Below are 43,848 nucleotides of genomic sequence, written 5' to 3'. Positions count from 1 at the left end.
CTAGTGTCCCGTCTGGTTAATTCGTTGACCTACTGCGTACCGCTGACGTCTCTGGTCAAGGCGCCAGCCCGCCGGTGTGGTGGTTCCACATCAAGGGTTGGCAACGCAGGTCCAGAGGCGTCAGCGGTGCGCCCTTCGGGAGCGCCTGAACGCTTTGATAGCGGTGTTGCGGCAGCTCGATTTGGAACCACCAAACCTTCGCTACCGCGCCTTGTTCTCAAAGCGTTCAGGCGCTCAGTAGATCAGCGAATTAACCAGACGGGACACTAGAGGTCGACGCACGGCTCCTTGAAGAGCCGCGGGCAAGCCGTGCCGTCCTGACGGAACAGGTGGCACATCTCCGGCTTGATGCCGATTGCAACCGCATCGCCTTCCTGGACCGGGTTGGTGCCCTCGGTACGCATGGTGATGATGCCGTCGATACCTTCGATATCCAGGTGAACCAGCGTCTGGTAGCCCAGGCGCTCGACGACATTGACCGTGCCCTGGATCGCCACGGCGCCCTGGTCCCGGCTCGAGAAATGCTCCGGGCGAATGCCCAGGGTAACGGCTTCGCCTTCGGAAAGCGCACTGCCGTTGATGGGCAGTGTCATCTGCATGGCACCGGGCAGGTTGACGGTGACCTCCTGGCTGTTGGCGGCCACCACGTCGCAGTCGATAAAGTTCATTTTCGGCGAGCCGATGAACCCCGCCACGAAACGGGTCGCCGGGTAGTGATAGAGCTCCAGCGGTTTGCCCACCTGGGCGATGGCGCCGTTGTCCAGGGCGACGATCTTGTCAGCCATGGTCATGGCTTCCACCTGGTCGTGGGTCACGTAAATCATGGTGGCACCCAGGCGCTTGTGCAGGCCGGATATCTCGATCCGCATCTGGACTCGCAGGGACGCATCCAGATTCGAAAGGGGTTCGTCGAACAGGAACACCGCTGGCTCACGGACGATGGTCCGGCCGATCGCCACCCGTTGACGCTGCCCGCCGGACAGGTCCTTGGGCTTGCGTTGAAGCAGGTTGTCGAGCTGGAGCAGGCGTGCCGCGTCGTTCACCCGACGGTCGATCTCGCCTTTCTTGACGCTGGCCAGCTTCAGGCCGAAGGCCATGTTCTCGGCCACGTCCATGTGCGGGTAGAGCGCGTAGGACTGGAACACCATGCCCACTTCCCGGTCCTTGGGCGGCTTGTCGTTGACGCGCTCCTGACCGATGTAGAGGTCGCCTTCGGAGATGTCCTCCAGGCCGGCAATCATCCGCAGCAGGGTGGATTTGCCGCAGCCGGAAGGCCCCACGAAGACCACAAACTCGCCGTCCTGGATGTCCAGGTTGACGTTGCGTGTGACTTCGGCGTCGCCGAAGCGCTTGTAGACGTTTCTGAGAGTGACGCTTGCCATAGTCTTCAGTCTTCTTGTCAGTGTATGGCGGTCCGGCCCGCAGGCCGGAGCCTGTTTAAACCCTGGCGATTCCCGCCCCGTGCGGGGGCAGGGTGACCGCGCTGCCGCGCCAGTCCGCTGACAGCGACGCCGGTGTATCCGGTATGGCGGTGGCCGGCTGCGGTAACGGCAGAGACACGGTCTGGTCGCTGAAGTTCAGCGCGACCAGCAGCCGGTGGCCATCCGTCTCGCGGCTGAACAGCAGGGTGTCCTCCGGGCTCTCCAGGAAGCGGATATCACCGGACAGCAGGGCCGGTTGCTGCCGGCGCCAGCCGAGAAACTCGCGGTAGGCCTGCAGCACCGAACCCCGCTGACGGTCCTGCTCGGACACGGCCGCGCTCAAATGCTCCTCATACACCGGCAGCCACGGCTTGGCCACGCTGAACCCCGCGTTGTGGGCTGTGGCGTCCCATACCATGGGCGTCCGGCAGCCGTCGCGACCCTTGTATTCCGGCCAGAAGCTGATGCCGTAGGGATCCACGAGGTCTTCGAAGGCCAGCTCGGCTTCGGTCAGGCCCAGTTCTTCGCCCTGGTAGATGCAGGCGCTGCCGCGCAGGCTCAACAGCATGATCATGAAAAGCTTGATCTGCTCCGGGCCGTTGGCCTGCCAGCGGCTGGCGACCCGGGCCACATCGTGGTTGCCGATGGCCCAGCAGGGCCAGCCGTCTTCCAGTTTGGACTCGATGCTTTCCACCGTATGCCTGATGAAACCGGCACCGCGCTGTTCCGTCAGCAGGTCGAACGAGTAGGCCATGTGCAGCTTGTCGCCGTTGCTGGTGTAATCGGCCATGGTCTGCAGGGAGTTGTCGTCGCCGATCTCGCCCACGGTGGTCGTGCCCGGATAGTCATCCAGCAGGGCCCGCAGGCGCTTGAGGAACGCCAGGTTCTCCGGCCGGGTCTTGTCGTACTTGTGGTACTGGTAGGCGTAGGGGTTTTCCTTGCGCACGCCGATCGACGCTTCCTGGACCGCCTCGCTGGGCGGGTTGTTGCGCAGCTCCGGGTCGTGGAAGCAGAAGTTGATGGCGTCCAGGCGAAAGCCATCGACACCCCGGTCCAGCCAGAACCGCACCTCGTCGAGGATCTGGTCCTGCAGCTGCGGATTGTGGAAGTTCAGGTCCGGCTGGCTGGTCAGGAAGTTGTGCAGGTAATACTGCCGGCGACGGCTGTCCCAGGCCCAGGCGGAGCCACCGAAGACGGACAGCCAGTTGTTGGGCGGCGTGCCATCGGCCTGTGCCTCGGCCCAGACGTACCAGTCGGCCCTGGGGTTGTCCCGGCTGGCCCGGCTTTCCTTGAACCACTCGTGTTCTTCCGAGGTGTGGCTGAGTACCTGGTCGATCATGATCCTGAGGTCGCGCTTGTGCGCCTCGGCGATCAGGACGTCAAAATCCTCAAGGGTGCCGAAGATCGGATCCACACCCCGGTAATCGGAGACGTCGTAACCGAAATCCTTCATGGGTGAGGTAAAGAAGGGCGACAGCCAGATGGCATCGACATTGAGGCTGGCAATGTAATCCAGCTTGGCGGTCACGCCCGGCAAATCGCCGATACCGTCACCGTTGGAGTCGAAGAAGCTGCGGGGATAAACCTGGTAGATGACAGCACCGCGCCACCAGTCGGGATTCTTTTGCATCATGCCTCACTCAGAACAAAGTCGGTTTTGGCGTCCGTGAACGTCGTGGTGGCGTGGATCGCACAGCCGACCGGTCCCGCGGCGCCCTTGTTTTTGTGATGACACTATGGTGCTTGTGTGGAACCGGACGGGCATCCTCCTGACACGCTTTTTGCTGGCGTAGATGGGGGGAGGAGGGGGCGTAGGAGCACCCGGTGGTTGCTTGGCCCCCGATGATCCCTACTCCCCCTGGATCTTGCTCAACAGGTCCCGGGCCAGTTCGATGGCCTCGGAACGGTGCGCGATGTTCTGTTTCTGGTACAGGCTGCGGATGTGCGTCTTGACGGTCGTCGCCGCCACCTTGAGGTGCTCGGCGATCTGGTCGTTGGACAGGCCGGCGTGGATCAGGCTGAGGATCTGCCACTCGCGCCGGGTCAGTGGCGAGGTGCGGATCAGTTCCGGCACATCCGGGCGGTCGATGATGTCCTGGATGATGGCCTCGTCCAGCGAGATACGGATGGCGCGGCTGAAGTCCCGTTGCTGCTGGGACAGCTGGATCAGGCGCTCGGCCCGCTGCAGTTCCATGCCATCGATCATGTGGTCGTTGATCAGCGCCTTGAGGATGACGATCAGGACCTTGCCCAGTCGCAGGAAGCTGCCCACCGCGCCGGTGGTGCTGGCCAGTTGCAGCGCCCCGCGCATGTGGAACAGCGCCTGCTCGCGATCCTCCAGTTGCCAGTGCATATGGGCCAGCGCGATGTGGTTGCGGTTCTGGTCCATCTGCAGCCCGATGCGTTCGGCCACGGCTTGCAGGCCTTCCAGGATCGGCTTGGCCTTTTCCGGCTGTTCCAGGCTCAGGTAGGCACGGGCCCAGTTGCGGGCATTGCACTGGAGAAAGTGGTTGCTGGCGTCTTCGATGGTGTATTCCGGCGCTGCCGTCAGCCAGCGCTGGATGGCCTCCCGGTCCCGCACCGCGTCCCAGAACGACAGCATGGTGGCGTGGGAATTGGCAACCCAGTCGATGTGGTACTCGCCGGAGGCCAGCATTTTCTGGATCTTCTGTATGTAGTCGGCGCACAGCGTCTGGCGCCCCCGGGCCTGGGCCACCTTGGCCAGCGAGGTGTAGCTTTGCAGGTACCAGCGTTCACCCTGGGCTTCCAGAATCTCGATGCCCTGCAGGGAGCAGCGCTCGGCGTTTTCCAGGTGGTGCCATTCCCACATCACCTGGCTACGGATGCGGTACAGGAATTCCAGGATCGGCAGGTGGTCGAGGTGGTATTCGTCGGCGTACTGGAAAGCCCGTTCCTGCACGTTATAGGCCTTCTGCAGCAGCCCCATGGCGACATTGATTTCCGACTGCTGGCACAGCGCCCAGAGCACGTTCTGGTGAGCGCCATGAGCCCGGGCCAGGGTTTCAGTGTCCTGCATGCGGGCGAGGGCTTCCTTGAGGTGGCCTTCGACAAACAGGGCTTCGCCCATCACCGATGCGGCCGCCACCTTGGAGGTGGGCAGTATGCGGGCCTCCTGCTCCATGGCGTCCGTGGCCTGCCCCAGGGCCGTATGGGAATCCCCGAAGTTCATGGCCACCTGGGCGCGTACGGCGCTGAACTCGCAGCGAACGGATCGCAAGTCGTCGTCGCTGAGATGCTCCTTGAGCTTGGTCTCGGCGGCGGCCAGCCATTGTTCCGCCTCGTCGAACTTGTACTGGCTCTGGGCGACCCAGGCGCGCAGCAGGGTCAGCAAAGGCTCGTCGGCGATACGGGCCGGATCCAGGGCATCCAGGCACTGTTGTAGCAGGGCAAACTGACCTTCGGTGAAGAACGCGCGGCCGTGGTCCAGCAGGATCCGGGTGATCCGCTGTGGGTCTCGCGCCCTGACCGCGTGGCGGGCCGCCTCCTCGGGGCGGTCCAGTTCGCGCCAGGCATCGCTGGCTTTCTGGTGCAGGGCCTTGACGTCCTCCTGCGCAGAGCAGGCGACAAGATGGCGCAGATAGGCGCTGAACAGGGGGTGATAGCGGAACCACAGCCCGCTGCTGTCCAGCGGCATCACGAAGAAGCCCTTACTGATCAGTTGGTTGAGCAGGGCCTGACCGTCCCGGTGCCCGGCCACGCGCATGGCGAGGAAGGCATTGAACCGGTCCAGCAGCGATGTCCGCAGCAGGAAACCGAGGGCCTCGTCGTCCAGTTGGCGACCTAGCAATTCGTCGAAGTAGTCGAAAATGTACTGGTTGCCGTCCTCGAATTGCTCCACCATTTCGTTGAAAGCGACACTGGTTGCGGCACTGGTGGCCACGAGTTGCAGGGCCGATACCCAGCCCTCGACGCGCCGTACGGCCCGTTCGATGCTTTCCCTCGAGACCTCGTAGGGCAGGCGCTGTTCGAAATAGTCCTGGGCTTCGTCGGCATCGAAGCCGAGTTCGCGGGCGCTGATCTCCAGCATATGCCCCTGCATGCGCAACTGTGCAACGCCGATGGGCGGCACCGTGCGCGTCAGGAGGATGAGCGTCAGGTAGGCCGGCTGGTGGCGCAGCAGGAAGCGGATACCCTCGTGGATCTCCGGGTCCGTGATCAGGTGGTAGTCGTCCAGGACGACGTAGAGCGGTTCGGCCTCGACCGGCATTTCGGCCAGCAGGTGGGTCAGGAATTCCTGCAGGTTATCAAAGCCGGATGCCGTCAGCCGTCGTAACGTATCCGGGCAGGTGCCTGGCCGATGGCTTTCCAGGGTGTGTGCGAGGTAGGCCGCGAACTGTCCGGGCTGGTTGTCGGGCGCGTCCAGGCGGTACCAGGCCACGTTGGCCTCAAGCGCCTGTAGCCGCTCGGCAACCGTGGTGGTCTTGCCGTAGCCGGCGGGTGCCTGGACCAGCATGAGACCGACATTATTGGTTTCATGCAGCGTGTCATTGAATTTTTCCCGGGCAATCAGTGCCGCGGGCGCCTGTGGTGGTAAGGTTTTCGCGCTGATAAAGGTGCGCTCACCTGGCCCGATTGTTGTTGTCATTACCATCGCCGGTCATGCTCATTTGTTGTAAATAATAGCAAAAAAACTCTATTATAGAGCGCCAATAAGTTACCTTGATTTATTTATTACTACAAAAGTCGTATGACTTCACAGGGCTGCTTCTGGTAGCCGATCGTCTGCTCTTTCATCCCCGACCCGTCCCGGCCGCATGCCATTATGGACAGGTCTGTCCCGCAAGAGCCAGTGGCGATCCTGAACCGGTCGAGCCCAGCTTCCGCACGAGGAGATATTGAATGTTGCATGATGAAGATCCGACGGAAACCGGGGAGTGGATGGATGCCCTTGACTCCGTTCTGAGTGAGGAAGGGCTTGAACGGGCAGCATTTCTGCTCGAGCGGCTGGGCGAACGCGCCAGCAGGGACGGGGCGGCGTTGCCCTACAGCGTCAATACACCGTATCGCAACACCATTCCTGCCAGCCGGGAAGCGCGCATGCCGGGCGATTTGTTCATGGAGCGCCGCATTCGCTCGTTGATCCGCTGGAACGCGCTGGCGATGGTCATCCGGGCCAACAAGCGCCCGGGCGAGCTGGGTGGCCATATCCACTCGTTCTCATCCATCGCGACGCTGCTGGATGTCGGTTTCAACTACTTCTTCCACGCCGGTGACGAAACCCGTGAAGGCGACCTGATCTACTTCCAGGGCCACTCTTCACCGGGCCTGTATGCCCGTTCCTTCCTGGAAGGGCGTCTGACGGAAGAACACCTGGACAAGTTCCGTAACGAAGTGGACGGCGACGGCCTGTCTTCCTACCCGCATCCCTGGCTGATGCCGGACTACTGGCAGTTCCCCACGGTTTCCATGGGGCTGGGGCCGATCCAGGCCATCTACCAGGCCCATGTGATGAAGTACCTGCACAACCGTGAACTGACCGAAGGGCCGGACCGCAAGGTCTGGTGTTTCATCGGTGACGGTGAGTGTGACGAGCCCGAGACCCTGGGTGCCATCGGTCTGGCCGGTCGCGAAAAGCTCGACAACCTGATTTTCGTCGTCAACTGCAACCTGCAGCGTCTGGACGGTCCGGTCCGTGGTAACGGCAAGATCATCCAGGAACTGGAAGGCATCTTCCGAGGCGCCAACTGGAATGTGCTCAAGGTGGTCTGGGGTCGCCTGTGGGATCCGCTGTTCGAGCAGGACGAGGATGGCCGCATGCAGAAGGTCATGGACGAAGCCGTCGATGGCGAGATGCAGAACTTCAAGTCCAACGGCGGTGCCTATGTGCGCCAGAACTTCTTCGGCCGCGACCCGGAATTGCTCAAGCGTGTCGAACACATGTCCGATGAGGACATCTACGCCCTGAACCGCGGTGGTCACGACCCGTACAAGGTCTATGCGGCCTACCATGAAGCGGTTAACCACAAGGGTGGTCCGACCGTCATCCTGGCCCACACCATCAAGGGCTATGGCTTCGGTGAGCAGGGCCAGGCGCAGAATACCGCGCACCAGCAGAAGAAGCTGAGCATGGACACCATCAAGGCATTCCGTGACCGCTTCGGCGTGCCAATCTCCGACGACGAGATCGAAAGCATGCCGTACTACAAGCCGGCCGATGATTCGCCGGAGATGAAGTACCTGCAGAAGATGCGCAGCAAGCTGGGTGGCTCCCTGCCGCGTCGCCGTCGCGACTGCCAGCCGCTGACGATTCCGCCGCTGGAGACCTTCAAGCAGCAACTGGACGACAGTGGTGACCGGGAATTCTCCACCACCATGGCGTTCGTGCGTATGCTGGGCACGCTGCTCAAGGACAAGCAGATCGGCTCCCGCGTCGTCCCGATCGTGCCGGACGAAGCCCGGACCTTCGGTATGGACGGCATGTTCCGCCAGATGGGGATCTACACGGCCGAAGGGCAGAAGTACACGCCCAACGACCGCAACCAGATCATGTACTACCGCGAGGACCGCAAGGGCCAGATCCTGCAGGAAGGTATCAACGAAGCCGGTGCCATGTCCGCCTGGATCGCGGCAGCGACCTCCTACAGCACCAACGACTATCCGCTGATTCCGTTCTACATCTTCTACTCGATGTTCGGTTTCCAGCGCGTGGGCGACCTGTGCTGGGCGGCCGGCGACATGCGCGCCCGTGGCTTCCTGCTGGGCGGTACCGCCGGCCGGACCACGCTGAATGGCGAAGGCCTGCAGCACCAGGATGGCCACAGCCACCTGCTGTCCGCCACCGTGCCCAACTGCGTGTCCTACGACCCGACCTTCTCTTATGAAGTGGCGGTCATCGTACGCCACGGCCTGCAGCGCATGTACGGCGATAACGAGAATGTCTACTTCTACCTGACGCTGATGAATGAAAACTACGCCCACCCGGCGATGCCGAAGGGCGCCGAGGAAGGCATCATCCGCGGCATCTACAAGCTGGAATCCCAGGGCGCCAAAAAAGGTGCCAAGAAGGCCAAGCACAGCGTTCGCCTGCTGGGCAGCGGCACCATCCTCAACGAGGTGCGTGAAGCCGCGAAGATCCTGGCGGAGAAGTACGAGGTGGCTTCCGACGTATACAGCGTGACCAGCTTCACCGAGCTGGCCCGTGATGGCCAGAACGTCGAGCGCTGGAATCGCCTGCATCCGGCGTCACGCCCGCGTACCGCGTACATCCAGGACACCCTGGCCGATGCCGATACGCCGGTGATTGCGTCCACCGACTACATGCGCCTGTTCGCCGAGCAGGTTCGTGCCTGGGTGCCGGCGGATTACACCGTGCTGGGCACCGACGGTTTCGGTCGCAGCGACACCCGCGAGAAACTGCGTCGTCACTTCGAAGTCGACCGTCATCACGTGGTCGTGGCCGCACTGGGCGCCCTGGCGCGTCAGGGCAAGATCAAGCCTGAAGTGGTTGAAGAGGCCATCCGCGAGTTCGGCATCGATGCCGACAAGCCGGCCCCGGCGACCCACTAAAACCGTTAAGGAGACACAGCATCATGGCAGAAGATATTCGTGTGCCTGACCTTGGCGGTTCGGATTCGGTTGAGGTCATCGAAATCAGTGTGAATGTCGGCGACAGTGTTGCCGAAGAGGATCCGATCCTGGTCCTCGAATCCGACAAAGCCACTGTGGAACTGCCGGCACCCAAGGCCGGCAAGATCACCGCGCTGAACGTCAGCGTCGGTGACAGGATCAGCGAAGGCGATGTGGTCGGCCAACTGGAAGCGGGCGAGGGCGGTGATGCGGACGACGCGTCTGACGCCGCCGCCCCGGTTGAGGAAAAAGCCCCGGAAGCCGCTGCTCCGGCCGCCGAGCAACCGGCGTCCGGCGGTGTCCAGGACATCAAGGTGCCGGACCTGGGTGGCGCGGATTCGGTCGAGGTGATCGAGATCAGCGTCTCCGCAGGCGATTCCGTTGAAGAAGAGGCCCCCATTCTGGTGGTGGAATCCGACAAGGCGACGGTTGAACTGCCGGCGCCGGCGGCCGGTACGATCAAATCCATTTCCGTGAAAGTGGGTGACCGCATCAGCGAAGGCGATGTGGTCGGCCAGATGGAAGTCTCCGGTGGCGGCGCGCCTGCGCAGTCCGCACCGGCGGCTGAAGCCGAAAAACCGGCGCAGGCGTCTCAGCCTGAGTCGGCGCCGGCCGCTTCCGGTGGTGTCGAGGACATCAAGGTGCCGGACCTGGGAGGCTCGGCCTCGGTCGAGGTCATCGAGATCAGCGTATCCGCGGGCGATCAGGTCGCCGAGGAAGACCCGATCCTGGTGGTGGAATCCGACAAGGCGACGGTTGAGTTGCCGTCGCCATCGGCCGGCACCATCAAGTCGATTTCCGTGAAGGTCGGTGACAGCATCAGCGAAGGTGATGTGGTTGGCCAGATTGAGGTTTCCGGCGGCTCGACGGCCCAGTCCGCGCCAGCGCCGTCGTCTTCTCCGGAATCGGCCCCGGCACCCGCGGCGGCCAAGCCGACCGCAAGCCCGGCACCGAAGCCCAGCGGGGAACCGGCGGCGCAGCCGAGCAAGCGTGTTCATGCCGGCCCGGCGGTACGGCGTCTGGCCCGTGAGTTGGGCGCTGACCTCGGTCGCATCCAGGGCAGTGGTCCGAAAAACCGCATCCTCAAGGAGGATGTGGAAGCCTACGTCAAGCGTGCCCTGAGCCAGGTCCAGGAAGGCGGTGCGCCGGCGGCGGCCGGTGGTGCCGGTCTGCCGGCGGTGAAGCTGCCGGACTTCAGCCAGTTCGGCAACATCGAGCGGGTTGGCATGAGCCGCCTGATGAAGCTGACCGCCGACAGCATGCAGCGCAGCTGGCTCAACGTGCCGCACGTGACCCAGTTCGAGGAAGCCGACATCACCGAGATGGAAGACTTCCGCAAGTCGATGAAGAAGGAAGGCGAGAAGCGCGGCGTGAAGCTGACGCCGATGGCTTTCCTGCTCAAGATTTGCGCCAAAGCACTGGAGGCCCATCCGAACTTCAACGTGTCCCTGGACATGGAGAAGAAAGAAATCATCCAGAAGCGCTACATCCACATCGGCATTGCCGTGGATACCCCGGACGGTCTGGTGGTTCCGGTCATCCGGGACGTGGACCGGAAAGGCCTGTGGGAGCTGGCGGAGGAGTGCCAGGTGATGGCCCAGAAAGCCCGCGACAAGAAGCTGGGCCCGAAGGACATGCAGGGCGCCTGCTTCACCATTACCAGCCTCGGCGGTATTGGCGGCACCGCGTTCACGCCGATCGTGAACACGCCGGAAGTGGCGATCCTGGGGGTTTCCCGCTCGAAGATGGCACCGGTCTGGGATGGCGCCGCCTTCCAGCCGCGGCTGATGCTGCCATTGTCGCTGTCGTACGATCACCGTGCGATCAACGGCGCCGATGCGGCCCGCTTCACCAATACCCTCCGTGCCGGACTGGAAGACCTGCGTCAGCTGCTTCTCTGATCCCGGCTGTCCGGTGGCTCACCCCTGGGGTGGGCCATCGGCCTTTTCATTTCCGCCCCCGTTTTCCTTTTCTCCCTCTCTTTTCCCGAGTCTGCTGCCGGCGTAATGCGATGTTTTCGGCGTTTGCCGTGGCAGTTTCAACGCGCACCTTTCCCGATTGCCGATGACGTGAACTGGCTCGCAAAACCGCGTCAGATGGCCGCCCGTGGCCGAAGAGATTTGAGGCACAGTTATCTTTAAGGGCGATATCAATCCGGTATCTTAGCGTTACAGGATGTAACGGCAGGCATGCGCCAGAACAATGATAACCAAAGCCGCCCAGAGCCCTATTCAGCAAACCGGAACCGGATCCAATCCTCAGAACAGGAAACGACATTTGCCATGATTCTCGTGCTGGCGGGTTCCATCATGACGTTTGCGATGATTGAGAAGGCCACTGTTCTTGAGCCTTTCGACAAGGGCGAGATCGTGGTGGAGCAGCGGATGGACAGCAATCCGCAGGAGCTCAGGAATCAGTACACCGTGGCGCCGCTCGTCGAGCAGCGCTATCGCAACATCGTGCGTCAGGCCTACGACTACAGCTGCGGTTCAGCGGCGCTGACCACCGTCCTCAAATACTACCTGGGGCGCAACCTGAACGAGCGCCAGGTGATGGAGGGGTTGCTGCATTACGGTGAGAGCGAGCGCATCGTCGAGCGCAGGGCCTTCTCGATGCTCGACATGAAACGCCTGGTGACGGCGCTGGGGTATCCGTCCGGCGGTTTCCGCGCCACCATCGACGACCTCAAGGAGCTGGACCACCCGGCGATCGTGCCGATCCACCATGCCGGCTTCAAACACTTTGTCGTCCTCCGCGCCATTCGCGACGACCGCGTGTTCATCGCGGATCCGTCGGTGGGCAATATCTCCTTCACGCTCTCCAACTTCCAGGAAAAGTGGGACGGCAATGTCCTGTTCATTGTCTTCCCGGGGGGAGAAAAGCCGCTCGATGCCCTGGAACTCAAGGAAGAGGACATGCGCTTTGTGGACGACCAGACCATGACCCTGTTTGCGCTGGATACGATTCCGGAGTTTCACGAAGCGACCAGTCGTCGCATCAACAACCTCTTGGAAAGGCAGAAGAACAATCCTGACCGCACTGTTGAGAACACTCGTAAACAGTTGTTCTACCGGCGTAATTGATCGCCCTTCGACCCGGGCGCCGGACACACGTCAGGAAAACAAGACCGAATAATAAGGGAGCTGGGATGAATCGTTGGGTAGTGCGAGGTGTGATCATCTGTTCCATGGCCGGCCTGCCGGCGTTGGTTTGGGGGCAGGACGAGAGCGTCGACAAGGCGCGTGAGGCCCTGTCCAAGCAGGAGGGCGACGAAGACTCCGCAAAGCAACTGGAGGAAGTGTTCCAATCGGCGGAGAAGAACTATTCGCTGCAGAAGGAGGGGACGCACGCGCTGACGTACTCCTTCGACTATTCCTACACCGGGGACCAGCGCCTGGACCTGGAAATCACCGACGGCTCGGTCCGCAACCTGGACATCGTGCCGTCGGCGACCCACAGCTTTACCAACGCCTTTTCCTACGACTACGGCCTGCTGGATAACCTGACCATCGGCACGCGAGTGCCGTTGGTGGTCAAGTACGACACCCAGGACGAACTGGAAGTCTACGATTTCGGCGATATCTCTTTCACTGCCCGCTGGCAGCCCGCGGCCTACGTGCCGGGCAAGATGTCGACCACCCTGTTTGCGTCGCTGACCTCCAAGACCGGGGTCAGCCCCTATGAAATCGACATCAAGCGGCAGCTCTCGACCGGTAGCGGCTATTACACCGTTTCGGGCGGTGCGAGCGTCTCCAAGGTGCTCGATCCGGTGGTGCTCTATGGCTCTGTGAGCGCCAGCTACAACAGGCCGGAGGACGGCCTCGAACAGGTGCGGGGTGCCCGTCTGTTGACCAAGGTGGAGCCGGGTTTCGGCCTGTCCGCCTCCATGGGCTTTGCCTACTCGCTGTCCTACGACATTTCCCTGAGTGTGTCGGGCCAGATCAGCTACAGCGACGAAACCCAGCTGACCTTCAGCGACGGTTCGGAGGCCGTGGCCCAGGACCAGATGACCGGCTTCCTGAGCTTCTCCCTGGGCACGCGGGTCAGCGACACCACGATCGTCAACACCAGCCTGGGCATCGGTCTGACCGAGGATGCACCGGATTTTTCCATTGGTCTGTCCCTGCCGATCAACATCTCGGGCCTCCGGGAATAACCGGGGCATAGGGCGTGCGAACGGCAAGGGATGATCAGTTTCATGCGACGTGAGTACAACAAGACACGGATTCTCGGGGCGCTGTTGGCGGGTTCGCTGTCCTGCGGGGCACAGGCCCAGCTGGCGCAGAACCTGACCATATCCCCGAAGGCCCTGGCGCTGGGGAACGCGGTGACGGCCGATCCGCCGGGGATCATGGCGATTCACTACAATCCGGCAGGGCTGACCAAGCTGGACGGCCGCCAAGTGGAGGGGACGCTGCTGGGGGTGTACCTGGATGTGGACGCCGACTTCAATGCCCCCGAAGGCTATGAAATATTCGGCATCGACGGTCTGGCCACCGACCCGCTGACCGGGAAACAGAAGGATCCCGTGGCCAACTCCCACAGCCACACCAATACCGTGGCGCTCTATGTGCCGGGATTCGGCATCCAGAAAATGCCGCCGGGTCCGGCGCTGGCACCCTCGGCGGGCTTCAGCTATAACGCCCCCGGTTCCAAGCTGACCTTCGGCAACGCCTTCTACCTGCCGATGGCCGCCGGCTTCTATCGCGACAGCGACGACCCCGGTCGTTACCAGCCCAAGGCCACCGCCCTGCAACGGACCACCTACCTGTCTCCAACGGTGGCGTACAAGATCAATGACGAATGGTCGGTTGGCGCCGGTATTCATCTTTCCCACATGGCGGTCGCGGCGGATCAGTACATGCGGGCGCCCAACATGCTGCTCGGGGTTGCCGAGGTCCTTCAGGACGCCTTCAACTGTGAGTCCGGAGATGAACCGCTGGCGCCTTGGCTGGCACTGTGTGGCGGTAACGTGGGGCCCTGGGACGATATCGGTGCGCTGAGCGTGGATGTCCAGCAAAGCGTGTCGCCCACCTACAACCTCGGGGTCATGTGGGAGCCGACGGAATGGTTCTCCTGGGGCGCCAGCTACAGTTCCGAAGCCGACATGAACATGCACGGCAAGTTCTCGATCGAGTACACCGACGACTGGTCCGGTTTCTGGCAGAGCGTCAACAGCTCCATCCTCGGCGCCGTGGGATCGGCGATCCTGAGTCTGCCGTCCGGGGCGCCGCGCGAGTCCGGCAATGTCAGCCTGAACCTGACCTACCCGCAGCATTTCCAGACGGGCATCAGCATCAAGGTCCACCCCAAGCTGACCCTGAATGTCGACGTGGGCTGGACGGATTACTCGGAATGGGATGCCCTGAAGTTCAAGTTCGATCGCAACCTGGAATTCCTCAACGCCGCCCGTATCCTCTCGCCGGAGAACGCCACGCCCAACTCCCTGAGCCTGCCGCTGGGCTTCAAGGACCAGTGGAACTGGGGCTTTGGCGCGGAATTCCATGCGTCCTCGCGGCTGGACCTGCGCGCCGGGGTGGAAATCCGGGATTCGGTCATTCCGGACGACCAGCGCCAGGTCATGGCGCCGTTCGGCGGGGCCAACCTGTACAGTGTGGGGATGGGCTATCGCTGGGATCGGGACACCCAGATCGACATGAACCTGAGCTATCTCGAGTCCATCGAGAAGATTCCGGCGAACACCAGCTGTAACCTCAACTGCACCGGCATCACCAACATCATCTACAACCCCTACGCCGGGCTTGACGTGAAGACGCGGCTACGGGTCGTGATGGCGGGCCTGACGTTCCGCACGAAATTCTAGGAGACGCGGATATGGCGACTGTTCGACACCGGCCTGGCCTGTTCCTCGGCATCTGTCTCGGTATGGTCGTGTCGGTGGGCCATGCGGAGGATCGCTATTTCACCTGGGTGGACGAGCAGGGGCGGGTCCACTCCAGTGTCATCAGGGAATCGGAGAACCCGGTCGAGAAACGCGCCGAGGCGGTTAAGGCCCGGAAACAGGCCGCAGGGGAGCCGGCCGGAACGGCAGAGGCCTCGCCCTCGAAACCCGTTGCCGCGACGCAGGAACCGCCGCCTGTTCCCATCGTTGACCCGACCGCGGTGGATGATCGCCGGGAAGCGGCCAGCCGCCCTGCGGAGCCGCCGCCAGGGCCCGTTGCGCCCCTGGCCGATCCCAAGGTGGACCCAACGACCGAGCCCGCCCGGGTTGCGGACGAAGCGGCGAAGGCGGTCGCTCCCGAGGGCGTGTCTTCCGGTCAATCCGGGGAGAGTCAACGGGCTCCGGCGGTGTCCGGCAATGACTCCGAATACAACCTGGACAACTACCCCGACGGCGACGAACTGGCTAAAAGAGGCTTCATTCGGGAAGGGGACCCCTTGCCGTATTACACCTGGCGTGATGCCAGTGGCCAAGTCCGGGTTGACTATTACCGCCCCGAGCCCGGCTTTGAAAAGCCTGCCCGGGGACGTCCGGCGCCCAGACTGTCGGCCGCGATGGTGATCGACGGCCGCAGTCCGGCGTCATCGCGGAAGGCGAATCCGGAAACCCTGGCTGTATTGGGCATCGACTGGACCGAAACGCTGCTCCAGTCCTGGCAGGAGCACTGTTGCGAGGATCTGCCGGTAAAGGATCCGGTCGCCTGGGACGATTCCCGGGAGTTCCAGGTGGAGCTTGACGACATGGCTCCCGAGTTCGGTTTCTCCACTGGTTCCAGTGTCTACCGGCTGGTCAGGCTGCCGTCAGCGTCCGAGTCCGGCGCCTTCGTGATGCAGGTGCGCTCCTATGAGGACCACGGTGTGTTCCTGCCGACATTGGTGTTCCTGGGCAGGGACATGCAGACCCGGCGGATGGTGACGGAGTTGGTGTACGACTACAGCCCGGAGAACTGGCATCGCCACGGCTACCTCGAGGCCCGGGTCCCGGTCTTTCCCGATCACGGCGACCGTTGGCTATTGATCATGAGCCGTGGTGACGACCAGGCCGGACAGACCGTCCTGGAAGCGGACGGCGCGCCGCAGGTAATCCGTCACACCGCCCGGGGACTGGTCAGTCTGGCCCAGCTTGGCGGTTAGGCGCGCGTCCCTGTGCCAGCGTCCCGGTATCAGTCTTCCGGCTGCGACAGGTCCAGCCATTGCACGGATTGCCAGTAATAGCGGCCGTTGCCCGCCGGATAAGTGCAGTTGTAACGGAAGCGGCGGCTGTCGAATGGCCGATCTGCGACAATTTCCACGCTATGCCCATCCCCGACGGGAGTGACGGAAAGTCGCCCGACCTGTGAGCCATAGCAGGTCAGAGGGCCCGGCTTCATGTGGTCTGGCAGGTCCAGTTGCAACACCGGCGGGTTCCGGTTCAGCGTGCCGTCCGGCAACTGGCTGGCATCCACTGGCAGGGTTTCACTGAGAAGCTTGTCCTTGAGGCCATCAACGCCGCCGTAGGCGTTGGCCATGGGGAAGCGGGGCAGGCGGGTATCGGCGGAAGTGGGGCCAATCGGACCGGAATGCTGGCCGTAGCCATACCAGCCCCGCTGTTTCACCAGCGTTTCCACCGCCGCATCGAACTCACCGTAGGGATAGGCAAACAGTGGCGCATCCGTGCCGAGCCTGGCTTCGATGGTCTTTTGGGCCTCGTCCAGGCTGGCACTGACCCGTGTGTGCCAGGCGTCTTCCGCTTCATCGGGCCGGCGCACCAGGTGGGCATGATCGGCGCTGTGATTACCGATCGTGACCTCGGGGTGGCTGGCCAAGTCCCTGAGCTGGTCCCAGGTCATATAGCCATGCCGTTGTTCCGTGATGGCCTGGGAATTCACGAAAACCGTAAAGGGGATACCGGCCTTGAGCAGGATAGGCGCCGCCGTGTCGTAAACCGAGCTGTAAGCGTCGTCGAAGGTCAGGGCGGCGACGGGTTGGCGGCCCGTCTTGCCGTTCAGGGCCTGTTCGGTGGCCGACTGAAGCGGTTTGACCGGAATGTCGAGTTTCTCGAGCATCGCCAGCTGGCGACGGAACAGGTCCGGCGTGGTGCTGGTGGAAGCCGGGGTCTGGTCGCTGACGTGATGGTACTGGAGCACCACCAGATCGGCGGCGGCTGGCAGGCTGGCCGAACCGATTAGCGCTGCGACCAGCAGGTTGAGCAGGTACCTGAACGGTTTTCTCACGTGGATATCCTTCTTTTCCGGAGCCGTGATCTCAGCGAACGGCTCCTACTGCTGAAAGAAAATGGTGGCGTAGGGTATGGAAGGCGGCATTCAGGGTCTGGACTTCTTCCTTGGTGCCCCCCCTGTCCGGGTGAGCCTGCATGGCCTGTCGGCGATAAGCCTGGCGAATGAGCGTGAAGTCATCCGGCAATGTTTCGAAACCAAGCACCCGGGCGGCTTCGTTCAGGGCCCCTGAATCCGTTGTCGGTGTGCGACCGGCCCAGAAATCGTCCAGCATCTGCTGCACGGCCGTTTCCGAGAGATCGTACTGTGACAGGTCCAGGTAGAACAGTCGCAGTTGGTCCTGGTCGCCTGGCAGGGCTTCGTTGGACGCAATGTGCCCCGGCGTCAGGTGGATGTCCAGCGGTGAGATGTGCAGGTGCTCACCGGCGGGCCCCAGGTCGTCCCGAAGTCGGTACAGGCAGTGGAAGACCAGGAAGTGCGCGGGGTAGATGGCCGAGGGCTCCGAGAAATCGACGCGCTCGAGCAGCTTCCAGGGGGCCGCCTGAAGCCGGCGGATCAGGGCCAGTTCACTCAGGCCGCCGCTTTCCTCCCGCAGGATCGCCTCGACCGCCACCAGCAGGGCGGCAATCTTCTGCTGCAAGGCAGCCCGGCGTGCTTCCAGGTCGTGCTGTCGGTCAGCCAGAGGCTGGGTATGTGGCTCGTCCATACTCCAGAAGCCTACTGGACCCCGCCCCGAAGTCCAAGCCAAAGGGTGCAAACATCGGCTTCCCTGGCCCGGTTGCTGCGGGGAGGGAACCACATCAGGCCCGGCGGCGATGGGGTTCGCGGCTGCCGAAGGGGTCGCTGTGCAGGAAGCCCGTTACGAAGTCGGTGGCACGCTGGGCTTCCTCGTCCGCCATCTGGGGCCGTTGCTGGACCCGCTTGGCAACGCGCAGGCTCACTTCGTAGGCAATACCGCGACAGGCGGCGCCGATGTAATCCGGATCCTGGCCCCGTAACTGGTCGTCGGCGGCCAGCGAGCGGATGTGTGTGTCCATGGACGCCATGGCCAGGTCCAGGATGTCGGCGCCGAACAGTTCTCGAATGGCCTGGCTGTTGCGATGAGCCAGTTCGTAGGTGACCGGATCCTTGGCGGCGGCCAGGAACAGCGAGGCGTACATGCGTCGAATCAGGTCGCGTTCGTCCGAAGCCATGTCATGGGCGCTACGGATGAGCGTGCGCAGGGCATCCAGGAAATCCCGGAACAGGGCCACGAAGATGTCGCGTTTGTCAGAGAAGTAGTTGTAGAAGGTTCCGGAGGCGAGCGGTGTGCGGCGAATGATGTCGCGGATGGTCGTCTGCTCGTAGCCGGATTCCCGGAAGCAGTCCCGCGCCGCGTCCAGGATGGCTTTGCGGTTATTCAGGCGATTGCGTTCGCGTTTGCCGAGCGAGGCAGTGTCCAGCATGTCAATTCCCCTTTCCTTGGGTGCATGGGTGTTCTGGTTTTTATGAACTGTTTGTCATCCTCTGCCATAGACTCGCCGAAGTCGCCGTCAGGCGGGTATACGTGAAACCCGGAATAGAGACGGACCCAATGACGAAAAGGCCGGCGATCCGGTATACTCAGCCCCCATTTTATCAACGCCCGGCAAGGTTATGGCAGAGCAGCTCAAAGACGAACGCAAGGCAACGCTGGAACTCAACAAACTGCAGAAGCGTCTGCGTCGTGACGTCGGCCAGGCAATCTCTGATTTTGGCATGATCGAGGCCGGAGACAAGGTAATGTGCTGCCTCAGTGGCGGCAAGGATTCCTACACCATGCTGGATATCCTGCTGAACCTGCAGCGCAGTGCGCCGGTGGACTTTGAACTGATTGCCGTGAACCTGGACCAGAAACAGCCGGGTTTCCCCGAGCATGTGCTGCCGGACTACCTGTCGGAACTCGGTATCGAGTACCACATCATCGAGAAAGACACCTACAGTATCGTCAAGGAAAAGGTGCCCGAGGGTAAAACCACCTGCGGGCTGTGCTCACGCCTGCGCCGGGGCATCCTCTATAACTTTGCCGAGGAGCATGGCGTCACCAAGATCGCCCTGGGCCATCACCGTGACGACCTGCTGGAGACCCTGTTCCTCAACATGTTCTACGGCGGGCGCCTGAAAACCATGCCGCCCAAGCTGAAGAGCGACGACGGCCGCAATGTGGTGATCCGGCCGCTGGTCTACGCCCGCGAGAAGGACATCGAGCGTTACTCGTCGTTGCGCCGGTTCCCCATCATCCCGTGCAACCTGTGCGGCTCCCAGGAAAACCTGCAACGCCAGGTGGTCAAGGACATGCTGAACAGCTGGGACCGGGAGCACCCGGGGCGGATCGAATCCATGTTCCGGGCCATCTGCAATGTCTCGCCGTCCCATCTGGCGGATCCCGCCATCTACGACTTCGACAGCCTTGAGGTGGACTGGCGCGAAAGCGGTGCGGCTCCCACGCCGGAGGCCCCGGCATTCGAGCGGCTGGACGTCCTCAACCTCTGATCACAGGGCATAGTGCGGCTGGCTGGCACTCCGGCACAGTCTCTCGAGGGTGTTGTGCAGTCGTGTCAGGTAGGTTTCCTCTTCCACCAGGGTCAGCTCTGACCAAAGCCGGGTGAGGCCGTCGACGTCTTCCGGCAGCGGCCAGGATGGCTTGACCCATTCCAGCGCGCTGATGCCGATTGCCGCGGCATAGCGCGTATTGGTGACCAGTTCGGCATCCGGGTTGGTCAGGAACTCATGCTGGCTGGCAAAGCCGCGCACCTGACTTGCCCGGTCCGGCTGGAAGGCGAGATACTCGTCCCAAACCCGGCGGTGCAGGCCAGGGGAGATGCCGAACACCCCGAGCCCCGCGTCGTCGCCCCGGGAGAACGGGTCAAAGTCACGCAGCGTGGCAGCGCTGAGCAGGATTTCTTCGACAACAGGGTGGGGGTCACCGAGTGCCCGGGAGACGGGGCGGATAACGTGATCGAGAAGTGCAATCGCCTGTGACATGAGCAAAGCCCTCACGCTGCTTGCAGGCCACACAATGAGTTAGCAATTCATCTGTGAAAGTCACTTTAGCAATACGACCTAACTTTCTGACGACAATAGTCCAGGCTTCCGGGCCGGTCAATAAATCGACATTAAAAAGCTGTGAAATTTTCAGCCCAAATCCGGACCGAATGTGGCTCAGCCGAGCCGGGCCAGCCATTGGGTGGTGATCGGCAGGGTCCAGACGCCGAAGATCACGAGGCAGACGCCAACCAACTGCCGGAACCCCCGATGCTGGCGCCAGTGTTGCAGACGGGATGCCGCAAAACCCGTAGCCAGCATGGCCGGCAGGGTCCCCAGGCCAAAACTGAACATGGTCAGCGCCGCGCTGCTGACGGACGGTTGCAGGGCCGCCCAACCCAGGGTGCTGTAGACCAGCCCGCAGGGTAGCCAGCCCCAGAGCAGGCCCAGCGTCAGTGCCTGGGATGGACGCTGGACCGGCGTGAAACGTCGGGTCAATGGTGCCAGGTGGCGCCAGACCGGGGCGCCTATCCGTTCCACGACCTGGATGCCCTGCCAGAATTGCCCTAACGACAGTCCCATCAGGATCAGGAGCAAACCGGCCAGGGTGCGCAACACCGGCGCCAGGGCCGTCCAGGCGGCAACTGCCTGGGTGGTCAGCAGGCCGAGCAGGGCGCCAAGCAGCGTGTAGCTGGCGATACGCCCCAGATTGAAGCCGACAATGAGGAACGACTGGCGGAGGCGGAAGGAGGCACCGACCGGTACGGCCATGGACAGGGAGGCACTGATGCCGCCACACATGCCCAGGCAGTGCACGCCGCCGAGCAGCCCGATCATGAAGGCGCTGGAGTAGTCCAGCAACAGCTCACCGGTCATGGCGCTCCGGTTCGTCATCCTGGCCGGAATGTGGCCTGCTGTCGTCAGACCGGTGGTCCACGCGCGACTCTTCGGGGATCAGGTCTTCGTCATCGTCATAAAGGATGCGGTGTGCGGGGCCTTCCAGATCGTCGTATTGCCCGCTCTTCACCGCCCAGGCAAAGACCGCCACGCCAACTCCGACGAGCAGCAGCGTCACAGGGACCAGCAGGTAAACGATTTCCACGACGATATCCTTGATCAGTCACGAACGGTGATCGGTCAACTCACGGTATCAGGCTGCGCCCGATGCTCCAACCGCCCAGTTGCCGGAGTAGGCTCAACGACGGTCTCTCCGCGGCCCAGACGGACGGCGTTGATCACGACGACCAGCGAACTGAGCGACATCCCCAGCGCGGCGAGCCACGGTGGGACCAGGCCGGCGGCGGCCAGCGGCAGGGCGCACAGGTTATAGGCTACCGCCCAGCCCATGTTCTGGCGGATGATCCGGCGCATGCGCCGGGCCGTTCGAAGGGCGCTCACCAGCCGCTGCAGTTGGCCGTTGAGGAGCACGGCGTCGGCTTTCAGCCGGGTCAGGTCGGCGGCGTTCCCCATGGCGACCGACACCTCCGCACCGGCCATCACCGGCAGGTCGTTGAGTCCGTCGCCGACCACCATGACATGGTGCCCCTGCTCCTCCAGTGTCCTCAGGAACGCGAGCTTGTCCTCGGGCGACGCCTGGCCGCGGTACTGATCGAGGGACAGTTCACCGGCGATGCGCTCTACGTGGCGCGAGCGGTCGCCACTGAGCAGGACCGTCTGCAGTCCCAGCGCCTGTAATTGCTGTAACGTCGTGGCGGCGTCGGCCCGAAGCCGGTCATCCAGTGTGAAGCGGGCCAGCAACCGATGTCCCAGGGCCAGGAAGATTCCCAGGCCATTCGAGGGCTCCGGCAACCGGTCGATGCCGGTCCGCTCGGCAACGAAGGCGGCGTGGCCGATGACCAGGGCCTCACTCCGGTACAGCCCGCCCAGCCCCCCGGACAGGTGATTGGTCACCCCGGTCACAGGGTAATCCCCGGCGGCATAGCCCTTGAACACGGCGGCAATGGGGTGCTCCGAGTATTGCTCGAGCCCGCCGGCCAGCGCCAGGCAGGTGTGCTCATCCAGGTCGCCAAACAGGTAGGTTTCGACCAGGGCCAGACGGCCTTCCGTCAGGGTGCCTGTCTTGTCGAAGACCACCGTGTCGATCCGGTTGAGGGCTTCCAGGGTATGGCCCCGTGTGGGCAGGAAGCCTGCCCGCCGCAAGGACACCGTGGCCATGGTCAGCGCGGTCGGCGTGGCGAGCGACAGGGCGCAGGGGCAGGTCACCACCAGGACGGCCAGGGCAATATCAAAGGCCCGGTCGGAGCCGGCCAGCCACCAGCCCAGTCCCACCAGTGGGGCAATCACCAGGATGCGGCTGACGAACCGGCCGGCCAGGCGATCGGCGAACTGTCCAACCGGCGGTTTCTCGGATTGTACCCGGTCGAGGATGCGCAGGATACTGGATAACCGGGTCTGGCGCCCGGTGCGCTCAACCCGCAGGGTGATCGGGTTCTCGCCGTTGATGGCACCGGCATGGACAGGGCTGCCCGGTCCCCGTTCCTCGGGCAGGTATTCGCCGGTCAGGGCTGCTTCGTTCACCGTCGAATGACCGGAGGTCATCACGCCGTCGGCGGGAATCACGTCGCCGGGTTTGACCTCCACCATATCCCCGGGGCGCAGAGCATGGACCGGCACGGTTTCCAGTGTGTCGCCCCGGCGGCGCGTGGCGATGGCCGGCGTCAGGTTGTTGAGCGAGCCGCCGCTAAGTCCGGCCCGGTAGCGCGCCTGCATCTCGATGTAGCGCCCCAGGGACAGGAAGAAGGTGAACATGCAGACGGACTCGAAATAGACTTCTTCGCCCCCCATGGCGGTAACCCAGGCGCTGGCGGCATAGGCCAGCCCTATGGCCAGGGCGACCGGGACGTCCATCGTCAGGTGACGGGCCCGCAGGTCGCGGCGAGCGTTGCGGAAGAACGGCCGGGCACTGTAGAACACCACCGGGGTGGCCACCAAAAGGCTGACCCAGCGAAAGAACTGCTGCATCTCGTCGGAGACGCCGCTGATCAGTCCAAAGTAAAGGGGCACGGCGAGCATCATGCTTTGCATGGTGCCGGCACCGGCGACGCACAGACGGATCAGGGCGCTGCGTTTTTCCCGCTGGAGCAGGGCCTCGGCCCGATCCGGCTGATAGGGGCGGGCGCCGTATCCCAGTTCGTGGATGGTCAGCAGTAGAGTGCTCAGCGAGGTGTCGGCCGGATTCCAGACCAGCCTGGCCCGTTGCGTGCTGTGGTTGATGGTGAACTGGCGCACGCCGGGCTGCCTGGCCAGGTGATGCTCCAGCAGCCAGATGCAGGCGGCACACGACAGCCCCTCGATCAGCAGTTGGGCTTCACGCAATGGCGTCTGATCGTCACCGGTGATAGCGCCGACGAAATCCGCCTGGACGGCCGGGTGGTCGAAGACGGCAAGCCGCTCCCTGTCTCGCTCGGTAAGTTTGCGCGGCGTTGCCGGTGTGGCGGTGCGGTGACGATAGAAGCCGGCGAGGCCCTCGTCGCGGATCAGTTCGAAGACGGCGCGACAGCCCGCGCAACAGAATGGTTTCTCCGTACCCTCGACTTCCAGGGTGAGGGGCCGGTTGGCTGCGACGGGCTCGCCGCAGTGGTAACAACGATCCGCCGCCACCCTTTATCCCTGCGTCGCCGGTTCCAGCGGCAGGGCCACATCGCTGGGCAGGGCGGCTTCTCCCTTCAGGCGCCAGCTGTTGTCCGGACCGCGCAGGTCCATGTACCAGCGGCCTTCCAGCGGCTGGGCCAGGCGAACCTCATAGTGGCCGTCTCCGGTGGGCTGGAACTGCAGCCGCCGATCCCGTTCGGACAGGGTGGGGTGGGACAGGTTGAGGATCAGGAAGTCGAAGCTGGCCGGTTGGCTGTGCCGGGTCAGCGTGATCCGCGCACCTTGATCGTTAAACGCGACGTGCCCGTCCAGTCCCATGTCGGCAGCCTTGTGATCCTTGGCCAGTTCCATGTTGATGGCCAGCCCGTCCCTGTAATAGTCGTCGCTGACCATGGAGCCCTGGGTGCGCACCGCAACGGTGATCATGAACAGGCAGAAGACGATGGTGAAGGCGGGAATCGCCAGCACGAACCACGGCCAGAACTGCCTGTACCAGGGGGCGGGGGGCTTGAGTGCATCGTCGGACATGGCAGCGAATCTCAATGGCGGTGTGGTCAGCGTCGATCGCCGAGGAAACGGCTCTCGGTATTGGCCCCGAGCGTCGCGTCGCCTTCGGCGCGGATGCTGAAGGTAATGTCGTTATGGGTTTCGGTCAGGGCTTCCGGACTGACCTCCACAACCGTTGGCAGCGACAGGTTTTCGCCGGCTGCGACTCGAAACGCCGTGTCACCGATAATCCGGGCCGTATCCAGGCCCGATACCGACAGGATAAAGACCTGGGGCACTTCCGTCATGTTCTGGATCTTCACCGTGTAGGAGTTCTCGATCATGCCGCGGTTGTTCATCTTGAAGAGGGCTCCCCGGTCGCGGATGGCGTCGAGCTGGACCGGCACCCGGGTCAGCAGGGTAAAGACCAGGGCGCCGATCATCAGCAACAGGGCCGCGCCGTAGCCGAAGGTCCGCGGTCGCAGGATCTTCGACGGCCTGCCTTCCAGCTCATGCTCGGTGGTGTAGCGGATCAGTCCGCGCGGATAATCCATCTTGTCCATGATCTCGTCGCAGGCGTCGATGCACAGGGCGCAGTTGATGCACTCGTACTGGAGGCCGTCCCGGATATCGATGCCGGTGGGGCAGACCTGCACGCACTGGCCGCAGTCGATGCAGTCGCCCAGGCCCAGTTCAGCCTTGCTGGCATCCTTGCGCCGGCCACCGCGGGGCTCCCCCCGATTGTAGTCGTAGGAGACCACCCGGGTGTCCTCGTCGAACATGACGGACTGGAAGCGGGCGTAGGGGCACATGTAGAGGCAGACCTGTTCGCGCAGCCAGCCGGCATTGGTGTAGGTGGCGACGGTAAAGAAGAACACCCAGAAGTAGGCCCAGCCGTTGGCCTGGAGGGTGAACAGATCGACGCTCAGTTCCCGGACCGGGTAGAAATAACCCACGAAGGTCAGGCCGGTGGCGAAGGCAATCAGCAGCCAGAGCGCGTGCTTGGTGACTTTTTTGGCCATCTTCGCGGTGCCGCCCGGTGACTGGTCCAGCTTGATGCGCTTGTTGCGGGAGCCCTCCACCTTCTCCTCGACCCACATGAAAATGAAGGTCCAGACGGTCTGCGGGCAGGTGTAGCCGCACCAGACCCGGCCGAACAGGGTGGTGATGAAGAACAGGCCAAAGGCGGCGATGATCAGCATCCCCGACAGCATGATGAAGTCTTTGGGAAAGAAGGTGGTGCCGAAAAGATGGAACTCCCGGGCCGGCAGGTTGAAGTAGATCAATGGCTCGCCGCCGACCTGGACCCAGCAGAACAGGAAATACATGCCCATCAGCCCCCACAGGCTGAAGAAGCGGATCCGCTGGTACAGTCCCGTGACGGCTTTGACGTAGATCTTCTTGCGGCTGGCGTAGAGCTCGACGTGTTCCGTTTTCTTCTTCCCGGGGGAGGCGTCAGTCGCGGGGTCAACCTGTTTGACCGGTATTTGACTGCTCATCAGGTCCTCTCATGTGGTGTTCTCTCTTCAAGCCTGGACGGGGGTGATCCTGTCCAGGGTTCAAAAGACAACCCGACGGCAGCCCGGTACCGTCTACTGATTGCGATGCGACAGGCCATAGACATAGGCGGCGAGGATGTGGATCTGGTCCTCGCTCAGGCGGTTCTCCTGGGCCGGCATCCGGTTCTGGCGGCCGTAGGTCACGGTCTCCTTGATCCAGTCATAGGTGCTGCCGTAGAGCCAGTCGTCGTCGGTCAGGTTGGGCGCGCCCACCATCGTGTTGCCTTTGGCGTCCTGGCCGTGGCAGCCGGCACAGGCCTGCATGAACACCTGCTGGCCCTGCTCGGCGAGAGCCTTGTCCTTCTCCCGACCGCTGAAACTGAGCACGTAGTTCACCACGGCTTCCACCTGGTTGTTGCTCATGTTGGGCATCAGGCCCTTGGCCGGCATCTGGTTGACGCGGCCCTGGTGGATGGTCTCGACAATCCGCTCGGGACTGCCGCCCCAGATCCAGGCATCGTCCGTCAGGTTGGGGAAGCCCACTGCGCCCCGGGCGGCGGACCCATGGCAAACGGCACAGTTATTGGAAAACAGGCGCTGCCCCATCTTGCGGGCGTCCTCGTTCTTCGCCAGTTCCGGGATCGGGATGTCGCCGTATTTCGCATAGAGCTCACCGTAGCGGGCCTCGGCCTGCTGCACCTCCTCCTGCCACTGTTTCTCCTGGGTCCAGCCCAGCAGGCCCTCGAAGTTGCCCAGGCCCGGGTACAGCGCCAGGTAGATCAGCGAGAACACACAGGTTGCGCTGAACAGGTGGAACCACCATTTCGGCAATGGATTGTCGTATTCCTCGATGCCGTCGAACGAGTGTCCCGTGGTTCGATCGGTTTCCTTGTCGGTGGGCTGGCTTCGGCGGGTCGCCCAAAGCAGCCACCAACAGCCGATCACCGTGGCGAGCACGATCACGCTAATCCATAGGCTCCAGAAAGTGCTCATTTTTTATTCTCCGTATTCTTTTCCCGCTCGCGCGTGCGCTGATCAATCTCGTCGTCCGCAAAGGGAAGGTTGGCCGCTTCGTCGTTGGCCTTCCTGCGGTTGGCGCTATACGCCCACCAGACAATTCCGATGAACGCGACCAGGACCAGCAGCGTGTGTATTCCGCGTAGATCGTTGATGTCCATCGCCGTCACCGTCTGGTTGAGATCACTGTGCCCAGTTGCTGGAGATAGGCCACCAGCGCCTCGATTTCATACTTGCCACGAATCTGGTCCGGTGCGGCGGCGATTTCCTCGTCGGTGTAGGGTACACCGAAGGTCTGGAACGCCTTGAGCTTGGCGGTGATGCCATCCGCATCCAGTTTGGTTTCGAACAGCCAGGGGAAGGCCGGCATGTTGGACTCCGGAACCACATCCCGCGGGTTGTTCAGGTGGACCCGGTGCCAGGCGTCGGAGTAGCGGCCGCCCACCCTTGCCAGGTCAGGGCCGGTGCGTTTTGAGCCCCACAGGAACGGGTGTTCGTAGACAAACTCGCCCGCCACGGAATAATGCCCGTAACGCTCGGTCTCGGCGCGGAACGGGCGGATCATCTGGGTGTGGCAGACGTGGCAACCCTCGCGGATGTAGATGTCACGGCCTTCCATTTCCAGCGGCGTCAGCGGCTCCAGTCCGGCGACCGGTTCGTTGACTTCCTTGAGGAAGAACAGCGGCACGATTTCCACCAGGAAGCCCCCGCTGATCACCAGCACAATCAGCAGCGCCATCAGCCCGATGTTCTTCTCGACAACTTCGTGTTTCATGGTGATCCCTCTCCCTGTCAGGCCGTCTGGACTGCGCTGTTGTCGAGTGCGACGGCATCCTTCTGACGGATCGTCATGCGCACGTTATAGGCCATGACCAGCATGCCGGTGAAGAAGATGCCGCCGCCGATCAGGCGGATCAGGTAGCCCGGCATGGAGTTTTCCAGCGCCTCCACGAAGCTGTAGGTGAGGGTGCCGTCGGCGTTCACCGCGCGCCACATCAGCCCCTGCATGATGCCGTTGACCCACATGGCGACGATGTAGAGCACCGTGCCGATGGTGGCGAGCCAGAAGTGCAGGTTGATCAGACCCACGCTGTACATCCGGGTCATGCCCCAGAGCCTCGGGATCAGGTGGTAAACCGCGCCGATACTGATCATGGCCACCCAGCCCAGGGCGCCGGAATGAACGTGGCCGATGGTCCAGTCGGTGTCGTGGGACAGGGCGTTGACGGTCTTGATGGCCATCATCGGGCCTTCAAAGGTGGACATGCCATAGAACGACAGGGACACCACCAGGAAGCGCAGGATCGGGTCCGTGCGCAGTTTGTGCCAGGCACCGGAGAGCGTCATCATCCCGTTGATCATGCCGCCCCAGCTCGGTGCCAGCAGGATCAGCGACATGATCATGCCGGCGGTCTGGGCCCAGTCCGGCAGTGCGCTGTAATGCAGGTGATGGCCGCCGGCCCAGACATAGGTGGCGATCAGCGCCCAGAAGTGGACGATGGATAGCCGGTAGGAATAGACCGGCCGGTCCGCCTGCTTGGGCACGAAGTAATACATCATCCCCAGGAAGCCGGCCGTCAGGAAGAAGCCCACGGCGTTATGTCCCCACCACCACTGCATCATGGCGTCGGTCACGCCGCTGTAGATGGAATAGGACTTGAAGGCACTGACCGGCAGTTCCAGGTTGTTGCCGATGTGCAACACCGCCACCGTGAGAATAAAGGCGCCGTAGAACCAGTTGGCCACGTAGATGTGTTTGGTCTGGCGCTTGGTAATGGTGCCGAAATAGACCATGGCGTAGGCCACCCAGACCAACGTAATCAGGATGTCGATGGGCCATTCCAGCTCGGCGTATTCCTTGGTGCTGGTCAGTCCCATGGGCAGCGTGATGCAGGCGGCTACCAGGACGGCCTGCCAGCCCCAGAAAGTGAATGCAGCCAGCCCGTCGGAGAACAGCCTTGCCTGGCAGGTTCTCTGGACCACGTAGTAGGAGGTGGCGAACAGGGCGCTACCGCCGAACCCGAAGATGACCAGGTTGGTATGCAACGGGCGTAACCGGCCAAAGTGGGTCCAGGGCAGGTCGAAATTCATGAAGGGAAAACGCAACTGGGAGGCGATGAGCACACCCATCCCCATACCAATGATGCCCCAGACCACCGTCATGATGGTGAACTGGCGCACGACCTTGTAGTTATATGTCAGGTTAGGAGTCGCTGTGCTCATGATGGCCTTACCAGAGGGTGACAGGGAATAAAATTAGGCGATGCAAGTATGGTGAATGGCAGCCCCCTTTTTCAATGACCTGGATCAAGCCAAAAGACGGAAATAGGGTGCCTTTTAGGCGTAAGGGGCCAGGAGACGTACTCTCATCATTTAGTGCAAGATGCTGTAATGATCAAATGATCATGGGCTATTTCGTTCATGTTTTTGAACTCGTGGAACGATGTCGCCTGCTGGGGTTTGTCGGGCATGGCTGCTAACATGCGCGCCAGCATTGGCCCCGCCCCGGGGCCGAACCATGATTGACGTCAGGAAAGTGGCAATGGCGCAAGAACTGATCGAGGGCGAGGGGCCCCGGACCCTCCTGTTGGCGCATGGCGCCGGTGCGCCCATGGATTCACCCTACATGGACCTGTTGGCCGCCGGACTGGCGGAGCAGCGCATCCGGGTTGTCCGTTTCGAGTTCGAATACATGCGCAAGCGCCGGGAAGACGGCAGGAAGCGCCCGCCCCCCAGGGCTGAAAAGTTGGAAGGGGAGTTCAGCGCCGTGATTGACCGCCATGCGGGGGCATCCGGGCCCGTCTATATCGGAGGCAAGTCCATGGGCGGGCGGATTGCGAGTGTCCTGGCCAGCCGGGCGGACGACCGTATTGCTGGCTGTGTCTGTTTTGGCTATCCGTTCCACCCGCCGGGTAAGGCCGACCGCTGGCGCACGGCGCATTTTAACGACTTTACCGTACCGGTCCTGATCAACCAGGGCACGCGCGATCCTTTCGGCCGGAAGGATGAAGTGCAGGCGCATCTGACCGGTGATGGGCCCGTAGTGATCCATTGGCTGGACGACGGTGAGCACGATTTCCGGCCACGTAAGTCCACCGGCACCACCCAGGAGGACCTGATTGAGCTGGCGGCCCGGCAGACGGCGGCCTGGATGGATGGCCGCAACGGATCGGGGGAGGTCTGACGGGATGGAGCGAATACTGCTGTTCTGCCGCGCTGGCTTTGAGACGGAAGCAGGCCGGGAACTGACCGAACTGGCGGCTGAACACGGGCGCTATGGCTATTTCCAGCCGGAGGCCAACGCGGGCCAGGCGATGTTCGTGGTCGCCGATGGGGGCGATGCACGGTCCCTGATGCAACAGGTGGGTATGGCCTCGCTGGTGTTTACCCGCGATTGGTTCGAGGTGATCGACGATCGGGCCCTGCCGGCGTCGGATAGGGTGGGGGCGGTGCTCGAGGCGTTGCGCGAACAGCCGGACAGGCCGCCGTCGGCCCGGGTCGAGATTCGCGTGCCGGAGGATGTGGAGCGCGACCTGGGGGCTTTCAGCCGGAAATGGGCGTCGCCCCTGTCCCGTGCGTTGCGGGAGACGGGGTTTCTGGTCGACGATGAATCCAACCGCCGGCGCCTGGAAATCTTCCTGCCCTCGTTTGATCGGATGATCCTCGGTATCAGCCATGCAGACAACCGGGCCGTCTACCTCAGCGGGATTCCCCGGCTGCGTTTGCCGGCCTCGGCCCCCAGCCGGTCGGCGCTGAAACTGGAGGAAGCCTGGAAAGTCTTTATCCCGCAGGAACAGTGGCTGGATTACCTGGGAGGCGGCAAGAAAGCCGTCGACCTTGGCGCGGCCCCCGGTGGCTGGACCTGGCAGTTGGTCCGTCAGGGCATGTTGGTGACCGCCGTCGATAACGGTCCCTTGGACGAGGCGCTGATGGCCAGCGGCCACGTGGAGCATGTGCGGGCGGACGGCTATCTGTGGCGGCCCCAGCGTGCCGTGGACTGGATGGTGTGCGATATCGTCGACAAACCGCGCCGGACCACCGAGATGGTGGTGGACTGGTTCGGGAACCGTCTGTGCAAATTCAGCGTCTTCAACCTGAAGCTGCCGATGAAGAAGCGTTATGACGAGTGGTTGGTGTGTCGGGAGCGGTTGCTGGGAAAACTCGATGCCACCGGCGTGGATGTCCGCCTGAAAGCCCGGCACCTTTACCATGACCGGGAAGAGATTACCTGCTTCGTGGAGCGGTTCAGTTGACCGGGCGTATGACGGTCAGCATTGTTGCAGGATGGTGATCTTTTCTTCCTGGTCCATCATCAGGTTCAGTTCGTTCATCATTTCCTTGCGCTGGTCCGAGTGGTACCAGTTGTCCCAGTCGGTTATGGAGCGCCAGTTGCACAGGGTCATGCGGTGGTGGATGTCGTTGGCGTCCACCAGCGTCTCGCCGGAAATGAACCCCGGCACGCTGACGGCGTACTGCAGTAGTAAGCGGGACTCCTTCTCGTAGGCACTTTCCAGCGTGGCGGCAATGTGGCGCTCGATCAGTACCCGGATCATGATGGCCTCCACAACGCGTTGTTCTTATAATCCAATCTAGCACTGAATGCACGAGAGCGCCCGACACCGGCGCTGGGAGAAGCTGTTGTGGTGGAAATGGCCTATGATCTTGAACTCGATGCCACGGGACTGATGTGCCCCGAGCCGGTGATGATGCTGCATAACCGTATGGCCGAGGTACCGGTCGACGGGATCCTGAAAGTGGTCGCGACGGATCCTTCAACGACCCGCGATGTACCGCGTTTCTGTCAGTTCCTCAATCACACCCTGGTGCAGGAAAATCACACCGAGACCGAGTTCGTATACTACATTCGCCGTGGCGAATAACCTGTCCCGGTTCATCATCCGGCGCCAGGTGCTTGATAAAGGCGCCCATGATCGCCAGCAGCATCTTGCCGGCCAGCACACAGGCCGCGCCCTGCTGCAATGCGGTCACAACCGGGCTTGCCCTTCCCGGGTCTCCTCCAGGTGGGCGAGAAATTCATCCCGGTCCATCTCGCCCATGACGCGGGCACTGGCGATTTCCTCGCCCTGACGGTCGAAGAACAGGATGGCCGGCGGTCCGAACAGGTTCAGTTCATCGAGCAGGGCTTGTTGTTCCGGCGTGTTGTCGGTGACGTCGATCTGCAACAGCGTCATGGACGACATGGCGGCGCGTACCTGGGGGTCGCTGAAGACATTGCGTTCCATAACCTTGCAGCTGATGCACCAGTCGGCGTAGAAATCCAGCATGACCGGCTGGCCGGCCTTCGCAGCCGAAGCCTGGGCGGCCTTCAGCTCGCTGGTAGAGGCGGTTCGCCGGAAGGGAGAGTCCGGGGCTTCGGTGCTGGACCCGGTGCCGGGCGATGCTGCGACCGTTACAGCCCCGGTGGCAGTGAACGGCGCCAGTGGGCGCAGTGGATCGTTGGCACCTGCCAGGGCGCCGCCCAGTAGCAGAATGGCATAGGTGAACAACACCAGTCCGACGCCTTTCCAGGTTCGCTGCCAGCCGGCCCGGGCCCTTTCGAATGCGCCCAGCTGGACGCCGGTCAGGGCCGCCAGCAGGCCCCACAGGATCAGTGTCACCCGGCCCGGCAGCAGTCGTTCAAGCAGCCAGATGGCCACCGCCATGAGCATGACGCCATAGACCGCCTTGACCGTATTCATCCAGGTGCCGGTGCGCGGCAGGAACCGGCGTCCACCTACCGCCACCAGGATCAGGGGCAGCCCCATGCCCAGGCCCAGGGCCAGTAAGGCCAGGCCACCCAATACCGCATCCTGGGTGGTGCTGATGTAAAGCAGGCTACCGGCCAGTGGGGCCGATACACAGGGAGAGACGACCAGCGCCGAGAGGGCGCCGATGCCAAACACCGAAACCAGGTGGCCGCCGCTGAGCCGGCTCGATGTGGCGGTGAGTCGGCTGGTGATCGCCTGGGGTAGGCGCAGCTCGAAAAGACCGAACATGGACAGCGCGAACAGGGCAAACAGGGTCGCGAAAGTTATCAGCACGGCCGGCGACTGGAGCTGGGCCTGCAGGTTGAAGCTGGCACCCAGCAACCCGGTCAGGACGCCGGCCGCCGCATAGGTCAGTGCCATGCCCAGTACGTAGCTGGTGGCCAGGACCAAGGCCTGCGGTGTACGCGTATGCTGGTTGGAGACCAGCGCCGAAATGATGGGAATCATGGGCAACACACAGGGGGTAAAGGTCAGCCCCAGACCCAGCAGCAGGAAGATGCCGGTAATGGCCAGCAGCGATTGCTGTTGCAGCAGCGCGGCGATGCCGGTGGCCGAGTCGGTACCGGCTTGCGTCAATCCGCCGAATCGACCCGGCGTGCCGCCTGTCGCCGCTGGTGCCGGCGCGCCGTTGCCGGCCGAGGCGACATAGAGGGCATCGCGGGTCTGCGGCGGGTAGCACAGGCCGGCCTCGGCGCAGCCCTGGTAAGTCACCTTCAGCGTGGTTTCATCCACTCCCTCGGGCAGGGTCACCGGCACCATCGCATTGATGGGGTCGGTAAAGACGGTCACCTTGCCGAAATAGGGATCATCCTTGGTATGTCCGGCCAGGGAAAACCGGGGCTTGCCGACCTCGACGCCCGGATCGGTGGCGACGACCTTGATCCGGTCGCGATAAAGGTAGTGTTCGGGGGCAATGTTCCAGGTCAGTTCGACGCCGTTATCGGCCAGGCCCGAGCTGAATGGCAGCGCCTCGTCCACCGGCAGGAAATCGCCGAGCTGTTGGCCGTTGCCGCCGGTTGCGGACTCGATGTTGAACGCCAGCGCCTGGCTGGCCGGGCCCGCGAGCCCCAGGCAGCAGAGGAGTGTCAGGCCCAGGCGCCGCCAGGCTAAGGCGGTGAACGGGAGCAAATGGTGGCCGAATAGGTACGACAAAGAAAGATCCTTCGCAGTCGGGATGCCGCCGGACAAGGCGATTGGCCGGGGCTCTCATGGAACGCCTTCTTGGAGCGGAATTTTACCAGAAAGTTCGTCAGGCCGCGTCCATTGAGCCTGGTGCAGCCGGGATGCTGGTATTAAGTGGACGAAACACGCACAATAGCGCACGCATGAAACACCATCCAGATGACCTGATAATGCTGTTCAACGATCTCTTCTGGGAGCGGTGGCGGACCATCCTCGTGCGCGGAGACGATGAACCGGAGTATATACCGGCCGGTGATGAAACCGGTTGCCATCGTGTCGTCTTTGCCCACGGCTACTTTGCCAGTGCCCTGCATGAGATCAGTCACTGGTGCATTGCCGGGGAGCGTCGCCGCCAGCTCCATGATTACGGCTACTGGTATTGTCCGGACGGACGCACCCGGGAGCAGCAGGCGGCGTTCGAATCGGTGGAGGTCAAACCCCAGGCGCTGGAATGGCTGTTCTCCGAGGCGGCCGGCGTCACGTTCAACATCAGCGTCGATAACCTCTCCGGGGACGGCGCGTGTGATGAAGCCGGATTTCGCCGCAAGGTGGCCCGGCAGGCCCGTGGCTATCTCGAAACGGGCAGCCTGCCGCCTCGTGGCCGGTTGTTCCTGGAGACGCTCCTGACGTTCTACGACCGGGAAGTGGTCTTCGGGGCGCACCTTTTTACGCCGGACCGGGAACGGTCGGCGATATAATGCATTCTGGGCCAGGCGTGACGCGTCCGGCCATCCGACAGTTCGGGAGGACTCGTTGAATACACCTGAAGTACCCGTTGATGAACGCAGAACCCGGTTTACCGATTTCCAGCTGGACAAGACCCTGCAGAAGGCCATTGCCGGCATCGGTTTCGAATTCTGCACACCGATCCAGGCGGAGACCCTGCCGCTGACGCTGGCCGGCCATGACCTGATTGGGCAGGCCCAGACCGGCACGGGCAAGACGGCCGCCTTCCTGATCACCGCGATCCAGCGGCTTTTGCAGTCGCCGATCCCGTTCGCGGAGCGTTTTGCGTCCGAGCCGCGGATCCTGGCGCTGGCACCGACCCGGGAGTTGGCCCTGCAGATTGCCAAGGATGCCGAAGAGCTCTGTGCCCATACCGGCCATAATGTGGTCACCGTGCTGGGTGGCATGAACTACGACAAGCAGCGGGACCAGCTGCGCAATGAGGTGGTCGACATCCTCGTCGCGACGCCGGGCCGCCTGATCGATTTCCTGGGCTCCCAGGACGTGTTCCTGGACCAACTGGATATCCTCATTATCGATGAAGCGGATCGGATGCTCGATATGGGGTTCATCCCGGATGTGAAGCGGATCATCCGCAAGTGCACCCCCAAGGAAGAGCGTCAGACGCTGCTGTTCAGCGCGACCTTCAACCAGGACGTGCTGAACCTGTCGTCCATGTGGACCCAATCCGCCGAGTTCGTGGAGATCGAGCCGGAGCAGAAGACCGCCGAGCGGGTCGAGCAGACCGTATACATGGTGGGAGAAGACGACAAGCTCACGGTATTGACCAACTACCTGCAACGACCGGAAGTCAGCAAGGCGATCATCTTTGCCAACCGCCGGGATCAATGCCGGGACCTGGAAGCCGATCTGCGGCGTCAGGGTATCAGTACCGCGTTGCTGTCCGGTGAGATTGCACAGAGCAAGCGCCTGCGGACCCTCGACAAGTTCAAGGACGGTTCGATCAAGGCGCTGGTAGCAACCGATGTTGCCGGTCGCGGCATTCACGTCAGCGGCGTGACCCACGTCTTCAACTTCAACCTGCCGGAAAACGCCGAGGATTACGTACACCGCATCGGCCGCACCGGCCGGGCCGGGGAGCACGGCGTCTCGGTCAGCTTCGCCAGTGAGGACGACGCTTTTTCCCTGCCGGCCATCGAGAGCTATATTAGCCAGAAACTGGAATGCACGATTCCGGAAGAAAGCCTGATGGCCCCGCTGTCCCAGCCGGTGCAGCCGCGTCGCCGGCGCAGCAGTGGCGGCGGCGGTCGGCGCCCGCAGGGGCGACGCCAGCGCCGGGCCTGAAGCAAGGAAGAACCATGCTGATCGTTGCCGATGAGAATATCCCTCTGCTGGACCGGTTCTTTGACGAGATCGGCTCTATCCGCCGCGTCGCGGGCCGGGAGATGGAGCCGCAGGACGTTGCCGACGCCGATATCCTGCTGGTGCGCTCGGTCACCCGGGTGGATCGCCACCTGCTCGAAGGTAGCCGGGTCAAGTTTGTGGGGACTGCAACGATCGGCACCGATCATGTGGACGTCGACTGGCTGGCGGAGCAGGGGATCGCCTTTGCCAGTGCGCCCGGCTGTAACGCGGCCAGCGTCGCGGAGTATGTGCTGAGTGTCCTGTCCATCCATGCCGAAGAGAGGGGCGAGGACGACTGGTCCGATCTGTCGGTGGGCATTATCGGTGCCGGCAACGTCGGTCAGGCCCTGGGCCGCCGCCTGACGCGGCTTGGCTTTACCGTAAAGATCAGCGACCCGCCTCGTCAGAGGATTGAAGGGGAGGGTGGGTTCTGCGACCTGGAGGACGTGCTGGCCTGCGACATCGTGACGCTGCACACGCCGCTCACCCAGGACGGTGATTATCCCACGCACCACTTGCTGAATGCGGACCGGCTGCGGGCACTGACCGGTCGGCAGTTGCTGATCAATACCAGCCGGGGCGGTGTGGTGGATACCCAGGCGTTGCTGGCCCGGCTCCAGGCCGGGGATGCGCCGCAGGTGGTGCTGGACGTCTGGGAAGGCGAGCCGGGCGTGGACCCGGATCTGGCCCGGGCGGTCTGGCTGATGACGCCCCACATCGCCGGATACAGCCTGGAAGGGAAGGTGGGCGGTACGGAGATGATTTACCGCGCCCTGTGCCACTTCCTGGGGCTGCCGGCCCGCAAGCAGGCCGGGCAGTTTATGGCGGATCCGGCTCTGAGCAAGCTGTCGTTTACCTCATCGGCCACCGCTCTGGATGCGGCGCACGTGGCTATCCGGGCCTGCTACGACGTGCGTCGCGATGCGGCCCGCTACCGCCGGGTACTGGCATTGCCCGAGGATGGGCGCGCGCGCGCGTTTGACGCCATGCGCCGGGACTATCCGGTGCGGCGGGAGTTTTCGAGTGTCAAGATCCAGCTCAAGGGTGGGGCCAAGGAACTCCAGCAGGTGTTCAAGGCGCTGGAGTTCAAGCTCAAGGTCTGACGATGCATTGGGGCCCCCGGTGCTGTCCGGGAACCGGGCCAGCCTCAGCCGGCGGCCCTCTTCAGTTCACGGGCGTCCTGCTCCGCGGTTTCGTTCTCATGGGCCAGCTTTTCCAGTGAATCCCGCACCATGGTGTCGGTGATGGGGATTTCCCGGCCATCGGAAAGAATGATTGCTGCGCCATTCATCCAGCTTTCTGCGGTCGGTTGCTGCTCTGTCACGATTCCGGCCTCTCTCTTTGGTTGGGGAGTTGCTGGCGGTCACCTCTAGGGCACCATCAGCCTTTTTTCCCGGGCTTGTCCTTGCCCTTTCGAAATCAGACTACCCATCGATTATGTCGCGAACATGACAGTCGATGCGTGATCCTGTTCCCGTCACGCGGATCGATTTGGCTGTCTTCTTCAAACAGTGTGACAGTGATCCGGCCGGACGGCCATAGTACGAAGGTGGGGAACGGGGCATCCGGAGATGCCCCGCGGGTGAGATGTTGACGGGTGTTATGAACCAAGCCTCTGCAACGCCGCAATGCGCTCTTCCAGCGGCGGGTGCGTCATGAACAGGGCGGCCAGGCCGCCCCGGGCACCGCGGTTGATCCCGAACGCCTGCAGGGAATCCGGCATCTGGTCCGGCATTTCACTTTCCCGGCGCAGGTGGTTGAGGGCGCTGATCATGGCGCCGCTCCCGGCCAATCGGGCACCGGCGATGTCGGCCCGGAACTCGCGACGGCGGGAGAACCAGAACACAATGGTGCTGGCCAGGATGCCCAGGACCACTTCGGCGATCATACTGACCACGAAGAAGCCGATGCCATGGCCGTTCTCGTTGCGCAGGATCACGCGATCCACGATCGAACCGATCACCCGTGCCGCGAAAATCACAAACGTGTTGACCACCCCCTGGATCAGGGCCAGGGTCACCATGTCGCCATTAGCGACGTGACCGATCTCGTGCCCCAGAACGGCACGGATTTCATTCTTGTCGAAACGTTGTAACAGGCCGTCGCTGACAGCGACCAGGGCGTCGTTCCTGTTCCAGCCGGTGGCGAAAGCATTGGATTGCTGGGCCGGGAAAATCGCCACATCCGGCATCTTGATGCCGGCCTGGCGGGCCAGTTCGCCCACGGTTTCCACGAGCCAGCGTTCAGCAGGGGTGCGGGGCTGCTCGATGATCTGGGCGCGGGTGCTCCATAAAGCCATGCGCTTGGAAATGAGCAGGGAAATGATGGAGCCGGCAAAACCGAAAACGGCGGCGAAGACCAGCAGGTTGCCGTAGGCAATACCGTTCTGCGCCAGGTACGAGTCCACGCCGAACAGCTTCAACGTGATGCTGGCTACAAAAATCACGGCCAGGTTGGTGGCCAGGAACAAGAGGATTCTCATCGTTCTCCATTCTCCAGAGTGGTCAGGCCCGGAATGTCAGTGGACATGGTTTGCTCCGGGCAAGGGATTCCGGAGAGGGCCGCTTGGCACGGAGCTCTCCACAATCCCCCGATCCAGCCTTTATATCGGGGCAGCCCCTGCGGCGTTCAATAGCCTGACAGGGAATTAACGCTCCGATCTCCGGATGGTTAAACGACCTCTTTGACCGTATTGGCCGGCATTAGTTTTCGATGGAACGCCCTCGCATGTGTCAGTTTCCGACAAATAATACGGACTGGACCGCGTCGGCGATCAGCGACGAGTTGCCATTTTTCAGGGCGACCCGGAGCAGATGGATGTTGGTGGCCAGATCGGCCTGTACGGCGGGCGGCAGGCCGTCGGTATCCTCCGGGTAGGTCCCTGTCAGTGAGTCGGGCAGGTGCTCCGTGCGTACGGGGGCATTGAGGCGCGTGAAGGCCGGCTGGGTCAGCACCACTTGGTCGACGGCATCCTGGTGGATGGTGTCGTCGTAGCGGATGTGACCTTCGTCGGCCAGCCACAGCATGGTTGAGAAGCAGGCCCGGTGCCGGCGGCTGTGCAGGCCGAATTCATCGGGGGAATCCGGCCCGGAGATGTCTTCCACATAAAGGCTGACCTTGCGCGGGAAGGCGTTGTACAGCTGTACCAGGATAATGGCCGTATCCCGGTAGAATTCCTCGATATGAATATCCGCCATGGCCGCCGTTCGCTTTACCGGTGAATTACTGCTGGTAGGTCGCCAGAAAGTGTGCCAGACGTTTCATGGCATCTTCCAGCGTATCCACACGGGGCAGGAATACCACCCGCAGATGCTGTTTGTCGTCGATATTGAACGCTGACCCCTGTACCAGCAGGATGCGCTCCTGCAACAGCAGATCGAACACCAGTTTCTCGTCGTTATGGATCGGGTAGCGCTTGGCGTCCAGGCGCGGGAACATGTACAGCGCCCCCTGTGGCTTCACGCAGCTGACGCCGGGGATGTCGTTAAGCAGGGACCAGGCCGTCTCGCGCTGCTCGTACAGGCGCCCGCCCGGGGCCACCAGGTCATTGATGGACTGGTAGCCGCCCAGCGCGGTCTGGATGGCCAGTTGTGCAGGCACGTTGGAGCACAGGCGCATGGAGGCCAGCATCTCGATGCCTTCGATCAGGTCGATGGCCTTGTGCTTGGCGCCGCTGATAATCATCCAGCCGGAGCGGTAGCCGGCGGCACGGTAGTTCTTGGACAGCCCGTTGTAGGTGAAGAACAGCACGTCGTCGGCCAGGGAAGCGGTGGGGACATGCTTGGCACCGTCATACAGGATCTTGTCGTAGATCTCGTCGGACAGGACGATGAGGTTGTGCTGGCGGGCCAGCTCGACAATCTGCTCCAGCAGTTCCGGCGGGTAGACGGCACCGGTCGGGTTGTTCGGGTTGATCACCACGATCGCCCGGGTCCGGGACGTGATCTTGCTCTTGATGTCGTCGATGTCCGGGAACCAGTCCTGGGCCTCGTCGCAATGGTAGTGCACCGGCTTGCCGCTGGACAGGGTGACAGCCGCGGTCCAGAGCGGGTAGTCGGGCGCGGGGACCAGCACCTCGTCACCGGTATTGAGCAGCGCCTGCATGGACATGACGATCAACTCACTGACGCCGTTGCCCAGGTAGATATCGTCGATGTCCACCTTGTCGATGCCGCGCTGCTGGCAGTAATGCATGATCGCCTTACGGGCCGAGAACAGGCCCTTGGATTCCACATAGCCCTGGGCCGAATGCAGATTGTAGATGACGTCCTGCTGGATTTCCTCGGGAATGTCCAGCTCGAAGGCGGCCGGGTTGCCGATGTTCAGTTTGAGGACGCGGTGGCCTTCCTCTTCCAGGCGACGGGCTTCACGCAGAACCGGACCGCGGATCTCATAACACACGTTATCCAGCTTGGATGACTTCTTGAGGTTCTGCATGTTGCTTGTTTCCTGCTTGGTCGATGGCAAATGATATCCCGGACTCCTGCAAAGGCCATAGCCTGGCCAGGCAAACCGCTTGGTCGGTATCGGTTTGCGGTGAACCTTGCGCTGACCATCTGGGAAGCGTGCCAGGGAAAGGCCGGGACCGGCCCGGAGGTTCCTTATTCTAGCCAAACCGCCGGTAGGGTAGAAAGGCCGGAACACTCCTGAATTGTGATGAATAATGGCACAATGGCCCGGATTTTGAGAGACACAGTACCGCCGCGTGCGGTCGGTACAGTTCCGGGTGACGACATCGAGGAGGCTTGCATGCTGGCGTTTCAGGTGATTCAGGATCGGGCGGCCGCTCGCGCGGGTGGCGCCAGGGCGCTCGCGGAGCGGATGCCGGCCGTGCGCCCACCTGAGGCGCTGGCGGCCCTGCCGGACAGCTACTTCCTGTCCGTCATGACCCGCCGGATTTTCCAGGCCGGCATGAAGCACAGTGTCATCAATGATCGTTGGCCGGCGTTCGAGGCCTGGTTCTGGGGGTTCGAGCCGGAAAAGCTGATGCTGTTGTCCGAGGAACAGTTGGAGTCGGCCATGCAGAATCCGGAATTGATCCGCCACTGGGGGAAGTTACGGACCATTCCGGTCAATGCCGGAGAGCTGTACCGTGTCAGCCAGGCCGAGGGTGGCTTTGGCCGGTTCCTGGCCAACTGGCCGGACGACGATCTGTTCGGCCTGTGGGCCTGGCTGGGCCGCCGCTTCCAGCGTATGGGCGGTCAGTCTGGGGCCCGCTTCCTGCGGCTGGCAGGCCGCGATACCTTCCTGTTGACCGATGACGTGATTGCCGCGCTGCAGGCATCCAATGTCATCGACAGCAAACCGACCCGCAAGGCCGACAGGCAGGCCGTGAATGAGGCCTTCGTGACCTGGCGTGAACAGTCGGGGCTGCCGTTTGCCCATATCAGTCGAATGCTCTCGATGACGGTGGATTGACCGTATCGGACCGGGTGCTCCGGACTTGTTTGCGCTATTCTAATTGTGCACAATTGAATGGCCTTCAATATAAATAGAGCCTTCCCGGCCTTGCCGACACCACAGGAGACAACGGAATGACAACAGAGAGCCTCTATGACATCGAGGTCCAGGACATCAAGGGGAATACCCGCGCCATGGCCGACTACAGCGGCCAGGTCCTGCTAATCGTGAATACCGCCAGTAAATGCGGTTTTACGCCACAGTTCGAAGGTTTGCAGACCCTGCATAAGGAACTGGGCGATAAGGGCTTCGAGGTGCTGGGCTTTCCCTGCAACCAGTTTCTCAGTCAGGATCCCGGCAGTAACGACGAGATCAGCCAGTTCTGCAGCCTGAACTACGGGGTGGATTTCCCGATGTTCGCCAAGATCGAGGTGAACGGTGACAACACCCACCCGCTATACCGCTTCCTCAAGCACCAGGCCAAGGGGTTGATGGGCTCGGAGAAGATCAAGTGGAACTTCACCAAGTTCCTGGTAAACCGCCAGGGAGAGGTGGTCAAGCGTTACCCGCCCACCGCCAAGCCGGAAGATCTCCGGAAAGACATCGAAAAACTGCTCTGATGGCTGGAAACAACGATCCCCTGGCACTGGATAACCAGGTCTGCTTTGCGCTCTACGCGGCGAATCGTGCCGTCACCGGGCTCTATCGTCCGTTGTTGGATGCCTTGGGGCTGACGTATCCACAGTATCTGGTCATGCTGGTTCTCTGGGAGGTGGATCCGCCCGCCGGGGGGCAGGCACCGGACGCTGAACGGATCAGCGTGTCGTTTGTCGGCCGGCGCCTGAAGCTGGATTCGGGCACACTGACGCCATTGCTCAAGCGCCTTGAGGCCCGCAACCTGCTGCAGCGCCGGCGACATCCCGACGACGAGCGGGTGGTGACCCTGGCGCTGACCGAAGAGGGGCGCGCCCTGCGACAACGGGCGCTGGAGGTGCCCGGGAAGCTGCTGTGCCGCAGTGGCCTGGATCTGGAGCAGGCCCAGTCACTGCGCAGGAGCCTGCAGGCACTGCTGGATCAGTTGCCCTGACGGACAGTCTGGCTGGCCCAGTGCTCGATCACCTGACGCAGCTCGTCCTTGTTGTAGGGCTTGGTGACGTAGTCGTTCATGCCGGCGGCCAGGCAGTCATCCTTGTCGCCCTGCATGACGTTGGCCGTTACCGCGATCACCGGCAGGTCGCGCCATTCCGGATGCTTGCGGATGCGTTTGGTGGCGGCATAGCCGTCCATCACCGGCATCTGGCAGTCCATCAGCACGATGTCGTAGCTCTGCTTGTCCAGCGCCGCCAGGGCACGCTCACCGTTTTCCGCCAGGTCCACCCGATAGCCCAGCTTGCGCAGCATGCTGCTGGCCACGATCTGGTTGACGCGATTGTCTTCCACCAGAAGGATGTTGAGGTTGGTGCTGGGTTCCGTTGCGTCTGCGTCGGTGGCCGGGATGCTTGGCACCGACTCACCGGTTGCCAGCAGCAGGGTCTGCTCAAGCTGGTTACGCCTCAGGGGCAGGGCGATAGCGCGGACTTTCTGGCCGGACACCGTGTGGATGGCCTGCTCCGGCTCGCCGATCAGGACCAGGGGGCAATCCAGGGGCTGATCGGCCAGTGAGCCGCGGGTCAGCGTCTTACTGTCACAGAGATAGGCTGCTGCCGGACCTTCGTCCCGGGTGTGCACCGGAATCTGCCAGGCTTGCAACTGGCGCTCCAGGGGCAGCCGGTGCGGGTTGTCGTGAGGGATATCGAGGATAACGCCCTGCTCACGGAGGGGGGACTGATCGAATGCGTTCTTCCGGGCCGGGGTACGCACCGGCAGAGGCAGGATAACGGTGAAGTGGGTTCCGTTGTGCTCGCGGGATTCCACGGTGATATGGCCGTGCATCCGTTCCACCAACTGGCGGCAGAGCGTCAGCCCGAGGCCGGTGCCGCCATAACGGCGGGTGGTATCGGCCTTGCCCTGTGAGAACGGTGAGAAAATCCGGCGCAGGGTTTCATCGTTCATGCCGATGCCGGTGTCGATCACATCAATGCGGGTCTCGCCATTGCGGGTCACGGCGCGAATACGGACTTCGCCGGATTCCGTGAACTTGATGCCGTTGCCCAGGAGGTTGTTGACGATCTGCCGCACGCGGGTCGGGTCGCCCTGAAGGGTCTCGGGTAAGTCGGGATCGATGTCAATGACCATTTCGACGTTGCGGCTGAGGGCCTGTTGGCTGAGCAGGGTGGCGCATTCCTCGATGACTTCGCGCAGGTTGAATTCGATCGCCTCGAGATTCAGTTTGCCGGCTTCGACCTTGGAGATGTCCAGGATGTCGTTGAGCAGGCTGAGCAGGCTCTGGCCGGCGTTATAGGCGATTTCCAGGCGGTTGCGCTGACTGGGCGACAGCTCACTTTCCAGTGTCAGGCTGAGCATGCCCAGCACGCCGTTAAGCGGCGTCCGGATCTCATGGCTCATGCTGGCCAGGAAGTTGGCCCGGCTGCGGGCCCGGTGAACGGCATCCTCCTTGGCGCGGATCAGGGCCCGGTTGCCCCGTTGCAGGGCTTCGTTCTTCTCG

39 protein-coding genes (1 of these 39 running past the window's edge) are annotated in these 43,848 nt (G+C 62.6%); 16 read left to right on the top strand and 23 right to left on the bottom strand.

All coding sequences use genetic code 11. The features are described 5' to 3' along the window. Positions 1-266: 266 nt before the first annotated feature. From malK to malT, 3 genes are all read right to left on the bottom strand, one after another. Positions 267-1,382: a maltose/maltodextrin ABC transporter ATP-binding protein MalK gene (gene malK / locus EZI54_RS02370; RefSeq protein ID WP_131478635.1), complete on the bottom strand. Its 1,116-nt coding sequence runs from the start codon at positions 1,380-1,382 to the stop codon at positions 267-269. Positions 1,383-1,437: 55 nt separating this feature from the next. Further along, positions 1,438-3,054: an alpha-glucosidase family protein gene (locus EZI54_RS02365; protein ID WP_131478633.1), complete on the bottom strand. Its 1,617-nt coding sequence runs from the start codon at positions 3,052-3,054 to the stop codon at positions 1,438-1,440. Positions 3,055-3,270: 216 nt separating this feature from the next. Continuing rightward, a complete protein-coding gene (malT, locus tag EZI54_RS02360) occupies positions 3,271-6,027 on the bottom strand; it encodes an HTH-type transcriptional regulator MalT (RefSeq protein ID WP_131478631.1) in 2,757 nt (918 codons plus the stop codon). Positions 6,028-6,284: 257 nt separating this feature from the next. Here malT and aceE point away from each other — a divergent pair, with 257 nt between their 5' ends. The 6 genes from aceE (at position 6,285) to EZI54_RS02330 (ending at position 16,103) form a co-directional block, all read left to right on the top strand. Beyond that, the gene (aceE, locus tag EZI54_RS02355; protein WP_207389121.1) at positions 6,285-8,948 is read left to right on the top strand and encodes a pyruvate dehydrogenase (acetyl-transferring), homodimeric type; all 2,664 of its coding nucleotides are present in this window, start codon (positions 6,285-6,287) and stop codon (positions 8,946-8,948) included. A gap of 23 nt (positions 8,949-8,971) precedes the next feature. Continuing rightward, positions 8,972-10,909: a dihydrolipoyllysine-residue acetyltransferase gene (aceF, locus tag EZI54_RS02350; protein WP_131478627.1), complete on the top strand. Its 1,938-nt coding sequence runs from the start codon at positions 8,972-8,974 to the stop codon at positions 10,907-10,909. 381 nt (positions 10,910-11,290) lie between these two features. Beyond that, positions 11,291-12,091, top strand: coding sequence for a C39 family peptidase (locus EZI54_RS02345; RefSeq protein ID WP_131478625.1), 801 nt, complete (start codon positions 11,291-11,293; stop codon positions 12,089-12,091). 65 nt (positions 12,092-12,156) lie between these two features. After that, positions 12,157-13,164 carry a transporter gene (locus tag EZI54_RS02340; protein WP_131478623.1) on the top strand — a complete coding sequence of 336 codons (1,008 nt, stop codon included), beginning with the start codon at positions 12,157-12,159 and terminating at the stop codon, positions 13,162-13,164. Between the two features lie 42 nt (positions 13,165-13,206). Next, on the top strand, positions 13,207-14,832 hold the full coding sequence (locus EZI54_RS02335) for an OmpP1/FadL family transporter (RefSeq protein WP_131478621.1): 1,626 nt from the start codon (positions 13,207-13,209) through the stop codon (positions 14,830-14,832). An 11-nt stretch (positions 14,833-14,843) separates the two neighbouring features. After that, a complete protein-coding gene (locus EZI54_RS02330; RefSeq protein ID WP_131478618.1) occupies positions 14,844-16,103 on the top strand; it encodes a MalM family protein in 1,260 nt (419 codons plus the stop codon). Between the two features lie 29 nt (positions 16,104-16,132). Here EZI54_RS02330 and EZI54_RS02325 read toward each other — a convergent pair whose 3' ends face one another. From EZI54_RS02325 to EZI54_RS02315, 3 genes are all read right to left on the bottom strand, one after another. Further along, entirely contained in the window at positions 16,133-17,182 is a 1,050-nt protein-coding gene (locus tag EZI54_RS02325) for a polysaccharide deacetylase family protein (protein ID WP_242674320.1), read from the bottom strand. Between the two features lie 31 nt (positions 17,183-17,213). Next, on the bottom strand, positions 17,214-17,891 hold the full coding sequence (locus EZI54_RS02320; protein WP_131478616.1) for a DNA-J related domain-containing protein: 678 nt from the start codon (positions 17,889-17,891) through the stop codon (positions 17,214-17,216). Positions 17,892-17,985: 94 nt separating this feature from the next. After that, a complete protein-coding gene (locus EZI54_RS02315) occupies positions 17,986-18,630 on the bottom strand; it encodes a TetR/AcrR family transcriptional regulator (protein WP_207389120.1) in 645 nt (214 codons plus the stop codon). Between the two features lie 190 nt (positions 18,631-18,820). Here EZI54_RS02315 and ttcA point away from each other — a divergent pair, with 190 nt between their 5' ends. After that, positions 18,821-19,696 (top strand): tRNA 2-thiocytidine(32) synthetase TtcA, encoded by an 876-nt coding sequence (gene ttcA / locus EZI54_RS02310; RefSeq protein WP_131478612.1) that lies wholly within the window; start codon positions 18,821-18,823, stop codon positions 19,694-19,696. Here ttcA and EZI54_RS02305 read toward each other — a convergent pair whose 3' ends face one another. The 10 genes from EZI54_RS02305 to ccoN all read right to left on the bottom strand — a co-directional run bounded on the left by EZI54_RS02305 (position 19,697) and on the right by ccoN (position 29,025). Continuing rightward, complete coding sequence (locus tag EZI54_RS02305) at positions 19,697-20,188, bottom strand: hypothetical protein (protein WP_131478610.1); 492 nt, start codon at positions 20,186-20,188, stop codon at positions 19,697-19,699. It lies immediately after the preceding gene. 177 nt (positions 20,189-20,365) lie between these two features. Then, positions 20,366-21,064 carry a sulfite exporter TauE/SafE family protein gene (locus tag EZI54_RS02300; protein ID WP_131478608.1) on the bottom strand — a complete coding sequence of 233 codons (699 nt, stop codon included), beginning with the start codon at positions 21,062-21,064 and terminating at the stop codon, positions 20,366-20,368. After that, positions 21,054-21,290 (bottom strand): cbb3-type cytochrome oxidase assembly protein CcoS, encoded by a 237-nt coding sequence (gene ccoS, locus EZI54_RS02295; RefSeq protein WP_131478606.1) that lies wholly within the window; start codon positions 21,288-21,290, stop codon positions 21,054-21,056. The genes EZI54_RS02300 and ccoS overlap by 11 nt, the downstream gene beginning before the upstream one ends. Before the next feature lie 35 nt (positions 21,291-21,325). Further along, positions 21,326-23,809, bottom strand: a complete 2,484-nt coding sequence (locus EZI54_RS02290) for a heavy metal translocating P-type ATPase (protein WP_131478604.1) — start codon at positions 23,807-23,809, stop codon at positions 21,326-21,328. Positions 23,810-23,812: 3 nt separating this feature from the next. Continuing rightward, on the bottom strand, positions 23,813-24,328 hold the full coding sequence (locus EZI54_RS02285) for a FixH family protein (RefSeq protein WP_131478603.1): 516 nt from the start codon (positions 24,326-24,328) through the stop codon (positions 23,813-23,815). 26 nt (positions 24,329-24,354) lie between these two features. Next, on the bottom strand, positions 24,355-25,785 hold the full coding sequence (ccoG, locus tag EZI54_RS02280; RefSeq protein ID WP_131478601.1) for a cytochrome c oxidase accessory protein CcoG: 1,431 nt from the start codon (positions 25,783-25,785) through the stop codon (positions 24,355-24,357). Between the two features lie 93 nt (positions 25,786-25,878). Continuing rightward, positions 25,879-26,778, bottom strand: a complete 900-nt coding sequence (gene ccoP / locus EZI54_RS02275) for a cytochrome-c oxidase, cbb3-type subunit III (RefSeq protein ID WP_131478599.1) — start codon at positions 26,776-26,778, stop codon at positions 25,879-25,881. Next, on the bottom strand, positions 26,775-26,963 hold the full coding sequence (locus EZI54_RS02270; RefSeq protein WP_131478597.1) for a cbb3-type cytochrome oxidase subunit 3: 189 nt from the start codon (positions 26,961-26,963) through the stop codon (positions 26,775-26,777). The genes ccoP and EZI54_RS02270 overlap by 4 nt, the downstream gene beginning before the upstream one ends. Positions 26,964-26,968: 5 nt before the next feature. Further along, on the bottom strand, positions 26,969-27,577 hold the full coding sequence (gene ccoO / locus EZI54_RS02265; RefSeq protein ID WP_131478595.1) for a cytochrome-c oxidase, cbb3-type subunit II: 609 nt from the start codon (positions 27,575-27,577) through the stop codon (positions 26,969-26,971). 17 nt (positions 27,578-27,594) lie between these two features. Further along, on the bottom strand, positions 27,595-29,025 hold the full coding sequence (gene ccoN, locus EZI54_RS02260; RefSeq protein ID WP_131478593.1) for a cytochrome-c oxidase, cbb3-type subunit I: 1,431 nt from the start codon (positions 29,023-29,025) through the stop codon (positions 27,595-27,597). Positions 29,026-29,344: 319 nt separating this feature from the next. Here ccoN and EZI54_RS02255 point away from each other — a divergent pair, with 319 nt between their 5' ends. Beyond that, complete coding sequence (locus EZI54_RS02255) at positions 29,345-29,986, top strand: alpha/beta family hydrolase (protein WP_131478592.1); 642 nt, start codon at positions 29,345-29,347, stop codon at positions 29,984-29,986. Positions 29,987-29,990: 4 nt separating this feature from the next. Beyond that, a complete protein-coding gene (gene rlmM, locus EZI54_RS02250; RefSeq protein ID WP_131478590.1) occupies positions 29,991-31,055 on the top strand; it encodes a 23S rRNA (cytidine(2498)-2'-O)-methyltransferase RlmM in 1,065 nt (354 codons plus the stop codon). A 15-nt stretch (positions 31,056-31,070) separates the two neighbouring features. On the opposite strand, the gene EZI54_RS02245 is transcribed toward rlmM, so the two are convergent. After that, positions 31,071-31,355: an antibiotic biosynthesis monooxygenase family protein gene (locus EZI54_RS02245; protein ID WP_131478588.1), complete on the bottom strand. Its 285-nt coding sequence runs from the start codon at positions 31,353-31,355 to the stop codon at positions 31,071-31,073. Positions 31,356-31,451: 96 nt separating this feature from the next. Here EZI54_RS02245 and tusA point away from each other — a divergent pair, with 96 nt between their 5' ends. Continuing rightward, on the top strand, positions 31,452-31,682 hold the full coding sequence (gene tusA / locus EZI54_RS02240) for a sulfurtransferase TusA (protein WP_165495652.1): 231 nt from the start codon (positions 31,452-31,454) through the stop codon (positions 31,680-31,682). A gap of 105 nt (positions 31,683-31,787) precedes the next feature. Here tusA and dsbD read toward each other — a convergent pair whose 3' ends face one another. Beyond that, positions 31,788-33,641, bottom strand: coding sequence for a protein-disulfide reductase DsbD (gene dsbD, locus EZI54_RS02235; protein WP_423226978.1), 1,854 nt, complete (start codon positions 33,639-33,641; stop codon positions 31,788-31,790). 254 nt (positions 33,642-33,895) lie between these two features. Between dsbD and EZI54_RS02230 the strand changes: the two genes are divergently transcribed. From EZI54_RS02230 to pdxB, 3 genes are read left to right on the top strand one after another with little or no spacing between them, the layout of a single operon-like run. Then, complete coding sequence (locus EZI54_RS02230) at positions 33,896-34,450, top strand: elongation factor P hydroxylase (protein WP_165495651.1); 555 nt, start codon at positions 33,896-33,898, stop codon at positions 34,448-34,450. Positions 34,451-34,505: 55 nt separating this feature from the next. Beyond that, positions 34,506-35,783, top strand: coding sequence for a DEAD/DEAH box helicase (locus EZI54_RS02225; protein WP_131478586.1), 1,278 nt, complete (start codon positions 34,506-34,508; stop codon positions 35,781-35,783). Positions 35,784-35,797: 14 nt separating this feature from the next. Continuing rightward, positions 35,798-36,946 (top strand): 4-phosphoerythronate dehydrogenase PdxB, encoded by a 1,149-nt coding sequence (gene pdxB, locus EZI54_RS02220; RefSeq protein WP_131478585.1) that lies wholly within the window; start codon positions 35,798-35,800, stop codon positions 36,944-36,946. A 44-nt stretch (positions 36,947-36,990) separates the two neighbouring features. On the opposite strand, the gene EZI54_RS24335 is transcribed toward pdxB, so the two are convergent. The 4 genes from EZI54_RS24335 to EZI54_RS02205 all read right to left on the bottom strand — a co-directional run bounded on the left by EZI54_RS24335 (position 36,991) and on the right by EZI54_RS02205 (position 40,280). Beyond that, positions 36,991-37,167, bottom strand: a complete 177-nt coding sequence (locus tag EZI54_RS24335) for a PA1571 family protein (protein WP_165495650.1) — start codon at positions 37,165-37,167, stop codon at positions 36,991-36,993. A gap of 276 nt (positions 37,168-37,443) precedes the next feature. Beyond that, positions 37,444-38,325 carry a protease HtpX gene (gene htpX, locus EZI54_RS02215; protein WP_131478583.1) on the bottom strand — a complete coding sequence of 294 codons (882 nt, stop codon included), beginning with the start codon at positions 38,323-38,325 and terminating at the stop codon, positions 37,444-37,446. Between the two features lie 250 nt (positions 38,326-38,575). Continuing rightward, positions 38,576-39,040 (bottom strand): hypothetical protein, encoded by a 465-nt coding sequence (locus EZI54_RS02210; protein WP_131478581.1) that lies wholly within the window; start codon positions 39,038-39,040, stop codon positions 38,576-38,578. 25 nt (positions 39,041-39,065) lie between these two features. Then, the gene (locus EZI54_RS02205) at positions 39,066-40,280 is read right to left on the bottom strand and encodes a pyridoxal phosphate-dependent aminotransferase (protein WP_131478579.1); all 1,215 of its coding nucleotides are present in this window, start codon (positions 40,278-40,280) and stop codon (positions 39,066-39,068) included. A gap of 312 nt (positions 40,281-40,592) precedes the next feature. Here EZI54_RS02205 and EZI54_RS02200 point away from each other — a divergent pair, with 312 nt between their 5' ends. The 3 genes from EZI54_RS02200 to EZI54_RS02190 all read left to right on the top strand — a co-directional run bounded on the left by EZI54_RS02200 (position 40,593) and on the right by EZI54_RS02190 (position 42,330). Then, positions 40,593-41,261 (top strand): DNA-3-methyladenine glycosylase I, encoded by a 669-nt coding sequence (locus tag EZI54_RS02200; RefSeq protein WP_131478576.1) that lies wholly within the window; start codon positions 40,593-40,595, stop codon positions 41,259-41,261. 116 nt (positions 41,262-41,377) lie between these two features. After that, a complete protein-coding gene (locus EZI54_RS02195) occupies positions 41,378-41,863 on the top strand; it encodes a glutathione peroxidase (protein ID WP_131478574.1) in 486 nt (161 codons plus the stop codon). After that, positions 41,863-42,330, top strand: coding sequence for a MarR family winged helix-turn-helix transcriptional regulator (locus EZI54_RS02190; protein ID WP_131478572.1), 468 nt, complete (start codon positions 41,863-41,865; stop codon positions 42,328-42,330). Before EZI54_RS02195 ends, EZI54_RS02190 begins: the two co-directional genes overlap by 1 nt. On the opposite strand, the gene EZI54_RS02185 is transcribed toward EZI54_RS02190, so the two are convergent. After that, positions 42,318-43,848: the 3' portion of a hybrid sensor histidine kinase/response regulator gene (locus EZI54_RS02185; protein ID WP_131478657.1), read on the bottom strand. The gene runs 731 nt beyond the window's last position; only the last 1,531 of its 2,262 coding nucleotides appear in the window; its start codon lies beyond the right edge, outside the window — the gene reads right to left on this strand; the stop codon is at positions 42,318-42,320. The genes EZI54_RS02190 and EZI54_RS02185 overlap by 13 nt on opposite strands.

This window comes from Marinobacter halodurans (assembly GCF_004327985.1).
GTDB lineage: Bacteria > Pseudomonadota > Gammaproteobacteria > Pseudomonadales > Oleiphilaceae > Marinobacter_A > Marinobacter_A halodurans.
Note: the sequence above shows the minus strand (reverse complement) of the source record. Positions and strands in the feature narration are given on the sequence as shown.

Excerpts from the sequence above, each read along its gene's own strand:
- malK (WP_131478635.1), bottom strand. The coding sequence starts at position 1,382 with ATGGCAAGCGTCACTCTCAGAAACGTCTACAAGCGCTTCGGCGACGCC.
- EZI54_RS02365 (WP_131478633.1), bottom strand. The coding sequence starts at position 3,054 with ATGATGCAAAAGAATCCCGACTGGTGGCGCGGTGCTGTCATCTACCAG.
- malT (WP_131478631.1), bottom strand. The coding sequence starts at position 6,027 with ATGACAACAACAATCGGGCCAGGTGAGCGCACCTTTATCAGCGCGAAA.
- aceF (WP_131478627.1), top strand. The coding sequence starts at position 8,972 with ATGGCAGAAGATATTCGTGTGCCTGACCTTGGCGGTTCGGATTCGGTT.
- EZI54_RS02345 (WP_131478625.1), top strand. The coding sequence starts at position 11,291 with ATGATTCTCGTGCTGGCGGGTTCCATCATGACGTTTGCGATGATTGAG.
- EZI54_RS02340 (WP_131478623.1), top strand. The coding sequence starts at position 12,157 with ATGAATCGTTGGGTAGTGCGAGGTGTGATCATCTGTTCCATGGCCGGC.
- EZI54_RS02335 (WP_131478621.1), top strand. The coding sequence starts at position 13,207 with ATGCGACGTGAGTACAACAAGACACGGATTCTCGGGGCGCTGTTGGCG.
- EZI54_RS02330 (WP_131478618.1), top strand. The coding sequence starts at position 14,844 with ATGGCGACTGTTCGACACCGGCCTGGCCTGTTCCTCGGCATCTGTCTC.
- EZI54_RS02320 (WP_131478616.1), bottom strand. The coding sequence starts at position 17,891 with ATGGACGAGCCACATACCCAGCCTCTGGCTGACCGACAGCACGACCTG.
- EZI54_RS02315 (WP_207389120.1), bottom strand. The coding sequence starts at position 18,630 with ATGCTGGACACTGCCTCGCTCGGCAAACGCGAACGCAATCGCCTGAAT.
- ttcA (WP_131478612.1), top strand. The coding sequence starts at position 18,821 with ATGGCAGAGCAGCTCAAAGACGAACGCAAGGCAACGCTGGAACTCAAC.
- EZI54_RS02305 (WP_131478610.1), bottom strand. The coding sequence starts at position 20,188 with ATGTCACAGGCGATTGCACTTCTCGATCACGTTATCCGCCCCGTCTCC.
- EZI54_RS02300 (WP_131478608.1), bottom strand. The coding sequence starts at position 21,064 with ATGACCGGTGAGCTGTTGCTGGACTACTCCAGCGCCTTCATGATCGGG.
- EZI54_RS02285 (WP_131478603.1), bottom strand. The coding sequence starts at position 24,328 with ATGTCCGACGATGCACTCAAGCCCCCCGCCCCCTGGTACAGGCAGTTC.
- ccoG (WP_131478601.1), bottom strand. The coding sequence starts at position 25,785 with ATGAGCAGTCAAATACCGGTCAAACAGGTTGACCCCGCGACTGACGCC.
- ccoP (WP_131478599.1), bottom strand. The coding sequence starts at position 26,778 with ATGAGCACTTTCTGGAGCCTATGGATTAGCGTGATCGTGCTCGCCACG.
- EZI54_RS02270 (WP_131478597.1), bottom strand. The coding sequence starts at position 26,963 with ATGGACATCAACGATCTACGCGGAATACACACGCTGCTGGTCCTGGTC.
- ccoO (WP_131478595.1), bottom strand. The coding sequence starts at position 27,577 with ATGAAACACGAAGTTGTCGAGAAGAACATCGGGCTGATGGCGCTGCTG.
- ccoN (WP_131478593.1), bottom strand. The coding sequence starts at position 29,025 with ATGAGCACAGCGACTCCTAACCTGACATATAACTACAAGGTCGTGCGC.
- EZI54_RS02255 (WP_131478592.1), top strand. The coding sequence starts at position 29,345 with ATGGCGCAAGAACTGATCGAGGGCGAGGGGCCCCGGACCCTCCTGTTG.
- rlmM (WP_131478590.1), top strand. The coding sequence starts at position 29,991 with ATGGAGCGAATACTGCTGTTCTGCCGCGCTGGCTTTGAGACGGAAGCA.
- EZI54_RS02245 (WP_131478588.1), bottom strand. The coding sequence starts at position 31,355 with ATGATCCGGGTACTGATCGAGCGCCACATTGCCGCCACGCTGGAAAGT.
- tusA (WP_165495652.1), top strand. The coding sequence starts at position 31,452 with ATGGCCTATGATCTTGAACTCGATGCCACGGGACTGATGTGCCCCGAG.
- EZI54_RS02230 (WP_165495651.1), top strand. The coding sequence starts at position 33,896 with ATGAAACACCATCCAGATGACCTGATAATGCTGTTCAACGATCTCTTC.
- pdxB (WP_131478585.1), top strand. The coding sequence starts at position 35,798 with ATGCTGATCGTTGCCGATGAGAATATCCCTCTGCTGGACCGGTTCTTT.
- htpX (WP_131478583.1), bottom strand. The coding sequence starts at position 38,325 with ATGAGAATCCTCTTGTTCCTGGCCACCAACCTGGCCGTGATTTTTGTA.
- EZI54_RS02210 (WP_131478581.1), bottom strand. The coding sequence starts at position 39,040 with ATGGCGGATATTCATATCGAGGAATTCTACCGGGATACGGCCATTATC.
- EZI54_RS02205 (WP_131478579.1), bottom strand. The coding sequence starts at position 40,280 with ATGCAGAACCTCAAGAAGTCATCCAAGCTGGATAACGTGTGTTATGAG.
- EZI54_RS02200 (WP_131478576.1), top strand. The coding sequence starts at position 40,593 with ATGCTGGCGTTTCAGGTGATTCAGGATCGGGCGGCCGCTCGCGCGGGT.
- EZI54_RS02195 (WP_131478574.1), top strand. The coding sequence starts at position 41,378 with ATGACAACAGAGAGCCTCTATGACATCGAGGTCCAGGACATCAAGGGG.
- EZI54_RS02190 (WP_131478572.1), top strand. The coding sequence starts at position 41,863 with ATGGCTGGAAACAACGATCCCCTGGCACTGGATAACCAGGTCTGCTTT.